Origin of the sequence: Alteromonas sp. PRIM-21, from assembly GCF_027563165.1 — a bacterium.
GTDB classification, from domain to species: domain Bacteria; phylum Pseudomonadota; class Gammaproteobacteria; order Enterobacterales; family Alteromonadaceae; genus Alteromonas; species Alteromonas macleodii_A.
In genome coordinates this window covers 57,672-115,342 of sequence record NZ_JADOEK010000003.1, presented here as the reverse complement: position 1 = coordinate 115,342, position 57,671 = coordinate 57,672, and the positions used below count along the sequence as shown (strand labels likewise).

The 57,671-nt window shown below is 43.2% G+C and carries 54 protein-coding genes and 6 tRNA genes (2 of these 60 cut by a window edge); 14 read left to right on the top strand and 46 right to left on the bottom strand.

Features of this window, described 5'->3' with window-relative positions; translation table 11 throughout:
* The 4 genes from fnr to IW644_RS07165 all read left to right on the top strand — a co-directional run.
* Positions 1–388, top strand: partial view of a fumarate/nitrate reduction transcriptional regulator Fnr gene (gene fnr / locus IW644_RS07180; RefSeq protein WP_179983504.1) — the 3' portion only. 353 nt of this gene lie to the left of the window's left edge; the window shows 388 of its 741 coding nt (coding positions 354–741); the start codon falls outside the window, past its left edge; it ends in the stop codon at positions 386–388.
* A 193-nt stretch (positions 389–581) separates the two neighbouring features.
* On the top strand, positions 582–1,505 hold the full coding sequence (gene uspE / locus IW644_RS07175) for a universal stress protein UspE (protein ID WP_269917039.1): 924 nt from the start codon (positions 582–584) through the stop codon (positions 1,503–1,505).
* A gap of 232 nt (positions 1,506–1,737) precedes the next feature.
* Positions 1,738–2,691, top strand: coding sequence for a tRNA 2-thiocytidine(32) synthetase TtcA (ttcA, locus tag IW644_RS07170; protein ID WP_269917038.1), 954 nt, complete (start codon positions 1,738–1,740; stop codon positions 2,689–2,691).
* Complete coding sequence (locus IW644_RS07165; protein WP_269917037.1) at positions 2,692–3,717, top strand: patatin-like phospholipase family protein; 1,026 nt, start codon at positions 2,692–2,694, stop codon at positions 3,715–3,717. It begins immediately after the preceding gene.
* A 23-nt stretch (positions 3,718–3,740) separates the two neighbouring features.
* Here IW644_RS07165 and IW644_RS07160 read toward each other — a convergent pair whose 3' ends face one another.
* From IW644_RS07160 to IW644_RS07095, 14 genes are all read right to left on the bottom strand, one after another.
* Positions 3,741–4,388: a DUF2987 domain-containing protein gene (locus IW644_RS07160; protein WP_269917036.1), complete on the bottom strand. Its 648-nt coding sequence runs from the start codon at positions 4,386–4,388 to the stop codon at positions 3,741–3,743.
* Positions 4,385–5,176, bottom strand: coding sequence for a glucosaminidase domain-containing protein (locus IW644_RS07155; RefSeq protein ID WP_269917144.1), 792 nt, complete (start codon positions 5,174–5,176; stop codon positions 4,385–4,387). The genes IW644_RS07160 and IW644_RS07155 overlap by 4 nt, the downstream gene beginning before the upstream one ends.
* Positions 5,169–5,900 (bottom strand): stress protein, encoded by a 732-nt coding sequence (locus IW644_RS07150; protein ID WP_269917035.1) that lies wholly within the window; start codon positions 5,898–5,900, stop codon positions 5,169–5,171. The genes IW644_RS07155 and IW644_RS07150 overlap by 8 nt, the downstream gene beginning before the upstream one ends.
* An 83-nt stretch (positions 5,901–5,983) precedes the next feature.
* Positions 5,984–6,610, bottom strand: a complete 627-nt coding sequence (locus IW644_RS07145; protein WP_269917034.1) for a LysE family translocator — start codon at positions 6,608–6,610, stop codon at positions 5,984–5,986.
* 12 nt (positions 6,611–6,622) lie between these two features.
* Positions 6,623–7,348: a Sir2 family NAD+-dependent deacetylase gene (gene cobB, locus IW644_RS07140; protein ID WP_269917033.1), complete on the bottom strand. Its 726-nt coding sequence runs from the start codon at positions 7,346–7,348 to the stop codon at positions 6,623–6,625.
* Between the two features lie 123 nt (positions 7,349–7,471).
* The gene (locus IW644_RS07135; protein WP_269917032.1) at positions 7,472–8,302 is read right to left on the bottom strand and encodes a sulfurtransferase; all 831 of its coding nucleotides are present in this window, start codon (positions 8,300–8,302) and stop codon (positions 7,472–7,474) included.
* 119 nt (positions 8,303–8,421) lie between these two features.
* Positions 8,422–8,919, bottom strand: coding sequence for a thiol peroxidase (gene tpx / locus IW644_RS07130; RefSeq protein ID WP_269917031.1), 498 nt, complete (start codon positions 8,917–8,919; stop codon positions 8,422–8,424).
* 74 nt (positions 8,920–8,993) lie between these two features.
* Positions 8,994–9,686 (bottom strand): tRNA-uridine aminocarboxypropyltransferase, encoded by a 693-nt coding sequence (locus IW644_RS07125; RefSeq protein WP_269917030.1) that lies wholly within the window; start codon positions 9,684–9,686, stop codon positions 8,994–8,996.
* Between the two features lie 297 nt (positions 9,687–9,983).
* Complete coding sequence (locus tag IW644_RS07120; RefSeq protein ID WP_269917029.1) at positions 9,984–10,772, bottom strand: hypothetical protein; 789 nt, start codon at positions 10,770–10,772, stop codon at positions 9,984–9,986.
* 985 nt (positions 10,773–11,757) lie between these two features.
* Complete coding sequence (locus IW644_RS07115; RefSeq protein ID WP_269917028.1) at positions 11,758–14,688, bottom strand: DUF927 domain-containing protein; 2,931 nt, start codon at positions 14,686–14,688, stop codon at positions 11,758–11,760.
* Positions 14,688–15,074 carry a hypothetical protein gene (locus tag IW644_RS07110; RefSeq protein WP_269917027.1) on the bottom strand — a complete coding sequence of 129 codons (387 nt, stop codon included), beginning with the start codon at positions 15,072–15,074 and terminating at the stop codon, positions 14,688–14,690. The genes IW644_RS07115 and IW644_RS07110 overlap by 1 nt, the downstream gene beginning before the upstream one ends.
* Positions 15,071–15,430 (bottom strand): hypothetical protein, encoded by a 360-nt coding sequence (locus tag IW644_RS07105; RefSeq protein WP_269917026.1) that lies wholly within the window; start codon positions 15,428–15,430, stop codon positions 15,071–15,073. The genes IW644_RS07110 and IW644_RS07105 overlap by 4 nt, the downstream gene beginning before the upstream one ends.
* A complete protein-coding gene (locus IW644_RS07100; RefSeq protein WP_269917025.1) occupies positions 15,427–15,717 on the bottom strand; it encodes a hypothetical protein in 291 nt (96 codons plus the stop codon). Before IW644_RS07100 ends, IW644_RS07105 begins: the two co-directional genes overlap by 4 nt.
* Positions 15,717–15,938 carry a helix-turn-helix transcriptional regulator gene (locus IW644_RS07095; protein ID WP_044447590.1) on the bottom strand — a complete coding sequence of 74 codons (222 nt, stop codon included), beginning with the start codon at positions 15,936–15,938 and terminating at the stop codon, positions 15,717–15,719. The genes IW644_RS07100 and IW644_RS07095 overlap by 1 nt, the downstream gene beginning before the upstream one ends.
* Before the next feature lie 814 nt (positions 15,939–16,752).
* Here IW644_RS07095 and IW644_RS07090 point away from each other — a divergent pair.
* Complete coding sequence (locus IW644_RS07090) at positions 16,753–17,628, top strand: hypothetical protein (protein WP_269917024.1); 876 nt, start codon at positions 16,753–16,755, stop codon at positions 17,626–17,628.
* A gap of 241 nt (positions 17,629–17,869) precedes the next feature.
* Positions 17,870–18,277 (top strand): hypothetical protein, encoded by a 408-nt coding sequence (locus IW644_RS07085; RefSeq protein WP_269917023.1) that lies wholly within the window; start codon positions 17,870–17,872, stop codon positions 18,275–18,277.
* Positions 18,278–18,554: 277 nt separating this feature from the next.
* Here the strand turns inward: IW644_RS07085 and IW644_RS07080 are convergent, their stop codons facing one another.
* From IW644_RS07080 to IW644_RS07005, 16 genes are all read right to left on the bottom strand, one after another.
* On the bottom strand, positions 18,555–19,412 hold the full coding sequence (locus IW644_RS07080; RefSeq protein ID WP_269917022.1) for a hypothetical protein: 858 nt from the start codon (positions 19,410–19,412) through the stop codon (positions 18,555–18,557).
* Positions 19,413–19,501: 89 nt separating this feature from the next.
* Positions 19,502–19,966, bottom strand: coding sequence for a hypothetical protein (locus IW644_RS07075; protein WP_269917021.1), 465 nt, complete (start codon positions 19,964–19,966; stop codon positions 19,502–19,504).
* A gap of 42 nt (positions 19,967–20,008) precedes the next feature.
* Positions 20,009–21,247, bottom strand: a complete 1,239-nt coding sequence (locus IW644_RS07070) for a tyrosine-type recombinase/integrase (RefSeq protein WP_269917020.1) — start codon at positions 21,245–21,247, stop codon at positions 20,009–20,011.
* Positions 21,248–21,464: 217 nt separating this feature from the next.
* Positions 21,465–21,551: transfer RNA gene (locus tag IW644_RS07065), tRNA-Leu, on the bottom strand.
* 59 nt (positions 21,552–21,610) lie between these two features.
* Positions 21,611–21,684, bottom strand: a tRNA-Cys gene (locus IW644_RS07060).
* Positions 21,685–21,725: 41 nt separating this feature from the next.
* Positions 21,726–21,801 (bottom strand) — tRNA-Gly (locus IW644_RS07055).
* Positions 21,802–21,970: 169 nt separating this feature from the next.
* A complete protein-coding gene (gene pgsA, locus IW644_RS07050; RefSeq protein ID WP_179983518.1) occupies positions 21,971–22,543 on the bottom strand; it encodes a CDP-diacylglycerol--glycerol-3-phosphate 3-phosphatidyltransferase in 573 nt (190 codons plus the stop codon).
* Between the two features lie 122 nt (positions 22,544–22,665).
* Positions 22,666–24,483: an excinuclease ABC subunit UvrC gene (gene uvrC / locus IW644_RS07045; protein WP_269917019.1), complete on the bottom strand. Its 1,818-nt coding sequence runs from the start codon at positions 24,481–24,483 to the stop codon at positions 22,666–22,668.
* A 31-nt stretch (positions 24,484–24,514) separates the two neighbouring features.
* Entirely contained in the window at positions 24,515–25,159 is a 645-nt protein-coding gene (gene uvrY / locus IW644_RS07040; protein ID WP_269917018.1) for a UvrY/SirA/GacA family response regulator transcription factor, read from the bottom strand.
* A gap of 180 nt (positions 25,160–25,339) precedes the next feature.
* Positions 25,340–26,059 carry a pirin family protein gene (locus IW644_RS07035; protein WP_269917017.1) on the bottom strand — a complete coding sequence of 240 codons (720 nt, stop codon included), beginning with the start codon at positions 26,057–26,059 and terminating at the stop codon, positions 25,340–25,342.
* A 223-nt stretch (positions 26,060–26,282) separates the two neighbouring features.
* Entirely contained in the window at positions 26,283–27,692 is a 1,410-nt protein-coding gene (locus tag IW644_RS07030) for an aminotransferase class I/II-fold pyridoxal phosphate-dependent enzyme (RefSeq protein WP_442864430.1), read from the bottom strand.
* Between the two features lie 327 nt (positions 27,693–28,019).
* A complete protein-coding gene (ovoA, locus tag IW644_RS07025; RefSeq protein ID WP_269917015.1) occupies positions 28,020–30,134 on the bottom strand; it encodes a 5-histidylcysteine sulfoxide synthase in 2,115 nt (704 codons plus the stop codon).
* 254 nt (positions 30,135–30,388) lie between these two features.
* Positions 30,389–30,480 (bottom strand) — tRNA-Ser (locus IW644_RS07020).
* A 319-nt stretch (positions 30,481–30,799) separates the two neighbouring features.
* A tRNA-Ser gene (locus IW644_RS07015) sits at positions 30,800–30,891 on the bottom strand.
* A 169-nt stretch (positions 30,892–31,060) separates the two neighbouring features.
* A complete protein-coding gene (locus IW644_RS07010; RefSeq protein ID WP_269917014.1) occupies positions 31,061–31,957 on the bottom strand; it encodes a DODA-type extradiol aromatic ring-opening family dioxygenase in 897 nt (298 codons plus the stop codon).
* A gap of 96 nt (positions 31,958–32,053) precedes the next feature.
* The gene (locus tag IW644_RS07005; RefSeq protein ID WP_269917013.1) at positions 32,054–32,503 is read right to left on the bottom strand and encodes a DoxX family protein; all 450 of its coding nucleotides are present in this window, start codon (positions 32,501–32,503) and stop codon (positions 32,054–32,056) included.
* A gap of 194 nt (positions 32,504–32,697) precedes the next feature.
* Here IW644_RS07005 and IW644_RS07000 point away from each other — a divergent pair, with 194 nt between their 5' ends.
* On the top strand, positions 32,698–33,603 hold the full coding sequence (locus IW644_RS07000) for a LysR family transcriptional regulator (RefSeq protein WP_269917012.1): 906 nt from the start codon (positions 32,698–32,700) through the stop codon (positions 33,601–33,603).
* Positions 33,604–33,760: 157 nt separating this feature from the next.
* On the opposite strand, the gene IW644_RS06995 is transcribed toward IW644_RS07000, so the two are convergent.
* Together IW644_RS06995 and IW644_RS06990 are read right to left on the bottom strand one after the other, a co-directional pair.
* The gene (locus IW644_RS06995) at positions 33,761–35,227 is read right to left on the bottom strand and encodes a DUF3360 family protein (protein WP_269917011.1); all 1,467 of its coding nucleotides are present in this window, start codon (positions 35,225–35,227) and stop codon (positions 33,761–33,763) included.
* 143 nt (positions 35,228–35,370) lie between these two features.
* Positions 35,371–35,462, bottom strand: a tRNA-Ser gene (locus tag IW644_RS06990).
* Between the two features lie 239 nt (positions 35,463–35,701).
* On the opposite strand from IW644_RS06990, the gene IW644_RS06985 reads away from it, so the two are divergent.
* The 5 genes from IW644_RS06985 to IW644_RS06965 are packed head-to-tail and all read left to right on the top strand — an operon-like array spanning position 35,702 to position 37,835.
* Positions 35,702–36,367: a Bax inhibitor-1/YccA family protein gene (locus tag IW644_RS06985; protein ID WP_014949619.1), complete on the top strand. Its 666-nt coding sequence runs from the start codon at positions 35,702–35,704 to the stop codon at positions 36,365–36,367.
* A 55-nt stretch (positions 36,368–36,422) separates the two neighbouring features.
* On the top strand, positions 36,423–36,812 hold the full coding sequence (gene tusD / locus IW644_RS06980; RefSeq protein ID WP_269917010.1) for a sulfurtransferase complex subunit TusD: 390 nt from the start codon (positions 36,423–36,425) through the stop codon (positions 36,810–36,812).
* A complete protein-coding gene (locus IW644_RS06975) occupies positions 36,812–37,180 on the top strand; it encodes a DsrE family protein (protein WP_269917009.1) in 369 nt (122 codons plus the stop codon). Before tusD ends, IW644_RS06975 begins: the two co-directional genes overlap by 1 nt.
* Positions 37,180–37,488 carry a DsrH/TusB family sulfur metabolism protein gene (locus IW644_RS06970; protein WP_269917008.1) on the top strand — a complete coding sequence of 103 codons (309 nt, stop codon included), beginning with the start codon at positions 37,180–37,182 and terminating at the stop codon, positions 37,486–37,488. The genes IW644_RS06975 and IW644_RS06970 overlap by 1 nt, the downstream gene beginning before the upstream one ends.
* Positions 37,488–37,835, top strand: coding sequence for a TusE/DsrC/DsvC family sulfur relay protein (locus IW644_RS06965; protein WP_269917007.1), 348 nt, complete (start codon positions 37,488–37,490; stop codon positions 37,833–37,835). The genes IW644_RS06970 and IW644_RS06965 overlap by 1 nt, the downstream gene beginning before the upstream one ends.
* A 44-nt stretch (positions 37,836–37,879) precedes the next feature.
* Here IW644_RS06965 and IW644_RS06960 read toward each other — a convergent pair whose 3' ends face one another.
* The gene (locus tag IW644_RS06960; RefSeq protein ID WP_269917006.1) at positions 37,880–38,656 is read right to left on the bottom strand and encodes a hypothetical protein; all 777 of its coding nucleotides are present in this window, start codon (positions 38,654–38,656) and stop codon (positions 37,880–37,882) included.
* 370 nt (positions 38,657–39,026) lie between these two features.
* Between IW644_RS06960 and IW644_RS06955 the strand changes: the two genes are divergently transcribed.
* Entirely contained in the window at positions 39,027–39,464 is a 438-nt protein-coding gene (locus IW644_RS06955; protein WP_269917005.1) for a host attachment protein, read from the top strand.
* Between the two features lie 87 nt (positions 39,465–39,551).
* On the opposite strand, the gene IW644_RS06950 is transcribed toward IW644_RS06955, so the two are convergent.
* From IW644_RS06950 to lrp, 9 genes are all read right to left on the bottom strand, one after another.
* Positions 39,552–40,256, bottom strand: a complete 705-nt coding sequence (locus tag IW644_RS06950) for an SOS response-associated peptidase family protein (RefSeq protein ID WP_269917004.1) — start codon at positions 40,254–40,256, stop codon at positions 39,552–39,554.
* Between the two features lie 134 nt (positions 40,257–40,390).
* The gene (locus tag IW644_RS06945; protein ID WP_269917003.1) at positions 40,391–42,355 is read right to left on the bottom strand and encodes an alpha/beta hydrolase family protein; all 1,965 of its coding nucleotides are present in this window, start codon (positions 42,353–42,355) and stop codon (positions 40,391–40,393) included.
* 64 nt (positions 42,356–42,419) lie between these two features.
* Positions 42,420–45,353 carry a TonB-dependent receptor domain-containing protein gene (locus IW644_RS06940; protein WP_269917143.1) on the bottom strand — a complete coding sequence of 978 codons (2,934 nt, stop codon included), beginning with the start codon at positions 45,351–45,353 and terminating at the stop codon, positions 42,420–42,422.
* 496 nt (positions 45,354–45,849) lie between these two features.
* Positions 45,850–47,151 carry a serine--tRNA ligase gene (gene serS / locus IW644_RS06935; RefSeq protein ID WP_269917002.1) on the bottom strand — a complete coding sequence of 434 codons (1,302 nt, stop codon included), beginning with the start codon at positions 47,149–47,151 and terminating at the stop codon, positions 45,850–45,852.
* Positions 47,152–47,161: 10 nt separating this feature from the next.
* Positions 47,162–47,545: a fluoride efflux transporter CrcB gene (gene crcB / locus IW644_RS06930; RefSeq protein ID WP_136781676.1), complete on the bottom strand. Its 384-nt coding sequence runs from the start codon at positions 47,543–47,545 to the stop codon at positions 47,162–47,164.
* A 75-nt stretch (positions 47,546–47,620) separates the two neighbouring features.
* Positions 47,621–48,928 (bottom strand): replication-associated recombination protein A, encoded by a 1,308-nt coding sequence (locus tag IW644_RS06925; protein ID WP_269917001.1) that lies wholly within the window; start codon positions 48,926–48,928, stop codon positions 47,621–47,623.
* Positions 48,915–49,712, bottom strand: a complete 798-nt coding sequence (gene lolA / locus IW644_RS06920; RefSeq protein ID WP_269917000.1) for an outer membrane lipoprotein chaperone LolA — start codon at positions 49,710–49,712, stop codon at positions 48,915–48,917. Before lolA ends, IW644_RS06925 begins: the two co-directional genes overlap by 14 nt.
* A gap of 16 nt (positions 49,713–49,728) precedes the next feature.
* The gene (locus IW644_RS19985; RefSeq protein WP_333473843.1) at positions 49,729–52,569 is read right to left on the bottom strand and encodes a DNA translocase FtsK; all 2,841 of its coding nucleotides are present in this window, start codon (positions 52,567–52,569) and stop codon (positions 49,729–49,731) included.
* Between the two features lie 289 nt (positions 52,570–52,858).
* Entirely contained in the window at positions 52,859–53,344 is a 486-nt protein-coding gene (lrp, locus tag IW644_RS06905) for a leucine-responsive transcriptional regulator Lrp (protein WP_179983537.1), read from the bottom strand.
* A gap of 185 nt (positions 53,345–53,529) precedes the next feature.
* Here lrp and ald point away from each other — a divergent pair, with 185 nt between their 5' ends.
* Positions 53,530–54,663: an alanine dehydrogenase gene (gene ald, locus IW644_RS06900; RefSeq protein ID WP_179983538.1), complete on the top strand. Its 1,134-nt coding sequence runs from the start codon at positions 53,530–53,532 to the stop codon at positions 54,661–54,663.
* A gap of 254 nt (positions 54,664–54,917) precedes the next feature.
* Here ald and pyrF read toward each other — a convergent pair whose 3' ends face one another.
* From pyrF to IW644_RS06880, 4 genes are all read right to left on the bottom strand, one after another.
* Positions 54,918–55,616, bottom strand: a complete 699-nt coding sequence (gene pyrF, locus IW644_RS06895) for an orotidine-5'-phosphate decarboxylase (RefSeq protein WP_269916999.1) — start codon at positions 55,614–55,616, stop codon at positions 54,918–54,920.
* Between the two features lie 6 nt (positions 55,617–55,622).
* Positions 55,623–56,792 carry a lipopolysaccharide assembly protein LapB gene (gene lapB / locus IW644_RS06890; RefSeq protein WP_179983540.1) on the bottom strand — a complete coding sequence of 390 codons (1,170 nt, stop codon included), beginning with the start codon at positions 56,790–56,792 and terminating at the stop codon, positions 55,623–55,625.
* Complete coding sequence (locus IW644_RS06885) at positions 56,792–57,049, bottom strand: LapA family protein (RefSeq protein WP_333473848.1); 258 nt, start codon at positions 57,047–57,049, stop codon at positions 56,792–56,794. Before IW644_RS06885 ends, lapB begins: the two co-directional genes overlap by 1 nt.
* Positions 57,050–57,129: 80 nt before the next feature.
* Positions 57,130–57,671 carry the 3' portion of a PilZ domain-containing protein gene (locus IW644_RS06880; protein WP_269916997.1) on the bottom strand. It continues 1,801 nt past the right edge of the window, so the window shows 542 of its 2,343 coding nt (coding positions 1,802–2,343); its start codon lies off the right edge, out of view; the stop codon is at positions 57,130–57,132.

The following is a 57,671-nucleotide window of genomic DNA, read 5'->3' as shown; positions in this document are numbered from 1 at the left end:
CACACTTGATGAAATGTCGGTTCAATTTCCCAAACTACGCCATCAGATCATGAGCTTTATGAGCGCTGAGATAAAACAAGATCACGACATGATCATGCTTTTAAACAAGCGTACTGCTGAAGAGCGTTTGCTGTATTTTATATCACACCTTTCCCAGCGTTTTGAAGAGCGTGGCTTTTCGCACAGAGAGTTTCACCTAACTATGACCCGAAACGAAATCGGCAACTATTTAGGCTTAACGATAGAAACCATTAGCCGTCTATTAAGTCGTTTTCAGAAGGAAAACATTATCAAGGTAGACGGAAAATTGATCTCTATTTTGGATTTTGATCGGTTAAATACCAAGCTAGAGGCGTTAAATGGCCCTAGCGTAGTTTGTAACGGTTAATTTATTCTTCTTTTATCTTAAGCGCGCTACATGCGCGCTTTTTAGTTTATCAACGAATTATTTACGCCTTGATCCAAAACAACTCACGTTTTTCTAAATGTCGTTTATAGTTAATGTAAATGGTTTATATAAACTGTTTTGAAACAATATCGATGTCGACAGCGATACGAAGCTTTGTAGTTGAGGAGACGTTATGATTGAGTGTAAACGAATTCTTGCCGTGGTGGACGCGGAACGCGACAACCAGCCTGCCCTAAGCCGTGCCTATGAACTTGCATCAAAAACCGGCGCCACGGTTACCGCTATGATGGTGGTATATGATTTGTCTTACGATATGACAACCATGCTTAGCCCCGACGAACGTGAATCAATGCGCGATGCCGTTACAAAAGAACACGCCAAATGGCTATCTGCCCAGCTAAAAGAACAAGGCTTTTCAGAGACCGATATTGTGGTTGAGTGGAACAACCGTGCTTATGAGTCGATTATTTATTACGCCCTTAATAACCAAATTGACTTAGTAGTAAAAGCTACTAAAAAACATGACGACCTTGCGTCAGTGATCTTTACACCTACGGACTGGCACTTAATGCGCAAATGCCCTCGCCCTGTACTACTCGTGAAAGAACATGATTGGCCAGAAGGCGGTGAAATCATTGCTGCAGTGAACGTAGGGAGCGAAGATGATGAACACGCTGCACTAAACGACAAGCTTACATTAATCGCGAATGACTATGCCTCTTTGCTGAAAGGTAACGTTAATTTAGTCAACAGCTACCCTTCAACACCACTCAACATTGCCATCGAAGTGCCGGAGTTTGACCCAGACACGTATCACGATGCGGTAAAAAACCATCATATTAAAGAAATGCGTAGTCACGCACTCAAATACGGTATTCCAGATAATAAATGTGTGGTTAAAGAAGGCTTACCTGAAAAAGTTATCCCACAAGTAGCAAAAACACTGGATGCAGAGTTAGTTGTAATAGGTACCGTGGGACGGGTGGGTATTTCAGCAGCGCTTATTGGCAATACTGCCGAACACGTTATCGATGAACTGAATTGTGACGTATTAGCAATTAAGCCCGATGGATTTGAATCACCTATAACCGTGTAGTTAACGACTTAATTGCGCTTAAATATCAAGACACTTAATGGCGACAAATGGCGAGTCGGCGATGGGCGCTTTTCATAAAAAAACTCGCATTTAGCGGTTAATTACGCGAATTAATAACACACGCTTTAATCAGTACTTAACGCTTCTCGATAAATTTAACCACTCAGCCATAGTCTCGAAAAGGCGCTTTAATGTATAATGACGCCTTTATCACAAACCAAGCTAGTTAATTATGAGTTTAGGCACAAGCAGTGCTGACGCGCCGACGTTAAACGCCGCGCAAAGTAAGCAAAAGTACAACTTCAACAAACTTCAGAAACGACTTCGTCGCAACGTGGGTAAGGCCATTGGCGATTTCGGTATGATTGAAAACAACGACAAAGTCATGGTGTGTTTATCTGGCGGTAAAGACAGCTATACCATGCTTGATATTCTATTGTTTTTAAAGAAGATTGCGCCTATTCATTTTGATATTGTTGCGGTAAATCTTGACCAAAAGCAACCTGGTTTTCCCGAACATATCTTACCCGAGTACTTAGACAGCATTGGCGTTGACTACAAGATTGTAGAAGAAGACACCTACTCTATTGTTAAAGACAAAATTCCTGAAGGGAAAACGACCTGTTCGCTTTGTTCTCGTTTGCGTCGTGGTATTTTGTACCGTACAGCGAAAGAGTTAGGCGCGACTAAAATTGCATTAGGTCACCATCGTGACGACATGCTAGAAACTTTTTTCTTAAATATGTTTCATGGTGGTAAGCTAAAATCTATGCCACCAAAACTGGTCAGCGATAACGGTGAACATATTGTTATTCGCCCACTAGCTTACTGTAGCGAAAAGGACATTTTGAAATATTCACAAGCCGCTGAGTTCCCAATAATTCCGTGTAACCTTTGTGGTTCACAGGAAAATCTACAGCGTCAGAATATCAAAGCAATGCTTCAAGACTGGAACCGCCGTTTCCCAGGTCGTATTGAATCAATGTTCCGCGCGCTTCAAAACGTGGCCCCTTCACACCTTGTAGACAGTAACCTTTATGACTTTAAGTCTATTGCCACCCAAGACGGCCCCGTTGCAGATGGTGATATCGGATTTGATGAACCTTCTTTTACTACAGAAAATAGTGCAGATCTTAGCGATGAAGATAACGCTATCGAGGTAGTAAATATTATGGAACCAAAGTAAATGAAAATTGGACTTGCGTTAGGTGCCGGTGCCGCAAGGGGCTGGACTCACATTGGTATAATTGAAGCGTTGGAAAAGCTTGGCGTTAAAATTGACGTTGTAGCTGGTTGCTCGATCGGTGCTTATGTTGGCGCTGCCTACGCAAGTGGCAAGCTAGAAGGTTTAAAAGAATGGGCCTGTTCGCTTAGCGACTGGCAGGTGCTCGCGCTTATGGGTGTAGGGCTCAGGCGAGGCGGCATTGCTAGCGGACAAAAAGTTTTTGACAAGCTTGCTAGCGAGTTTTGTGTTTCCTCGTATGAAGAAATGCTTAAGCCCTTTGCAACAGTGGCGACTGACCTATATACAGGACGTGAAGTGGTATTTAATTCAGGTCCTATTGGCGACACCATTCAAGCATCTTGCGCTATTCCGGCACTTTTTACGCCCGTGGCACATGGTGATCGCTGGTTAGTAGATGGCGCAGTTGTTAACCCTGTACCGGTTAACCTGTGTCGACAGCTAGGCGCAGACTTTGTAATTGCAGTTAATCTTAACGCCGATTTTCGCCCGCTTCGATTAGAAAAGTTAAGGCAAGATCACGAAGAAAACCAACGTAAAACCGAAGACTTTTTTACTAAAAGCCAAAACGTATTGCGTCAATGGTTTTCGCCAGACAGTAAAGATGACAAAGCATCAGAGGAAAATGAAGAGCAGCTTCAAGTTAATGCTTCTGACGATGTGAATACTGAAGAAAGTATCGCGACCGATGTTATTGAAAAAGTCGAAGAAGAATTTACCGAAGTTCCGGCAAAGGTGAATAAGCGCAATCCGCCGGGGATTATGAGTGTAATGAGCAGTTCACTTGAGATACTTCAAGCTCGCGTTACCCGTTCACGTTTAGCCGGCGATCCGCCAGATATACTTATCGAACCTCAACTTACTGATGTGGGTATTATGGAGTTTCATAGGGCGGAAGAACTGTGCGCAAAGGGCGAAGAAACCATCGCGCGCGTTGCTGAGCAAATTAGGTATCAGTTGCTAACCTGATACCTAATTGTTCAAAAGGTAGATTAACTAGACGCCATAGCTGTTACACGCAGCGGCGCTTGAGGCAGCGTTAAGCCTTTCGCCTCATTTATCCACTCTTGCTCTAAATGCAGAACACCGTTGTTAATTTGTACACCCTGCGGCGTAACGAAATCTAAATTTTTGTCTTCGAACTGAATCATTAAGCCCTTCACCGACGGCATCATAAAAGACAAAAAGCTCCCCATTTCATTGAAAAAGGCTTCATACTGTTCATACAAGAAAGTGAGTTCTTCTTTTTTGTAATACTGTTTAAGGTATTCTGGCTTGGTTTCAAGCTGCACCGACATATCACAAACGTTCGCACGTTCGTTTAAGTCAATACGTACCAGTGCATTAGCCATTTTCAGTGCTTTTTCAGTGGGTACGGTAAAACGTCCTTCATCTGTAACTTCTAGTGGCATTGTTTTCTTATCGGTAACGATAGATGCACCGTTAACCTCGCATAAACGCCCTTCACCTACTCGGACAAAACCAAACGCAAACTGAAGCGCTTGGGTATCTTCGTTATCTAGCTTTTTAACATGGCTGTAGAAACGGCTGTACTCTACATCTATCGTTTCAGCCGTTACGGATGTACTAGCAAAACCGACAAACAGAGATGAAGCAAGAAATAATGCAGCGCGTATCATTCGGATAAAAACTCCTCGTTAAATAGGATCATTGTTTGGAGCTCTTCAACATAAGCGGCTCCTCGCTCGGAATAATTCATTAGCCCTTCTGCCAATGCAACACCAGTAATGGGTAATTGGTTAGCTCTCAGTCGGCTGCGTATCTCTCGTAAATCAGCATAGGCATCGTGTCTGTTGAGGTTACGCATATAGGTGTACGTAGCGCGAGACAGACTATCAAACTTGGCTACTTCGTGTGATGCGCCGGCATTTCGGCGATTTGGGACGAAACCACACCCTTTTGAAAAACACCATAAACCGAAAAAGTTGTAGCCCTTTCTTGCAAATCGGCTTGTTCCCCAAGCAGATTCATTCGCAGCCTGAACAAGTACCAGCTCTTCAGGTAAAACATCAATTTTCTGCAGTAAGGCCAATAGTTTAGTCTTTAAAGGCTGTGTAGACTTTACCCGATACTCTTCTACAAGCCATTCAAGCCTAGCCATGTCATCTTCTGAAAGCGATTCGTTGACTAACGCCTTCCTATACAAGGTTTGTACATAATGTCTTAAGGTAAGTAAGTAGGCATTTTGCTTCTCTACCTCGGGCCGTAGATAATTAAAAAAAGCCTCTTTTTTTTCTTTTACGTTGCTATAAACAGAGAAATCAGGCACAGGTTTCTTCGCTTCTACCGTTTGCGGTATGTCTAAAATATCCGGTTCGTCCTTAGTAAAAATAATGGCGTTAATGACAATGACCGCCAAAACGCCTAGCGTTATAAGGACAATTTTAAAGGTTTCTCGTTTATGCATCGAAGCTCGACTCATTCACATCATTTACAGATGCTTCCGTGCTCACTCCTTGTTCGCCAATCAGTTCCTGATAGAGCAATCCCATCATACTAAAATAAAAAGGTAACACCCAGATAAGGGAAAACCCGAACGTCAGTGGTACCGACACGAACAATAAGAAGAGCACCCCGAAGATACTGGCAATTTGAGCCCAGTACGCGTTGAATACACGGCAAGAAAGAATAATTGCGCTAATTGGGGTTAGTTTTCTGTCGGCCACTAACATAAGAGAAAAAGACGACGCTAGATAGAAATACACGCCTGGTAAGATAAGCAGCATCATGCCTAACTGCACAAGAATACTGCTAACTAACTGGGTTAACGCAACCAGAAATATGAGGGGGAAAAACTGAAATACCGTAAATACCGATGTTTTTACGCCTCGCGCTATAAAAACGCCCATCATGTATAAGCCCGTAAGTAACGGCGCAACAATGCAGATTGCTACAATCTGGATAATAGACTGGTGCTCGAATACATAGCTACCGTCGTCATTGATGGTAATGTACTGTTGGGCAATCACTCCAAGCACTACAAAGGTCAAGAATAAAACAAGGCTACCTTGAAACAATGATGAAAAATTAGCTTTTGTTAAACCGGCAGCGCGGCGCAAAAGACCTTTAGTATCGAATTGATACTGTTTAGACAACGTATTGTTCAGGCGGTCTGGGTTTACGTCTTTCACACAACTCTCTTATATTTTTGGAAAAATCGGCGCGATTATACCAATTCACAAAAATAAATGCCTGCTTGTGTATTAAACAAAAGTTAACCCAACACCAACTTAGCTGCTAACCCCACTAAAAGCACGCCCATAGCCCTATCCAACCAATAGCCTTTTTTGCCAATAAGTTCGGCGACTTTACTGGTACTTAAAAGGTAGGAAAGGAAACAGAACCATAACCCCGTGGCAAATGCTAAGTAGATACCATAACCAAGCTTTACGCTAAATGGCGTATCGATACTGATGATAGCGGTAAAAAGTGAAAGGAAAAACAACGTCGCTTTAGGATTAAGTCCGTTTGTCAGAAAACCCATCCAAACGGCACGTTTTGCCGAGATTTGTGATGTCTTTTTTTCTGTATCTATATCCTGCTTCTGCTTTACAGGGCCGCTTCTAAGCGCTCCGAAAGCAAGATAAAGTAAATAAGCAGCAGCAACGTAGCTAAAAGTGGTAAAAAGCCAAGGCGTAGTAGCAATTACCACGCTTAGCCCTACTAGCGAATAAGCAACATGTAATAAGATTGCTAGTCCAATACCGACACTAGTGTACATGGCTATACGTCTACCATAGGCAACGCTGTTTCGAACAACCACCGCAAAGTCAGGACCTGGGCTAGCAACAGCCACAAGATGTACCAGTGCAATGGTAAGAAATTCGTTCATATACTGCATGTTTTGCGCCTCCTACAGCGCATATTTTGAAATTATTTCATCAACCCATTGCGGAACTATACGCGAGGCAGGACCGGTGAGTGATTCGTCAAACAAGGCATTGGATACACCTGGTTCTAAATTCGCTTCTATTGTGTGTGCCCCATTTTCTTTAGCAATCTGCACAAAGCCAGCAGCGGGATACACATTACCCGATGTACCAATAGCTATAAATACATCGGCCTGTGAGAGCGCATCGTATATTTCTTCCATATACATAGGCATTTCGCCAAACCACACGATATCCGGTCGCAGGGTGACTCTGTTACAGCAGGGGCATTTTGTGGTGTGATCGAAGCTTTCACGCCAATCAAAAGTTTGCTGGCTAATAGCACAGCGCGCCGACAGTAGTTTACCATGCATATGATAAACCGACTCACTTCCCCCACGCTCATGTAAGTCATCTACATTTTGCGTCACCAACGTTAGCTTATGACCGAAGGCTTTCTCGAGTTTAGCAAGCGCCATGTGTGCTGCGTTGGGCAAAACATCATTCTGTTGAAGCTGTGCTCGCCGCGCGTTATAGAAGCGATAAACCAAGCTGGGGTTTTGTTCGAACGCTTCGGGTGTAGCGACTTCTTCAACGCTGTGATTTTCCCAAAGGCCGTCATTATCGCGAAACGTTTTTAATCCAGATTCAGCGGAGATGCCCGCACCGGTGAGAATAACAATATTGGGTAAGGATTGATTAGCTGACATCGGGTTATTTTTACTCTGTCGCAATAAAGCGAGTTATTCAGTTTATTTTGCAGTTCGCGATAATATCGTGCTTAGGCATACATCGCACATAAATGATTTCAGCACTTCACGGCTTCTATGCTTTTACACGCCTTTAACTACAGGGTACTGAGTATTAGCGCCCCATTCAGACCAGGAACCATCATATACCGAAACTTGCGTAGCGCCGCACATAAGGGCTGCAACACCAATGATACAAGCGGTAACGCCTGAACCGCACGTGCATATAATAGGTTTACGTAAGTCGACTTTTGCTTGTGCAAAAACAGCGTTAAGTTCATCTAAAGGTAAGAAGTGGCCGTCTTTTACTAATGTATCGAAAGGTACATTGAATGCGCCTGGCATATGTCCTGAGCGCACACCCTCGCGGGGCTCCGAAATTTCGCCTTTAAAGCGCGGGGCACTTCTCGCATCAAGCAATTGCGCTTCGGTATTTATAGCTTGAAGCACTGCGCTAGAGTTTGCAAACCACCCAGGTCGAGGTGTTGCTTGGTAGGTTAGTTTCCCATACTGCTGTTGTTCTGAAACGGGAAGCCCAGCCCCCTCCCACGCAGGTTGGCCACCATTTAATATATATACATCTTTATGCCCAAGTGCTTTAAGCATCCACCATACTCTAGGCGCAGAATAAATACCTCGGGTATCGTATACCGCTATGGGCGTATTCGCTGTTATGCCCTGATTACCAAGATAAATAGCAAGGTCTTCAGCGGATGGCATACTGTGTGGTAAACCTGTCGTGTGATCGCTACCTTCGCTATCTAGATCAAAATCCACTGACGCAGGCAATACCATTGCCGTTCTTGTATCCGGCGTTTTTGAAACGGGATCATCCATCAACGCTCTTACAAGCGTAACTGGCTTTTGTTGCATTGCATTGGCTAACTCGCCTATTGATAGCAATACTGTTGCCATTACATCCTCCTGAAAAGCGCCCATATAAGTGGGCGCCCTGTGATACCGAGTTAAAAACTAGACGGTATATGTTGATCCACATTAAACATTCAGTTTTTGCTTACGACTAAGCGGCCTTCTTAGCTTAATGCAGCAATAGCAGACTCGTAATTTGGTTCTTCAGTAGTTTCTGCTACTTGCTCTGTATATACCACCTTACCTTCACTATCGATAACAACAACCGAGCGCGACAGTAAACCTGTTAGCGGTGCTGATTCAAATGTTACACCGTAATCATCACCAAAGGTTGAGCGGAAGGAAGAGCCTGTAAGCACGTTTTCGATGCCTTCTGCGCCACAGAAACGGCCCGCAGCAAACGGCAGGTCTGCTGACACACAGATAACTGTTGTATTATCTAATTTTGCAGCTTCTTCGTTAAATTTACGCACTGACATCGCGCAAGTGCCTGTGTCGATTGAAGGGAAGATATTCAAAACTACGTTTTTCCCTGCCAGTTCTGACAGCGTTACTTCGCCCAAATCCGCCTTTACTAGAGTAAAGTCTGGCGCAGCTGTACCTACTTCTGGTAACTGCCCCTTAGTTGTAACTGTGTTGCCTTGAAAAGTAACTGATGCCATTCGCTTTCTCCGTTTTTCTTTAATATAAAATAGTGGATGTAAAACAATACTTTCGCAAATAAAAGTGACACTTTTTAGATGTTATCTTTAACCTGCGACTCTGCAAACGCGAGTTTATGCTGTAAATGGGGCTTACCTTTTAAGTATTCCCGCCTGAACACACTAAAATAATGCGCTAGCGTTTGAGCCCCTTGCTTTTGTTCAGCAAGTGCTAAAACGCTAATACCTACCTCTGCCGTGCAATGTTGGAAATCATGGGTAGACTCTCTCAGTAAATAGTCTGAAGCCACTTCCATGCTAACACCCAACACAGGAAAATTATGTAGGTATGGGCTTTTTACAAACATCTTCTTTGCTTCACGCCAGGTTCCATCCAAGAAAATAAATAGTAATGTTTTACCAGTATTCAATGGTGGAGCGTCAATACAGCGTTCAGCTGCAGCATATTCGTGTGGAAATACCACAATGGGAAAGTATTTGTCGTCGCTTAGCAGTTTGAGTAACGCTTCATCGGGTTCAGTTCGTTTCCATAAAAACGCGTGGTTGTCTTTAACCACGTCCGCTATCAAACGGCCCGTATTGGTAGGTTTATAGTATTCGCCTTTGTACATTAAAAACAAAACCGCCACGTCTGTGCCAGCTTCAGGCTTAAATTCACAAATACAGTTTTGCGTTGGAAGCAAACATGCATCACAGCGAATTACTTTGCTACCACGAGCGTGAAAAGGACGTTCAGCACGAGATAGCTCGTCTAAACGAAGTGACATAACAGAATTCAAGATAGTACGTCTCTGCCAAGGATTTTTACGGATTTTACCATAGTAAAACGCAGTAAAAGAGCGTGATTAACAAAGTTTTGTATTGAATAGAAATAGAAAAAGGAAAGTGGTGCCCGGGGCCGAAGTTAAAAAATAAACCTAGAATATTGATTTAGTTTATATTTTTTAGGGGCAACCTCCATTTATAGCACCAAATGTAGCACCATAAATTTAACCTAGCCCCCTTCTAAACAGGTAAGCTTTAACTTAATTCCGTTATTCTAAATTAATCTAAAAACTTTCACTTTAGGCAATTGAAATAGAGTAGCCGATTATATTCAGAAGGCCACATTTACCACAGGTGAATGAATTACCGTGCTTGATATCTCGCTGCCAGATAGAAACGGGATTAAGACAGTCTTTGTTTGCGCATGTTGCACTTACTTTATCGGGTCTGTAACTAAGCTGGTGGTTAACAGCATCAAAAGTAATTTTGTATGAAGCTGAACACTTAGAGTTTGAGCAGTGCAGATTAAACTCACTAACTGTATAGTCAGGCTCACACCCAACACGCTCACCACACTTTTTGCAATCGAACGTAAAGAGGCCTGCTTTAGGAACGAGTTTAGCGATAGGGCTATTGATCACTTCATCCAGTAAGGTGCTTAACCGTTCCAACGACTTATTAACGCTGGTGGTATTAAGAGCAATAGGTTCTAAATCATTGTTAAAGCTAGCGTGAAGATAAGAACCTATTTTATGGTAATGCTTACCCAATTCTTTCCGCGATAGAACACGTTCAGTCTCATCCATTAAAATGTCGTTCTCTTCTTCCTTACTGGCCATAGTGAGCCTAACCCCCTTGTCAGCATATGGCGCAATCTCAAGCAAACGTTTAATAAGTCTGCTTGGCTGCCATTCTTTGAGGTCATCGTTAGACAGCACACTTTTGTAGCACCATGCCCTTTCGTATATCAAACATTCAAGGCATTGCCTAAGCTCAAGAGCCGCATATCGTAATGTCTCTTCGCTATTAGACGGTAGCATTGCACTAGCGCGAATTAAGCAGCCCCGTGCTACATCCCTATAGTTCATGGTAAATCCCTTCTAAATTTGCACTATCGTTCCTAAATTTGCACTTTACTTTAGGCGTTAACCAAGAGTGCAAACGGTTTATTTAGCTGATAAATATACAGTTATTTCTATTATTTGCACTATTTGCACTTTTTGCAGTAGAAATATACCTATCTGACCCCGTGCCCCTTAACTTTTCGCTTTCACGCGGAGATAAGCCCGATTCGACACACTATATTTGAGGCTTGCTGTATTGGTATGAACAACCATAACGAGGTAAAACCCAGTTACCCTTTGGGTAATATTCATAAATTAGGTCTGGTATACAATACCTTAGTGCAAAGGTTCAGTTTAATGGTGAGATATGGCCCCTCTTGAACACGAATAAAGCTTATACTTCAAGCTAGGTATGGATTTACATATCATTTAAACCAATGATTTTAATGAAGTTATCTCAATTGAAATATAACCCCCCTCTGAAATTTTCTATAGCTGTTAAAGATACGCGGTTCCGTGTGCCGTACAACCCCCCCTTTCCAAAAGGACCCGTGAAAAAGCATAGGCAAATAGCATTGTGAAGTAAGTTCGTTGGCAAAGGTTATGGTGGTGGGTGTACACCATTGCACCTCACTCGTGTGAAGTCTGTTTAGAAGTCTTTACAACTGAAAGCGCGTCGTGCCCCGTTGCGCAGGGTAGAAGGGGCGCACCCCTGACCTAGTAAAATAGAGTGCAAAAAGTGCAAATAGTGCAAACGGGAGTTGTAACCCTATGTTTATAAATACATATTTAGCATTTGTACTACTGCAAACGGCTATAAACAAAGTGCAAATAGGTACTGCATAGTGCAAATTTAATAAGATAAATGGTGTGTTACAGGTGCTTACAGAGAAAGAAATGAGCCGTTGGAGCAATGCACTTAGGTAGTTAATTGCATGTAACAATACTAAACCTGTATATCTAAACAGGCTTAGTATATTAAGCATCATCCATTGACATATACACATAATCAGGCTGACTTAGCGTGTTCAGCATCGTGTTGATCACTATTGCTTAAAGTCATTCTGTCTACAGCCTCAAAGAGTGAGGAAGCCTTGAACTTAATTACCTGTTGAGACTTACCACCAGCATTGGGTAGAGCTTCAGAGGTGTTAAGCTTCTTACGTTCTAGCTCTGAAGGTCTGAGTATAGAAACGCTCAAATCTCTAAGCAGTCGAGCGGCCCTCTTCCCGTCAAAGCCTTTACACATAACATCCATAAATATGTCTTTGTACACGTAATACATATGGTCTGTAGTAGCGTCTTTGTCAGGGTGCCTAATAGTAATTTGCTCTCTATAGCCCCACATTTCTAATTTAGATGGTACATGCTCATCAATGACCATAGGGTCTTTTGCCCCTCTTCTATCCCACCGTTTAAAGTGCTTTTCACCATAAAGCTTTATTTGCTTCGCCAGGTGGTTAAGAAGCTGTATCTCTTCCACGTTCCCAGTACCACCCCGAATATCTACCCACATTCTGAACAAGGATATAGCCGATTGAATAGAATGGCCCTCGCTCCATCCAGTAATGCCAAAAGTTGAAGCAAGCTCACCTGCTAAGCCCACCAGCGCAAATTTCTGAAAGGCCCTTACTGCTTGTCCACCAGCATCATTACCAAGCACACGTTCTCTATAAGTTGCAATCTCTGCATGATGCACTTTGATTAGTTCGCCTAAGTCGGTACTGGTTAACTGCTTAATAAATTCTAAGAACGGTTCACCGTGGTACTTTTCACACGCCTTGTTTAAGTGGTCAGATAATGCAGCACCGTTAATAAAGTTATGTGTATCGGTGTATATGCCATTACGCTTTTTAAGTGCTTCGTCTTCGTGCTGTGAAGCTGGCAGAGAAAGAAAACGCATATGAACACCACCATTAACTGATTTGCCAATGCTGCCTAAGTAGTCATCAATAGTCTTTTCACCGTTTGACAAGAACGCCAGGTTCCAACGTTGTGTTTTCTTCTTCGCGTAGTCTGGGCCTGAACGGTTCTTTCCTTTACCGTTGCCAACCATGTATATGATCCCCTCAATAGTAAGAGGGTTAGCTTCGTTCAGCTCATCGAGCGCCAATAGCATGTCTGAATGTAAGGCTGCGGTATCTTCCAAAGCGTTATCAGTGGTACGCCATGAGCCTTTAAATTCGCTAGGCTTACCATACACAGAACAAGCAACATTCATTAACGTGGACTTACCTAATGAACTATCACCGTAGAAGTGAAACCCAACATTCTCAGAAAGCCCCATCAAGCTAACTAGGGGGCCAGTAAAGGCCAGAGAAACAGCAAGAGTAAGCAAGGGGTTTCCTTCGCAATATGACGCTATTTCACGTTGCCAATCTGATATAGCGCCAGCGGCCTTTAACTTACAATCACGGGCGTTTTCATTGTCGTAAAGAAGCGGTGAATCTGTTTCACCTATTGTTTGGTCGGGCAAAATGAAAGCGTTTTTATGCCAACCTAGCTTTTTAACTAATTCAACTCTATTAGGGATGTCTTTATAATTAAGGTATTCAATTAGTTTTCCTTTTTCCTGAGATCTTACTTCTATATGTAAACCCTCTGCATTAAGCTTCTTCCTAGCTTCCGAACCTCCATTTTCATTTATCGCAACCTTTGGTATGTTTAAGCGCTTCTCTTGACCGTCATAATCCTTAAAGCGTACAAGCACCCCCCAATCTGAACTAACAGCATCACGGGTTAAGGCTAGCAGCTCTAAAGGGGCGCAAATTCGTTTGAATATCTCATTGCCTTTATCGTCAGACTTGTAAAACGCTTCTACACCGTTATCGGTTAATTTAAAGCCTTGAGGTACATTGGGCTTAATATCGCTAGGGGCGTGTGTAACCGCCTCTTTTATGAATAGTTCACCACATTGCTTTAACGCTTCTAAGTGTGCAGCCCCCCAACCTAGTTCAAGCGCGTCAGCGGCATCTGCTCCATCTGGCCATATACAGTCTTCACCAAATAAAGGGCCACCTTCGCTTTCAGAAAGAGGGGTTTTAGCTAAGCTGTCTAAATTAATAATTCGAATGCTTGCTGCATCTAGTGATGTGAGTAAGTCCTTAAGCTCTTTGGTGCACGTAATGCCGGCATTGTCATTATCGGGCCATATGATTACATTGCGCTTAGCCAAAGGTGTAAAATCGGCCTGACTGATAGACTTAGAGCCATTAGGCCATGTAATACATACACAGCTAGGGAATAACGCCTTTGCTGCGTCTGCGGCCTTCTCACCCTCTGCAAGCACTACAGTTGCCTTAGGGCGCTTGGCTAGTTCATTTAATCCATATAGCGGACGGTTGGCTTTAGGCATACGCCAGCGCCACTTGATCTCACCAGTATCACGGTTTCTATATAAGGCTAACGGAGCAAATACTTTTTCACTTTTGCCGTCTACTGGCGGTTTCTCGAAGCGAAGTACTTTAAGAATAAGCTGATTGTTAGCGTCCCTGTATTCCCATGTGAAAGTAGGTAAGCCGTGCTTTAGGTGTTTTTTAAAGCAACGTTTGACAAATTCGGGGGGCACAGGCGTTACGTGTAACCACTCTTCACCATTACTACGGGTATTTCTGGCGCTTTCGTTAGGCTTTGGCGCAACTCTATTGTCATAGTTGATTAAGTCGCTAAGCTCTTTATAGGCTTCGCCTTGGGGCTTGTTTGTAACATATGCTACCAGAGATATAACGTCTTGCCCTTTCGCCTCGCTATCTGCAAAGTCAGCCCAAACACCTGTATTGATATTGATGCTGAATGAACCAGGTTTATTGTCTGCTCTTCTGGGGTTTAATGGCTTGTACTCATGACCTTCATGCTTACCCCCAGGTAAGTAATAATTTAATACGCTATCGATATTGCTTAACGCATACTCATTCAAGCCTTTAAAATCTAACCTACCCATTAAAGTCTCTGCCTTATTGCGTTTTTCATTTTCGCTGCATTAATCTTATTAACGCTTGTGTCTGATTCAATCTGAAAAGCGTAAACAGCATTGTTTTTTTTACTTTTAACTTTCCGCTTTAGGCTCTTGAGCGTGGTTACGAGACACACGACACAAGCGCCGCCACAAGGAAGGTTTACAACCTCTCTGGGTAGATGCGCTAAGGGGCTTTTTTCTAGTGTTGCTGGTGGATATATGAGGTAAGTTAAACCATTTACTATAAACGGCTCTTTTTCCTGAGCCGTGATTTCTTTAGTAACCATTAATGCTAAATCTTTAGTTTTAGCAATAACGTGTTCTTGATCAGGTTCTAATTTCTCTACGCTTAGTTGCTTCAATAACTTCATTGCTCTTCCCTCTTTTGCTCAGCTCTGCTTATTCTGCTCATTGATTGCGATTTCACATGAGCGGAGAAAAGGGCTGCAGGCTTTTGGGGTTTTCGTTTTTTTGTTTTGAAGGTTAGCCAATGCACCACACACGTAGCGCCACAAGGTAAGTTAATGACTTCCCTTGGTAGTTGATTGATTTGGGTTGCTGGTGAATAGCAGAGGTATATTAAGTTGTTAACTGTGAATTGCTCTATAGGCTGACGGGCCACACGCAAAACTTCAAGAAAACCGAGTACTCTATGCTCACTATCACCAATGATATAAACATGATCGGGTTTGAGGTGTTCTTTACTTGTTAGCTCTCGTAATTTCATAGGTCTAACCCCATTTGCTTAGCTTTGTTGCTTACAGAAAGAAGGTTGAAAGTTTCTGGGATTTCGTACACCAGGCATTTGTCACCGTTAGCCAATGCATGGTGTTTAAACTTGAACTGAAATGCTAAGTGACTAGAGGGGGCATATTCCAAATAATAGCCCTCGCTCTCTGTTTCCATCACTTCGCATGGGCCAGTACCGCGTGCAGCTCGAAAGCCTATAACTTGATTTACAGTAGAACCCAGAAAATAGAAGTAATCAGGCTTATACGGGATAGTCTTTTGCATTACTGCCCCCGTGATATTGCTATACGTTCAGCTTTCCATTGGTTGATTTCAGAAAGAAGCCAGCCGCTTGCTCTACCGCCTAGGTTAATGGGTGAAGGGAATTGAGATTGCTTTATAAGCTTGTAGATAGTTGGCTTTTTAAGACCTACGGACTTTTCAACGTCCCTCATTCTTAAAATAGGGTCGTCTTGTGGATAATCGTTAGCTACATTCTTGTTCATAATTGTCTCTTAAGTACTTTCTCAGTTGATGAAGAAACAATTATGAACACTCTAACAATGATAATAAGTGGGGTTTACTTTGCAGATGGTTAGTAAACCCCCTAGGGGGTTTACACGGAAATAAGGAAGAAATCCCCCTAACTTTTTGTAACTTACTTTTAATTAGCTATTCGGTTAATCATGACCATATGACTTGATGTGTACTCTCTATTCGAACCAGTAAGAAAGTACTTTTACAGAGATAACCTATGAGTAATAACCATCGTCGATGGTCGCTTTGCGAACCCAATCCTCAATGAAGCTGTATTTAGCTAGCCATCTATATTCACATTTAATGCTCACTATGAAGCTACTCTTCTAAAGCATTTAAAAGAGCATACGTCACACGTCACATTAGTAGCGGAAATTGATGTTCTTAATGATTGCTTCCTAGCCCTTTTAGCCTTTGGATTATATTCTCTGTTGGTCAATACGTAACACCATGTCTAGGAAAGTAAGCGTAGAATTATGGGAAGGGAAATTAGATGCTGGTTTCGACTTGTTGAAATACTTGTCGGAAAAATGATTTTTTTGTGGAGCTACTAAAGAATGAGCTAGGTACTCTCGTTCTGGAGACTCAAAACATTACGGTTGTTAGCTGCTATTGCATATCGGCGAGCTGTAAGCCATTCTAGAAAGACTTGTCTATATAGATGAGATTTAAACCTTATAAGAACTAAAACATTGTAAATGAGATTCGAACAGGGACTAAGAAACTCTGTATTGTCATCTCACAATGAATTATATTACGCCGAAATTTTCAGGGAGAAATTCAATGTCTACGGATAACAAATACGTCTTCAAGCTTTCTTACGATTCTAATTCAACTGCAGATAATACGATTGATGCATCCATATTGGGCACCAGCCTGATTAATATGTCTCAGTTAATAAAAGAGTCTACAAAGGTCTTACATGGTGAGGAAGCAGACGCAAGGGTCGAAGTTCAAGCACACGAACCAGGCTCTTTCATTGTAGAGTTTGTTGCGTGGCTAGATAATGGTGGTATTGAAGTGCTTCGTGCGCTTGGTATTGCAACCACGACCGCATCTGTTTCAATTGGTACTGTTTTTGGGGCGCTAAAAGCCCTGCGCAATCGGAAGCAAGTTGAAAAGCAAATTATTGATGATGTTGCAGAGATTACATTTGATGACGGTGAAAAAGTAAAGATTCCTGTAACTGTAGACAAGTTAGTGTCTAATTTTTCAATCAGAAAGCATATTTCCGAAGTGGTTAAAAAGGCGTCTGATTTCGAGGATGGCGCTACGGTTAAGTTGCTGGACGACAACAATCAGATTGTCGAAGAAGTATCACCTGAAGAGGTTGAATACTTTAAAGCACCTTCGAGAAAGCTCATGGCCGAGGAAGTAACTACAGAGAAGGTCACAAATATAATATTTACAGTCGTTGCATTAGAAAGTAAAACGGGTTGGAAGATTAGACTACCCACCGGAGGTGAGGTATCAGCGAGAATGAACGATGAAGCTTTCATGGAACGTATATCGAAGCGAGAGCGTCAGTTTATTAAAGGTGACATGTTTGAAGTAAAACTAAAAACAGTCGAACGCATTGTCGACGGGAAGACCACAACAACAAGGTCTATTGAACAAGTAATTCGGCATCGCGTGGAAGAATCTAAAAAGGTACTCTAATGAGCCAGCATGAAGTAAGTTTATTACTTGAAGCATTATGTTGGATAGCGCTTATTCTATCAGCACCAGTTTTTTATAAATTGGCGTATAGGATAACGTTGCCAATTTGGTATCGTATATTCAGGAAACCAAACTTAAAGCTTACATTCAGACAGGGAAACCGGACGTATTCCGTTGTAGTTGATCCAAACACAGACTATGCACTAGACCTCGAAGAGCGTTTAAAACAATTGGGGTTTAAATGACATCTCCTACGAAGAATATAAAAGAGCAATACTCATCTGCGACTATAAGTGCGCTAATAATCGGAGTAGTTGCAGCATCAGAAATCGCAGGCAAGTATGAAGAAATCATTTTAACTGGAACTCCCATCATAGTTGCTGGCTTCTTCATTGCTTGGGATTGGTTTAGGCTTGGTAAGGGGTGGAGTTCTTATTCTGAATTAAAGGAAGATAAAGATTTGGAAAGACACCTAGACAGTGTTAGAAGACAGATTAATGATTGTGAAAAAGCTCTAAACAACCCCCATTTAAAAAAGCACCATGCGGAGTATGAAGCCAAAATGCATGCATTGACAAAGTCACTTTTTAGAGATGTCAAAGCAACTGCAACTGAAGAACCTCCCCAAATCCAAGCTAAACCCCACTAATTCCTATAGCCCGACATACTTGTTCGGGCTGTAAAAAACGCTCTTTTGAACATCCACTTATAGCACTTTATTCGCGCCATGTAGCACTGCCACCGTTTTTTTTGCTTCGTTAGAAACCAGTCGTAAACAACGCTACTCTAGACTAGCGCTATCTGGCGTGGTGACGTTGGATAAATTCACACTACTTAGTAAGCGGTGATAAATCATGAATTGTAGCATTAAACGCTAGAAAGGTTTCAAAACGGTAATTATCACATTTCCCCTATTACACAGAGGCCTACCTTTTGTGTGCTGCAGTTAAATCCGCTGTAAGGCCCCGTATTGACTTAGTATCGACCTCACTATAGAAAGTGTCAGATAGTCGCTTTACGCGGTCTATTTGGGCTTTGTTTGTTAGGTTGAGCAAACAGTAAGTGACATACCGGATAAAGTAAGCCCGTGGTGCATTAGCATCATTAGGTTTCTTTAGAGTAATTTCAGGCCAGAACGGCTCATAGGTATATTGCAAATCATGCCATGACTTAAAACGTTCAGAAGCAGCGTTAACCTGAGTAAGTCTCTCTAAGTCCCACATAAAGCCAAGTGACGACTCAAAAACTCTATCCTCTAATGCACTTTTTAATGCCTTCGCTTCTTCTCTGTTTGTTACATGAAAATCAATAAGCCACGCAAGGTCTTTGTATAGGTTAAATACTCTTTCGTCAGATACTGATTGCAATTCGCTTCCAGATAAAAGGGCTGCGAGTTTCTGTGACGTTTGAGCCACATCAGCTTTCCACTTTTGCCTATCCTTTGCTGTTAGCTTGCCTTGGGGGTTATCAGGCCCTAAATACCCCATTACGATTACAGCAAGTAAGTCTGAAGCTGCGTAGTCACTACAGGATATAGCATCTTTCCAGATATAAGCGTTATCAGGGTTATCATAAAAGAGCCTAGGTATGTCGCTAATAGCTTGTGAAGCGCGCCCAGCCCTATCAATAAGTAAACTAATATATTCACGGCTACCTTCGCTTTGTGTCGTGGCTAATTCCTTATTAAGGCTTTGTATGCTTCTGACCTTGTGTTGTAGATCGGGAAGAATTTCATTTTCCCACGATGATAATGCTTCATCTAATGAACCGAGCATTTTTGTCATACCGTACCCCTACGGAATCCCATAAAGAGGAACTGGCACAGGTGATTGGGGTCACTTTTCGGGAGCTACCCTAGCGCCAGTTTATAAGGCTAAGCTGCGGTGATAGTCAGCACGTTATAGTCAGGGTCGATATACTTATGAAGAATCGCATGATATTCGTGTGAAGCGTCACATATCTGAGAACTGACGCTATAACAGGCACTTCTAAATGATTGATACTCTGTAGATGAGTCTTTTTGTTGGAATACGCCGTTTTCTAGAATTCCTAGCATTTCATCTGCTAGGGCACTTGAAGCTTCTCTTGTCCTAATGATTAACGCTAGGTCTTTAGAACTATCACCCTTACCAATGCTTTCAAGCTGGGTTAACGTACTTTTAAATGCGGGTAACATTAAGCTGAGCGTTTCTGATAACGTCTGAGATTGTGAGTCTGTATAGCTGCGACCACCATCTATAACAAGCTGCATGGTGTTATACAAACTGGTGAACGCTAGTAGCTGACTCTCATGCTCACCTGCGTCTAAGTAATTCTTCAATCTATTATTGATTTCCATATTAATTCCCTACCGAAGTTAATTGACCCTGCACGACACTCATCAGGCTTGTTTTTTAAAAATGGGCGTAACGTTACCGTTATTCTTAAGACTATCTAAGTAATCACTCCACCATTGCATCATTTCTTTACGTTCTTCTAAGTAACGAGCATGGTGCGTGTAAGCAGCTCTAACACCATTCCTTTCCATATGTGAAAGCTGACGTTCTATTGCGTCAGGGTTAAAGCCTGTTTCATTCAGAATCGAGGAAGCCGTAGCACGGAACCCATGTGGGTTAGCCTTGCTTTTGCCTTTAGTCTCACCATCGTACCCCATGCGAAAAATAGCCATTCGCATAGTATTGTCAGACATTTGTTTGAACCTATCTCTTTCAGAAGGAAAAACGAACTCGAAACGAGCGCTGAACGGCTTAGTATTTTCTAATACTGCAAGTGCTTGCCTAGAAAGTGGCACGATGTGATCGGACTTCATTTTCATTCTATGCGCTGGTATCCGCCATAGCTTTTCTTCTAAGTCGAATTCATCCCAACGAGCACCGGCTAACTCACCAGGTCTAACAAAAGTGTGTACTAATAGTTCAATAGCTAGCTTGGTGAGCAAGCGGCCTTGCTGGTGGTAATCATCTAAATCACTTAGAAACTGTGGCAATTCTTCCCTTGGTAAAGAGGCCCTGTGCGATGTTTTACGCTTTTCCAGTATTCCGGATAGCTCAGAAGCAGGGTTATGGAGTAGAACGCCAGTCTGTACAGCGAAACGACACACACGCCTTATGTCTTGAAGTACTCTTTGTGCAACATCGAGCGCGCCACGCGTTTCTATTTTTTGAACGGTTCTAATTATATCTTGAGGTGTGATTTCACCAATGGGCCGCTTGCCTAGCGTCTTCAACGCATTATCATTTAAACGAGTCCAAATTCGGGCGGCATGGCCCTCGCTCCACTGGCCCTTTTGTTTGTTCCACCAAAGCCGTGCTTGAGTGTTAAACAGTTCTATTTCGCTTACAGAAGAAAGGTGCTTCTTTTCCTGCTTTATAGCGCTAGGGTCAATATCATCCCTTAATAGCCTTCTAGCTTCTGATACTGCTTCTCGTGCATCCTTCAAAGACACTTCTGGATAGACGCCAATTGCCAATGTCTTTTGTTTACCCTGAAAACGATACTTAAGACGCCAGTACTTAGAGCCATTCTTTTTCACGAGCAAGCGCAGGCCCTTCTCATCAGTGAGCCAAATATCCTTTGTGCTTGCTTGAGCTTGCTTTATTTGAATGTCTGTTAAGGGCATGTGGTGCTACCTATCGTCTGATTAATCGACTGGTGCTACCAACATGCTTACTTGCTGGTGCTATTTAGTCGTAATTGAATCTGTGTAGCACCGAATGTAGCACCATGTACCACGAGATGACAATAGACGACAATATACAGGTAGACACTGTAAATGCTGAAAAATAGGGAATTTGGAGTGTGAAATTGACTGTAAGAAACTATTAAAAACTATGAAATGGTGCCCGGGGCCGGACTTGAACCGGCACGCTGTTACCAGCGAGGGATTTTAAATCCCTTGTGTCTACCAATTTCACCACCCGGGCATCGGGTTGCTTTTCAGCAAAGGTGTCAGGCGTAGAACCTGATGCTGCGTTGCAGCGTTTGGAGGCGGAACCCGGAGTCGAACCGAGATAGACGGATTTGCAATCCGCTGCATAGCCATTCTGCCATTCCGCCAGATGCGTCTGGCGCGTGATTAAAACTTATCTCTAAGAGATTGGAGCGGGAAACGAGATTCGAACTCGCGACCCCGACCTTGGCAAGGTCGTGCTCTACCAACTGAGCTATTCCCGCATGTCTTAATCGACCATTTCGTTTGGTTGATGTCCTCTCGAAATGTGGGGTGCATTCTACCTACCCATTCAAAACTGTCAACACAAAAAAGCGTTTAAATTGAGATAAATGCGGTTTTTTATGATCGTTTGCTATTTTTTTATTCACTTTGATTAAACCGCGATCAATTCTACTTTGCTGCGCCACTTCGAAGGTGTGGCCACGCCGCTTTTGTATAAACAAACATTGACCAAATTGACAGCACTGCAGAGAAATATAAAAGGATATAACCTAAAGAAACCCAATAAATTGTTACGCCCATAAAAGTTTCTAACCCTGAAAGTAATCCAATTAAGGCTAACATTTGCGCAGTTGTTTTAGCTTTACCTATAAAAGACACTTTAACTGCATCCCTTACACCATTCGAACCCATCCATTCACGTAACGCCGATACATAAATTTCACGTACTAAAAGCGCAATGGATGGCAAAGTTATCCAAAGGTTTGCATAACTATGTGTGATCATAAGAAGCGCGGCACCAACGATAAGTTTATCTGCTACTGGGTCTAAGAAGGCGCCAAAGGGTGTAGATTGCTGAAGTTTTCTAGCTAAATACCCATCAAACCAGTCGGTAATGGCTGCCAGCCAAAAGATAAAGGCCCCTGCCTCGTGCGCCCAGCGCCAATCAAGAAAATAAACAACCACAAAAACAGGTATAAGGATTACTCGAAATAAAGTAATACAGTTTGGAACAGTCCACATAAAAATTACATCTCGGTGTTATGCCTCTATGGGCGTTTTAGCGCAGTAGCTCTTAACTCAGCTTCTTGCATTTTCACAACACATTACCTTAATTTGCAATGTATTGCTTGTTACTCAGTCATTTATTGATGAAGGTGGTCGTAAATAGTATCCGCCAGTTCTGGGCTGATGCCTGGTACACTTGCTATTTCATCTTTACTGGCCTTTTTAAGACCTTGTAAGCCGCCCATAAACTTCAACAACGTTTGTCTACGCTTAGCGCCTATACCAGGAATACTTTCAAGGCTTGAGGTCGTTTTCACTTTCTGACGGCGGTTGCGGTGCCCAGTGATAGCAAATCGGTGTGATTCATCGCGAATATGCTGAATAAGGTGAAGCCCAGGCGAATGGCTATCCATTGGAAGCACTTGATGACTGCCTGCCAAAATCAGGGTTTCTAAGCCGGGCTTACGGGTAGTGCCCTTTGCTACACCTAAAAGCATGGGCTTTTTATCATGAGGCCAGTCTTCAAAAAACGCCTCAGCTTGGGCAAGCTGACCTTTACCACCATCTATTAATAGAAGGTCCGGAATTTTCTGCACTTCTTTAACGGACTTATAGCGACGCTTTAATGCTTGCGCCATAGCCGCATAGTCATCTCCAGGTGTTATGCCTTCAATGTTGTAGCGACGGTAATCACTTTTATGTGGCCCTTCTCGATTGAATACCACGCAGGACGCCACTGTTTGTTGACCAGAGGTGTGAGAAATATCAAAACATTCCATGCGCTGAATGGGGGTATCCACTTCAAGGGCCGCTTCTAAGTCTAAATAACGGGCAAACACAGACTTTTGTTGGCTATATTGAGCATCTAAGGCGGTTTGTGCATTTGATTGGGCAAGCTGCAGATACTTACGCTTCTCTTCCCTCGCCCCTTTGAAGAAATGCACCTTGTGCCCTGCTTCACTGGCAAGTACATCTGCAATAGCATCTTCGTCACTAAGTGTGTTGCTTAACACGATTTGTTTAGGAATGACTTTGTTGCCAGCTAAATAAAATTGTAGGAAGAAAGATTCGAAAACTTCTTGCTCGTCTGCCGTATTGGGTACTTTAGGGAAATACGCTTTACTGCCTAATAACTGCCCTTCGCGAATAAACATAACCTGGATACAGGCCATGTTGCCTTTGAACGCGAAGCCAAACACATCCATTTCGTCTTGGGTACCGGCAACCCATTGTCGCTCTTGTACTTTCCTTAATGCGTTTATCTGATCGCGATAACGCGCGGCGGCCTCGAAGTTTAATGCTTCGCTGGCTTTTTCCATTTTGTCCACCAGCCCACCAATGACTTGCTGGTTTTTACCTTTTAAGAATAAGCGAGCAAAATTGACCTGTTCTTGATATTCCTCATCGCTAACATAGCCTTCAACACAAGGCGCGCTGCATCGCTGCATCTGATACTGAAGGCAAGGTCTGCTACGCGCACGGTAATAGCTGTCTTCGCATTGACGTACAGGAAAAATACGCTGCATAGAACGTAAGCTTTCTCGAACTGACCCTGCACTCGGGTATGGCCCGAAATATTCGCCCTTCTTCTTTTGAGGGCCGCGATGGAAAGAAAGCCGAGGATGTTCGTGATCTGATAAAAAAATAAAAGGGTAAGATTTGTCGTCACGCATTACCACGTTGTAACGCGGTTTATACTTCTTAATGAAGTTGTTCTCTAGTAGAAACGCTTCGGTCTCACTATTTACAACGGTGACGTCCATGTTAGCAATCTGGCTAACTAACGAACGCGTTTTAGCGTTATCAAGGTTAGTACGAAAGTAACTTGATACTCGCTTTTTAAGGTTTTTGGCTTTTCCTACGTAAATAACCTCTTCCTGGCTGTTATACATACGGTACACACCAGGTTGAGAGGTTAAATTCTTAAGAAATGCTGCTGAATCAAATGCAGACATAATCACTTTGACGTTATGCGTCTCGTGACGCTTAAAAGGTATTAGGACTGATTAGCTTATGACGGTAGGCTAAGTGTGTTAACTCTACGTCAGACGTCACGCCTAATTTTTGGAACATACGATAACGGTAGGTATTAACCGTTTTTGAATTGATGCTAAGTTCTCGAGCAATATCTGGCACTTTATGACCTTCGGTTAATCTCATGGCTATTGTAAGTTCTCTACTCGATAGCTCATCAAATGGATTATCCGAACTTGGCAATAACTTACTTATCGCAATGCTATTGGCCATTTCATTGTCGAGATACATTTGCCCCGCCGCTACTTTATGAATGGCAAGAATGACCTCATCTGGCTTTGCGTCTTTGGTAAGAAATCCAAACGCACCCGCTTCCATTACCTGCATAGGTATTGGGCTTTCTTTGTGCATTGAAACACATATTACCCGCGTATTTTCTGACATGCGAACAATTCTCTTTGTCGCCTCCAGTCCGCCAATACCGGGCATGTTCACGTCCATGAGTACCACATCTGGCGCATTTTTTCGGCACATTTGTACCGCATCTTCACCGTTACTCGCTTCATCGATAACGGTAAAATCTTCTACGTCTTCCAGAATTCGGCGTATCCCTCTTCTGACCAAATCGTGGTCATCTGCTAGGATTATTTTTATCACTCTAGTATCTCACTGACTTCAGTTTTCTAAACAACTAGGTTAAAGACTGTCAATATTCGTTAATGATAATTATTAACAGCCTAAAACCTTATCATAGCCATCATACCACGAGATAAAGATTCTTGAAGTAGAGATACACAAATTGAAACTAAATTATTGATCTAGATTACCTTTAGTCAATTAAATTGGTAAATCAAACCAAAGGGCAATTAAATCTTGAGAGGCAGTGAGCGTAATATTATCGTCCTCATAGATCCCAACAGCATCGCCAGATTCCAGTTCAACTACTTCACGTGTACTTTTCGCCGAAGCTTTTGCCCCACCTGAAATGATATGAAGATACCCTTTTTGCCCTTCAGCATTTCGTTGCCAAACTTCTTGAGCCTTCAAGGTCAAGCGACTTATTGACGCATTCTGCTTAATTTTCAACGAACCATTTTTGCCGTCGCTGCTTACAAGCAACTCCAGCTTTTCATTACTACCCGCATTACTACCGAAGGTTTTCTGGGTATAACCTGGGGTCCCACCTTTTTCATTTGGCACAATCCAGATTTGAAGAAAGTTCACAGGTTCTTCACTAGAGGGGTTAAACTCTGAATGCATAATGCCGCGACCCGCACTCATCACTTGTATATCACCCGCAGGTACCACGTACTCATTGCCCGTGTTGTCTTTATGCTTTAAGGCACCGCTCACTACATATGAAATGATTTCCATATCTCTATGGCCATGAGTCTCAAAGCCTCTACCTGCCTGAACAATATCATCATTAATCACCCTTAACGCTGAAAAGCCCATGTGCTTCGCATCATAATAGTGCCCAAATGAAAAACTGTGTCGGCTTTCTAGCCAGCCAAAATTAACTTTTCCTCTTTCGTTCGCTTTTCGCAAGTACATCATGTTGATTCCTTAAACCTTTCTGCTCTTACAACACCTTTTAACTTTCCACATGCCACGTAGGAGCTTCTATATTGGTTGATTTGATTCGCAATACAGTTAGTTTAATTCTTTTTAGTAGGAATAAAATGCGGGATTATAGAGTTAGTTGTTCTATTATTTAGAATTTAAAAAGTTCGATTAGAAACTTATTGGCGTGTAATTCAAGTTAAGCAGTAGCTAAGAGCTACAACGTAAAGCACAAACGCTGCAGTGCGGTTTCGATAACCGCAGGATGACAGGCCAAATTAAGCCTTATATAATTTGGCGCGCCAAAAGGGGCGCCATCGTTACCTACTACGCCCCGCTCTATACACTGTTCCACACTTGCAACAGGTGAATAACGAAGAATCTGATCAGACTCCTTTCCCATTGAATCTTTTGCCGTTTCCACAGAAACCATTGGTTGTGAGATCTTCAGTGGAAATGAGGCGAGATTTAGCCAGAGGAAGTAGCCAGCGCTTCCCATGGTATAGCTTACATTGATGCCGTAGTGCTTGAAAAAGCGCACAACTAGCTTTCTATTAAAGGCTAACGCACTTTTAACCGTATCCAACCAGGTGCTGCCATTCTCGTAGGCCGCAATAAGAGCAACTTTGCCCAAATTGCTTGCGTTAAGGTGCCGGGCACTGATGGCTTGTGAAAATTTATCACGGGTTCTTTGATCTTTAATAACTGCGTACGAAGCACCGGGAATACTGGCTAGGTTGAAGGCCTTAGAGGCACTATTAAGGTGGATAATTCGCGGTGTGTGACCGATATTTTTATCTATTGGTTTATCTTGCTCGCTTTTTTCAGCTTCGCTTAAACATGCGCTATCAAGTTCACAGCCAAAGATAGGGATAAGGGTCGGCTCGTTATGTGAGTTAAATGCAAATTCACTGTGTACTTCATCAGTGATCAACAAAATATTGTGATAAGCGCAAAAATCCACGATTTTACGTTGTGCTGAAGCGCTTAATACTGTGCCAGTAGGGTTGTTGGGGTGACAGATAACAAATGCAACTGAAGATTTGTCTAAAGCGTTAAGGTCTATCTCGTTAAACGAATCATCGATACTTTGCTCATTACTAGTGTGTGACCAAGCTACATCAGTATATTTCTCTTCAACGGTATAGTCTGGCTGCCCTACTGGTATGTATATTGGTTCTAAATCATTGTTTTTCACCGTTTCGACTATGGGCGAATAGGTCGGCGTTAACACCATCACCTTCTGCCTGGCTTTACAAAATGTTCGAAGCGCTACGTCTATTGCGCCAATAACACTGGCCACATCAACTACATCACTGCTCTTTACCTCAAAACGGCTGTATTTCGGTGAACTGCGTTCAAAACGTTTAGCCACAGCCTCACCAATATCAAGAGACTGATATCCATATGTTGAGCGAAGGTTTTTTGTAACTGCACTTAGAATATAATCGCATGGCGGTACATCCATATCGGCTATCCACATAGCAATAGGCTCTTGCTGAGAATCTATGACTGATGTTTGCTGAGCCACAGTGCTATAAAAGCGCGGCAATATTGCTGAATACTTTAGCCGAGTTTGGTCAAGTTTCAGGTGAGCGGGAGCCTGCCACACATCTTTGTGAGGCATAAACTCGTGCTCAAATGTGCTGAACACGGGGAGTTGATTTTGCCCTTCGTTCACCCTCGACTTACTCTCTACTTAAGATTCTGGCAGTATTTTGCCCTTTTGCTTGCTATGCTGCTTTTGTGCTGTTGAGTTGCCCTGTTAACTCGAGCTTAGGGCTTCTTGGCACTGTAACAAGCACAACGCGTTCTCAGTTATTATTTATATAGGTGTTTATTTAAACAACATGCCACCTCAGATATCAAGCCACGCTTTGTTTAGTGTTATAACCCAAAGCGCGGCTCCAAAACTAGGCACCAAAGCATGACACAAGCGTCTTTTATCTAGCCTTTAATCGCTTACCTTTTCAAATACATTGAACTCGGAAAGCGTGTGCTGATATTTACGTTTGGTTTCTCGAATGACAAACGGCAGCTCTGTAGGCTCGCCAACGCGCTTAAAGCCGCTACCTAGCGCGTCTTCTAGTGCTTGCGTAGAACTCAGTGTTTCACCATTTTCATCTTTATAGCCCCCTAACCACTCGCTTCTCTCTGTGTATTCTTCAAGCCATGTGAAGGGGCTGGCAACAACAAGCAAACCGCCTTTGTTTAAACGTTTTGCCATATCAGCCAATACTTTCCTAGGGCTATAGACTCTATCAATTAAATTCCCCATAAAGATAAGGTCGTAGCCCGTATACTGAGGTTTTAAGTTACACGCATCGCCCTGAGCAAAAGTGACCTTTTCTGCACTTTCTTCTAAACCTAAAGCGGATAGTTTCCTTGCCTTAAATGACGTTAGTTCACCTTCTTCTATTAGGTTATAGCGGATCTCACCACGCTCTTGCATATCAAATGCGGTTTTAATGAAGCGAGCAGAAAAATCAATGCCATCAACGTGGTCGAAATGTTTGGCAAGTTCGAACGTTGAACGACCCACAGCGCAGCCTAAGTCCAATGCTTTGCTATGTTCACGTCCTTGCATATTGTCGATACAAAACTGAGCACTGGCTTTGGCGAAATTGGGCACACCATAATATTCGTCACCATAGTGAAACTCGCTATATTGCGACACTTGTGTATCGCTTTCATAATCAAAATCGTTCACTGCTATAACTCGCTTTCCTTGAACATATCTAAATCCGGCATGCTGAAAGAAATGTCGCCTAAATGCGTAACGGCTGTCTTTCATTGCCTCGTTACCAGTAGATACCCAGCTACCACCTTTAATGAGGTTATGCTTGTTATCATACGTTGGCGTAGTAAAGTCGTCGTACAGAGGGTGCACTTTAAAACCTTCAAACGGATAGATAGGTGTTTCAGTCCACTGCCATACGTTCCCTACTACATCAAAGAACTCGCCTGACTGATTAACATTAACAGGCTCACTTGATGCATATTTTTGCAGAGCGATGTTGAATCCATCGGCGTAAATCGGTTGTGATACACCAGCGTACTGACGCAGCGCTTGCCACTCATTTTCAGTGGGCAAACGAATAAGCGACCCAGTCTTCTCGCTTAAGTAATTACAAAAGGCTTTTGCTTCATGATAATTAACGTCTACTGGCCAATCTAGAGGGAGTGGGTGTTCTTCAAGCATGCTGCGATACACATAGTCATCGCCTTTTTTAACCCAAAACACAGGAAATTGGGCTTGGGTGTATTCACGCCACTTATTGCCTTCGGCTTCCCAATACTTCGCATTATGATAACCGCCGTCTTTAACGAAAGCTAAATACTCGCCATTGCTTACCAGATACTTAGATGCACTAAACTCGCTTACAGATTCTTGCTGAGTTCCATATTCATTGTCCCAGCCGTAATAGGCACTATCCCAAGTCTTATCATTAATTACCGTTTGCGCTGGAACCGTAATTAATGCGTTGTGTTCAAGCTCTTCAGGCTTAGTGAGCATTGTAGGGCAAACAGGCCATTCTGTGCTGGCTCTTACAGACGAAATAGGTAATTGCCTAATAAGTACAGACGAGGTTTCTAAATGAATGCGTTCGTGCTCTATTCCCATCACTAAAGGCCACATTGGGCTGTCCCAGTCGATAGGCATGCTAAACGGCATGGTATCTATAAGGTCGCATACCAAGGTGCGTACTTGATTTCGATATTGACGCACCTCTTCAACCTGCGGCCAATCGTAGTTTTCATCATTGAGGTCATCCCAACTCATTTCATCAACGCCAATAGCGAAGAGCGATTCAAACTTAGGGTTAATACGCTCGTTTATGGCCTTTGAAAGCACGAGCTTATTGATAAAAAACGTGGCGGTGTGGCCAAAATAAAAAATTAACGGATGACGCAGCTTTTCAGGTCGCTCGTAATAGACCTCGTCATTCGCTAGGCAAGAGAAAAGTGATTCATATGTGTTGAATGAGTCGAGGAAATACGCCTTTATTTCCTGTCTTTTTTGTTCAACCGTACCTTCCCGAAGATTAAGTGTGGGCATTGCCTGCATAATGTCCTCTTGAATTCTTGTTATTACTACCAACTGCGTAGGACCAACGATACACGTGTGAGTACACCGCTTTAATATGCCGTAATGATTTCAGTTGATTGTAAACCTTTTTATATATATCAAGCTTTTGTGAATAAAGCGCGACATAACTTGGTTTTTATGAAATGTTTTGTAATTACAAGATACAGACAGGATGAGATCAGAAAATATTTCACCCATAAAAAACCCGCAACAATGTGCGGGTTTTCGTAATGTGGCGGAGAGTGAGGGATTCGAACCCCCGGTGGGTTTGACCCCACGCCTGATTTCAAGTCAGGTGCATTAAACCGGGCTCTGCCAACTCTCCTGAAGTGACGCTTATCTTAATGATTTACGGCACGCTGTAAAGCACTAATTTCAATTAAATCAATCAACTGGTGAAATATTCATCTTTTTGCAAGAAGCTTAATCACCTTTGGTTAAAACGGAACCAATTTTCATTGCTAACGCGCTTATTGTTTCTAGCTAATGATTCCGTAATGTACAACTAAAGGGATATAAATGCCCTTTCCACAGCGCCAGTCTTTCGCGTTTATTAGTCGAGCGACGGCGCTCCTACTCTCACTCAACAAAACATTTGTTTTAGCCATAAAAAAACCCGCAACTGTGTGCGGGTTTTTCGAATATGGCGGAGAGTGAGGGATTCGAACCCCCGGTGGGTTTGACCCCACGTCTGATTTCAAGTCAGGTGCATTAAACCGGGCTCTGCCAACTCTCCTTGAGTGCTGCGTATCTTAATGATTTCTGAGGGCCTGTAAAGCACTAATTTCAAGATTTCGACCTAAGCGAACAATTGATAAACAAAGTGCTCAAAATTTAATTGCTCTGGTTTAAATTACACATTATTTGATCATACTTTATATTGACGCAGCACTGTTAAGCACTGGTCAATCACTCCACACAAACATGCTTGCAGGTTTGGTTAAAAGCGTTAAAGACATCGCTTTATCAACTGCTCTGTTATTAACACCATAGCAAACATGGAGTGGAAGAAGGTGCTCTTCTCTAGGATGTGCATATCGCGCATCCGGTGCGCTGTACCATTCAACAAGCCGAGTTTTGCGTTCATTCTCACTATAGGCGCTGGTTTGCATGGTTGTCTGAAGCCAGTTATTAAAGCGCGTAGCTTTACGCATTGCATCATCAGAGCTATCAAAAAAGCCCTGCATATTGTGAAATGAAGACCCCGAGCCCAATACTAAAATATTCACTTGGTCCGTTGCATCACTATTTACAGGCCTTATCCCGCGTTCTACAGCTTTCCTAATTGCTTCTCCCAATAGCACATGCCTTTCCGTATTCAAACAAGACGTAATGGATACTTGAATACAGGGTACATCAACGTTGGGATACATGATACTTAGTGGGATAAACATTCCGTGATCGAAGCCACGTGCCCTATCCTCCCGCACAGCAATGCCTTGTTCGGTTAAACGCTTTAATAACAAAGTTGCAAGTGAAACTTCTCCTTTCGCCGGGTATTTAAGAGAGTACGCCTCTTGAGGAAAGCCATAATAGTCATAAACCAAGGGAGGCTGTGGACTAGTAGTAACACTGACTTCTGCTTCTTCCCAATGAGCGCTAATTACTATGATTACATCAGGCCTGGGTAAATCTGCTGATAACGTTTTGAGCGCTTCAATCATTTCCTTGTGATACTGGGGGGAATTCGCTTCACCATTTGTCTGTATTTCAAGCAGTGGTAGCGGACCTCCGCCATGAGATATATACGCTGTACTAATTTGTACTGGCAATGGCGTTGTAATTTCGATTGGCTTTTTCATAGCGCTACTCTAAATCGTATCCGTGCGGGGGGGGGTGGCTTACCATAGAAACCGACTGTTTAAAGCCGGCTTCAGAAAAAATGGGCGTAGATCGCCTTACTTATAAAGTTTGTCACTGATCAGAGAGTCGATAGAAAATTTACCCCCTCCCTGAATAACGAGAGCCGTTGTTGCTGCAAGCAATGCTAACGCAAACTCATAACCATTGTTGGACATAAACAAACCGTTGGTTGCGTGCACGCTAAAAATTGCAACCACCATAGTGAATGCACTTACCAAAGCGGCCGGGCGTGTTAGAAAACCTACAATAAGTGCTAGTCCACCAAAAAACTCAGCGCTACCGGCCAGCAATGCCATTAAAAAGCCTGGCGCTAAACCAATGCTTTCCATCCACTGACCTGTGCCTTCTAATCCATAACCACCAAACCACGCAAAGAGCTTTTGTGCGCCGTGTGCGGTAAGAATAATGCCTACAGGCACACGTAAAACCAAACTAGAAATACTGTTGTTAGAAGTAAAAATGTTTTTCAAAAATTGCTTGTTCATTTGTCTATTCCTCAAAGTCTTTGTGATTAAAAGTGTCATATCTGAAAAATGATGAACGCAGTGCTTGTCTTAATAGCGTTGGCACTGCGCTAACCTGATGCGTACAGAATAGTTACCAACATCTATTGAATAAAGCGCTCTAATATTGAATGATTACCAACACTATGTTGTTTATTAGATTGGTAGGCTGAACGATGGATAAATTATCGCTACTGAAAACCTTCTGTGTTGTTGCGAATGAAGGCAGTTTTACAAAAGCTGCAGAAAAGCTAGACACGTCAAACCAACTCGTAAGCAAATATGTTGCTGAATTGGAGAAACAACTTGATACGCGTTTATTCAATCGTACTACAAGAAAAATCCACCTAACCGAGGCGGGACAACAATGCTTGCAGCATGCTAACCATATTCTTGAAAGCGTAACCGATATGGAAAGTCAGCTTGGATTGCTCAATACAGAAGCAAAGGGAGTTTTATACGTAAGTGCTCCAGTCACCTTTTCAACACTGCACTTAGCTGGCGCACTCAGCGCGTTTCAACAAGCACACCCTAACGTGTCGATAAATTTGCAGCTAAATGACAGAAAAATTGATGTGATAGATGAAGGATTTGATGTAGCAATACGTGCAGGCCACCTTGCCAACTCAACGCTGGTGGCTAAGAAGATCACAACCGTCAAACTCGCTTTATGCGCTTCTCCTGCATATTTGAAAAAATACGGTACACCACTACACCCCAACGATTTGAGGCCTGAGCACTACCTTGAATATTCTTATGTGAATTATGATAACGATAAGTCAGCACTTTTTTCAGCGCTAAAAACGAATGCACAGAAGGTAGCCCCAAAGCTAATATCTAACAACGGCGAAGTACTTGCCAATGTTGCCAAACAGGGGGAAGGTTACGTACTTCAACCTACATTCATCGTAGGTGAAGCGATCAAAAACGGTGAATTGGTAGCTATACTCAATGACTTCATACCGCAAGCAATTTCGTTATACGCTGTTTACCCGCACAGAAAGCTTATTTCCAATAAACTAAGGGTTTTCATCGACTTCCTGTCAGGCTACTTTGGCGACACCCCACATTGGGACGAATAGAGCTGAAACTAAAAAACTGGTACGCGTAACCCTACAAGCATCCTTCGGATTAGGTTACCTCGCACACAAGGGACAAAGACAAGAGAAAAGGCAAGAGGGAGTTACAAAGGACTTCAAACGGCGTGGAAGAAAGCTCCCACGCCGTATATTTACAACACTACATTCTAAAACTTTCCATTATTGCTGGTACACCAGGGAACATACCGATTAACGCCATAACCGTACACAGCACCAAGAAAGTAATACCAGGAATAACCCAGCGCCCTGCTTTACCTAAGTCGCCTGCCCTGTCTTTACACCCAACTAAACCCAAATTATCCAATAGCATAGTAAAAGACCAACCAAATACCGGGTTAACTAATACAGATGAGATAACAACTAGTGCAGCTGACTGAGTAGTTTTACCTTCCCGTGTCATTTGCATACCCGCTTCCATTAACGGAAGAAACACGCCAACAATCAGTGCAACGCATAGTACTGGAGGCCAAATAGCTAGGTCCATAGGATAACCCCAAAGTGCGGCAACAACACATAGAAAGCCGGTTACTAAGGCACCTCCAGGTATAGGCCTACGCGCAATAGACGCAGGGATAATATACGTGCCCCACGAAGATGAGATATTACCACCACCCAATAAGCTTCCTACCGCCTGACGGCTTGAGGCTGCAATCATGGTGTCGTCAATGTTCATATGCGCCCTTTCACTTTTTTTCGGGTAGCTAAGCTTTTGAAAAACCTGATGCCCCAAGAAGTCTGGCGACCACATTGACACAGCGAGCACAGCAAAAGGCAACACAGCAATGAAATGCGACCAGTCTGGTAAACCTAGCTTCCAGCCTGTGTCTTCACCCCACCAATACGCAGGGTTTAAATTAGGCATACCCGGCGATGTTGTGAACTCAAACGGCGCACCGAAGGCAAAAGCTATTGCTGCTGCCATCATCGCACCAAGCGGAATGGCCAACCAGCGCTTTTTAATATGCTCTAGCCACGCGTACATAAGAATAGTGGCAATAATCACTACAAAGGCTAAATAAGCCATATCAAAGCTCTCTGCCCACGCAAAAAGCTTTTTAACCTGACCTGTAATGCCTATAAAGCCTAAATATAAAAGTAGCCCACCGCATACACCGTTACTGGTGAGCTTTGCCAGTATGCTACCGCCTTTTGTTATCCCTAGTATGAAACCAAATAAACCGATGAGCAGGCCGAGCGCCATTGGGTGACCACCAGAAGCAACGATAAGAGGCACCAGTGGCAAAAGCGGCCCGTGGGTTCCCGCTAAATTGGCAGAGGGGTTAAGAAAACCTGAAATCAAAACAACGAACAACACGGCGGCGATAAGCAACTCGAAGCGTACGTTTTCAATAACAAATTCAGGGGATAACCCAAGTGGCGCTGCAAATGCGCCAACAACCGCAGCAACCATAACGATTTTACCTATGGTTGCAGCCATACCGGGCACAAAGTCTTCCCACTCAACGCGGTAATCTTTACCAGGCAGGTTTAACCGCCAACGTTTGGGAGAAAGTATTTGTAATTCGTGGTTTAAATAATCGTCTCGTGATTCAAAACTAGTACTTGGTTTGTGAAGATTTTGGTAAGAGGAGCTTTCCTGTGACACATAACACCTTTAGATTGCGCGAAGAAAACGCAAGCCTAAACATGTGAATGGAATGTAACAATGCGACTGTGGTCTTATACGAAAGTTTAACGTGATAGACGGGCATAAAAAAACCCGCAACATTGTACGGGTTTTTCATAATATGGCGGAGAGTGAGGGATTCGAACCCCCGGTGGGTTTGACCCCACGTCTGATTTCAAGTCAGGTGCATTAAACCGGGCTCTGCCAACTCTCCTGAAGTGCTGCGTATCTTAATGATATTTTTATGACTGTAAAGCGAAAAATTAAAAAAGTTGTCTAAGTGCCGAGATTTCAATCAAATAAGCGGTTTAGCACGTATAAGAGATGTTTTTATATTCATCTGACACCATTTTCATCTGAAACTACTTGAAAATGGGAACTAAAACCCATACAACATACACTAAATAATTGTGTACCATTTTGGTCATATCATAAGTCCTGTTGGAGGAAACAATGGATCAACGTTCGATGTATTCAAGTGCATCTCAACCATCGGTATTGCAGACGAACAAGGTTCTACGCAACACCTATATGCTGCTTGCGATGACACTGGCGTTTAGTGCGGTTTGTGCTGGTATAGCAATGGCGGTAGGCATTTCTCCTATGATGTCTCTTGTTATGACTATCGGCGCGTTTATTACTCTTTTTGTAGTTCAGAAGAAAGCAGACTCTGCTTCTGGTATCTACTGGGTGTTTGCATTCACAGGTTTAATGGGTGCATCACTTGGTTACACGCTTAATTTCTATTTAGGTGTAGCAGGCCCCGGCCTAATCATGGAAGCATTGGGTGCAACAGCACTAGTGTTCTTCGCGCTTTCTGGCTACGCACTTACCACTAAGAAAGACTTCTCGTTTATGGGCGGATTCTTGGTAGTAGGTCTAGTTGTAGTGCTTGTAGCTGCTATTGCGAACATCTTCTTCGCGGTACCTGCAGTAAGCCTAGCAATTAGTGCGGCGATTGTGTTTATTATGTCTGGTTTCATCTTGTTTGATACAAGCCGTATCATCCACGGTGGTGAAACAAACTACATTCGCGCTACAGTTTCGCTATACTTGAACATATACAACTTGTTCACGTCTATCCTTCACCTTCTTGGTGCGTTTGGTGGCGACGATTAAAACAGCGTTAAAGGTTTAAAGAGAAACACCCCTTAACCGGGGTGTTTTTATTTGTATGGCAGAATATTCAGTACTTATCACATCATCGCCGTTTCAAGGCGATACAGCGTTACGCGCCCTCTCCTTTGCACAAGGTGTAATCGATAATGGTGATGTAATAAACAACGTTTTCTTTTATAGCGAAGGTGTACACCACACTAATAACTTAATGCTAAATTCGGGCGACGAGCTGTTCGTGCTTGATAGCTGGAAGACTCTAGCGTCTGAACACAACGTGAAATTACTTGTATGCATTACCGCCGCCGTTAAGCGAGGTATTGTTAGCGAGGTAGAGGCGAAAGAAAATGGGCTGTCTCAGGCTAATTTAACCGCGCCTTTCGAGCAAGCAGGCTTGGGCGAATTCTTCACCGCGCTTCACGATTGCAACAGGTTGGTACAATTCTAATGGCGCATTTACTTATTAGATTTACCCAAAGTCCTTTTTCCAACGCGAAAAGCCAAGACGGTTTAGATTTTACGCTTGCTGCAACAAATTATGGGCACGAGGTTAAGGTGCTGTTCGAAAATGAAGGCGTGCTGCAACTGGTTAAAGCGGCGTCTACCAAAGGGCTTAAAAATCACACTAAGCGTTTGGCTAGCATGCCGTTCTTCGACATAGAAGAATGTTATGTGTGTAAAGCGAGCGCAGAAACTTATGATGTTGAACACGTACTCGCCAACACTGATTTAGTTGAAGAGCTTGAATGCAACTGGGTAACTTCATCTGAAAAAGTTACGTTAATTCAAAGCGCTGACCATGTGGTGACCTTTTGATGCTTATTTCTATTTCAACGCCAACCATTTCCGTTGCTGACAAACAGTTTCTTATAGCAGCCTTAGAGCAATTAAGCGTAGATGTCTGTGTGGTTTGTATAGGCGACGGTGTTTACGCCCCTACAATCGAAAGTTTGTTTTTTGAAGAATTAACGAATCACTTGAAAGAAGAATCACCACTTAATTTGGCATTTGTCGATAGCGATGCATCGGCAAGAGGTGCTAAATTGCCAGAGCAAGCTATGTCTATCACTTCCAGAGAGTTTGCTGCTTTGTCAGCAAAAAATACGCATTGGGTAACACTTTAATGACACAAGAAACCTTTAGCTTTACCTATAATGGTCAAGAGATCCTTACTGATAAAGCCGGCTATTTACTCGACTACACGCTTTGGGAAGAAGGTATGGTTGAGTTGCTGGCGCAAGAAGAGAACATTGAATTAACCGAAGCCCACTGGGAAGTCGTTCGATTCGTACGCGCATTCTATGAAGAATACGAAACCAGCCCAGCGATTCGTGCTTTGGTGAAAGCCATGGCCAATAAATTTGGACCGGAAAAAGGTAATAGCCGCTACCTTCAGCGACTTTTTAAAAAAGGCCCGGCTAAGCAAGCCACCAAACTGGCTGGATTACCAAAACCAGCGAAATGCTTGTAAAGGCGTTGCTGAAAAGGCCAGGCATAATTTAGTTCTGTTTTCTGTCAATCGCACCGCTCCGGAAAAGAGTACACTGTCTCTGTACAAGGACTCTGGCCCTTACTCGCATAGCAAGTACGCATACTCACTGTTCTTTTGCATATTCCTGGAGAGAGGGGCTCTAAAATATTTGAAGAATCTAAACCTGGGCCAATATAAGCCCCCCAATATTGGTTTTTTGCATGGTTTTTAGCAAGTTCTCTTCGGCACTGCTCGTCGTCAGCAATGGTATTAGTTGTTTCATTTATTTCGCCATCCATAAATGCTAGCGCATGGGTCATCCCATCAATTTTAGACACCCCTCTCTCTAAGCTTAGTGTTACCGAATTTAACTTATATTCATGATTTGTAGAGCGTTCCAACAAAAGGCCAAGTTTAAAAACCAAGCTATTTTCAACGTCACCAACAATAGCAATGCTAGACTTATCATTTAAGTCACGATAAACATTAAGGTCTACTGAATGGCCATCGATTTCAATCTCTAGACCAGTCAATTCCTCACCTTTACCTAAGTCATTGAGATTTAGGTTCTTTCCCTTCACATATTCTATAATACTGCTTTCTATTTGGTTCCTGACTTCTTTTTGCCTCCTTGTTCCATTGTAATATTCAGAGACAACATAACATGTGGCTGAGGTTTCAGATTGTGCCTCTGCAGGTGAAGTATTTGAGGTTTTTTCAAGGCTATTAACGGAGTTCGGCTGCCCAGATTCAATCATAGTCGTAGCATTCACTATTGCGGGCAAGAGTACCAACGCCGCTAACATTGTTATTTTATTCATTGAAAAGTCCTTATTTCTTATATCCTATTTCTTATAATGGTTAATGTAGACTGCAACTTCCCACTAATCAATATTATTGTTTAATAACATACATTACGATTCAATAATTTATATTAACCTTATAGATTAAGCATAACCTGGTTCTTCCTGGTTATTGTTCCAACCAAGCTCTTTGCACGGATTGAAGCCCTATTTAAGGTAACTATCAGAAGAGCCGCCCTACCATTATTTGTTGTAGCCTTGGTGTTGATATTGCAACACCTCTTTTACATTAGCGTTTTATCTAGGGTTTCAGGCACATTTTTCATACTTGCCTTTTACCGAACACCATAAACGTGAATGTTTTACATAAATGGACATAGGAGGCTGTATGACAGTTCAAAAACACTACGTAATTGTGGCTAACCACGACGACGCCACAGCTTACACCTATACCAACCACGGAAGTGCACTCGTTGAAGTAAAGAAATGGCACAATGAGTTTAGCGGCGCGAGTGACCAAGATATTTACACGGATAAACCCGGTAGACAATCGGCTCCCGCTTCACAAGTGCCGGGCGTTGATAGCATGAACCGAAAAGATGCCGCTGAACTTGAAGATGAACGATTTGCCAGTGACATTGCTGATTGGCTAGATGGAGAGCGTAAACGAGGTGCGCTAGGCTCAATAGATATTATTAGCGGGCCGGGTTTTCTTGGTAAATTGCGAAACGGAATGTCATCTCAATGTTCAGACGTTGTCGATAAAGAAGTGAAAAAGAATGTTTTAGGCGCGGACGAGGAAACCTTACTTTCCTACCTTAAATAAAACGTTTTCCTGTAAATCTAAGATTAGAGGCGGCTGTGATTAAGGCCGCCTTCATTTTATCCGTATGTGCGGTTTTATTTAAAAGTTTTAGTCAGCCTTTAACATATTAACTTCACCAATTGCCTCGGCACTTTTAAACGTTTTTACTCGCGTGACTTCAAGGTCGGTATAAATACGAGGATGATTCAGAATATACTCTACCTCATTATTCAATGAGCCTTGTTTGTCAGCGGTTAGCCATGCATTAATCGCGTGACTATCGTGAGGAAGAAAGCAGGGAATGGATTTTTCATGATACTGACTAAATCCATCTATTGGCGGTCGCGTCACTACTGCACAGGAAAATAAACCGTTACTAAACCGCCGATATACCGCGCCAATAAGCAATGCTCCGCTGGTGGGTTTCATTAAATAATGTGCTTTCCCTTTTCCAGACGGATTTGACTCACCTACTGCCGTCGCTACGACTATAGCCCGCCGTTCTCGAATAAACTTTCCCCAATAAGGGCTCTCTAAATTACGGGCATTGAATGTGGTTCTGTTGCCTACCTCTAACGTGTTTTCAACGGGCTTAGCATCAAACCACCATGTAGCATCTATGGTGCTATCATCAGACACAATTACGTTGGTTATTTGCCGTTCGGCTGCTTTTCCAAATGCGGGATAAAAGTTAATGACATTGCTTTTGGAAGATTCGTTGACAAAGATCGGTATGGTTTGTGTAAGCCCGACTTCTTCAAGTAGCGCTATAACGTCTGGTGAGTCAGTAATACGTTGTATGAAACCGCACATGGTGCCTCTTTGCTAAGATGGCTTTGAAAGTTAGATTATTGATAGAACATATCGCAAAGATAACTTAGCTAACAAAAAAAGGAAATGGCATTCACCATCTCCTTTTTAAATAAAGAACAAACTTTAAATACTATTTATTGAGCAGTGTATTTATCAAAAAACTCAATCATCTCAGTCCAACGCTCAACGTTGTTTTCTTCTTTATAAAAACCGTGAGCTTCGCCAGACTTCATCATCCACTCGTACGGTTTATTTTGCTTTTCTAACTCATCGCGTAGGGCAAAAGCATGCTCTTTTGGTACACGAACATCTTCCTCGCCTTGAATAATGAATACAGGTACCTTAATTTTATCAACGTTTTTAACTGGAGACTGGCTATCATCATCGGGCAGTACGCGATTTAAGTAGTTTATACCAGATTGAGACTCTGGGACGTCGCCTGCAGATTTCATCAGTGCTAGGTCATATACTCCTACAAAACCTACAGTACACTTATATAAGTCAGGCTCTCTAATAACACTCTGCAGCGCTGCATAACCACCATAAGAAGCACCATAAACACACATTCTATTTTGATCAACAATGCCTTGCTCAATTAGATAATTAACGCCGTCGGTCATATCGTCAATCATTAGTGTTCCCCAAGATTTGAAACCTGCTTTCAGAAATTCTAAGCCATAGCCTCCTGAACCTCTGAAATTAGGTTGGAATACAGCATAACCGTGAGCCGCCAACACTTTAGCATCGCTTCTCATTTCAGTAAGTGTATCTTTTAAACCGTGAGGACCACCGTGTGGATGCATTATTAAAGGTAGGTTTTTTGATTTACCGACAGGTAATGTAAGAATACCTGATATTTCCTGACCATCTCTTGCTTTATAGGTAACAATTTTGGATATAGGCATATCGAAATCGTTTAACCACGGTCGCGAATCAGTTAGTTTTGCTAACTGTTTCTTATTTTTATTAAACAAATAGTAAGCTTTGGGTTGATTAATTCCGCCAACGGCAACAACCATCTTCGAGCCGTCATACGTCGAAGATGTAATAGACACTACACTACCTTTAAAGGCTTGGCGCAAACTAGCTAAAATTCGTTGTTCATCAGCGTTTCTAACGTCGCTAAAATAAGTAGCGTTTAAATCTTTGTATTCAAACTCTGCACCTATGACTTCTTGCACTTGCCCTCTGACTTCATGCAAGATAGGTAATACATCAACTTTATCATGGGCCGCTAAAACCGTATGGGTTTTAGTATCGATGTTATAGGTTGCAACAGCAGTTGTATCAGTTTCAATTGTACTGAGCCCCACTAGCGTTTTATCATCGGCCAAAAATACTAATGGACGGAAAAATGAACCAAAGGATTCCGCCTCAAATGCCACTCGCCAGTCATCATCCTCTGAACTTCGTACCATTAGCGTTACTTGATTATCTTCGTTAGGATCTGAGCTCGTCATTGCCAAAGCTTCTCCGTTGCTGTTGGTTATGATTTGTAAGCTATCTCCTGTGGATTTATACATACGCATTGGCATTCTGCCCAACGACGCTTTTCTTCCATTGCTAACCTTCATTTTATAAAGGTCTAAAAAGGGTTCTTTTGTTGACCCTTGGACACTGAAAACCACAATAGCGTCTGGATCGTCAGGCAAAAAGTCAACAACCTGAGAATATCGGGTATCACCACTTTTAGAACGGTAGCCAGTAAGTATTACGTTATCACTACCATCTGCATTCATTGCTATCAACTCACCTGTAGGAACAGGTTCCTCTAGAGAGCCCAATTCGCGCTTCATGCTTAACAATAATCGCTCATCATTCAGCCAGTTAAAGGTACCTACTGATTCTTTACCCCGACCTCGCGTAACCGATTCAATTTTTTGTTTCTCGATATCAAGTACGGTAAGGAAAATAGTGCCATCATCATCTCTCGAAGTAGAAGCAAGGTATTTTCCATCAGGGGAAATCTTTATATCCAAATATTGAGAATGCTTTGCAAAGCTCTCTAAAACTGGCGTTTTTACATCAGCATTCGCAGAAAAAGCAAAAGCAAGGCTTCCCAGCATGACCGTTTTCAGTAGTTTCAAACGCGCTTTCATTTATTTATTATCTCCATGTAAAAAAGCCCCCGTTATACGAGGGCTTCAAAATCAAAGCATTCGATTAAAAGTTGTATTTTACGTTAGCAAATACTCTTCGACCGATAAAGTCGTACTGAGAGAATAAAGCAGAGTTACCTAACTCAAAACCACTTCTAGATAAACGAGGTGGTTCTTTGTCAAACATGTTTGCTACACCCACAGTAAAATCGAAGTCTTCGTAAACAAATGAACCCGACAATGCGTGATATGTCGTCCATTTCGTTTCATCGATAAACGTCACTGTTTCGCCATTTAGCGTAGTGGTATTTGTTTCGCTACTGTAGTACTCGTAATCGTTAGTAGAGTCGAAGTAGCTAGCAGTCCACGTAACGCTCCAGTCATCTTTGCCATAGGTTAGTCGAGCTACACCCACATGCTTAGGAACACCGTTTTCGCCAACTTCGTTGTTATACGGAGAATCTTCAAACAATAGGCCGAACTTTTCAATCTGCATAGTGTGTTCTACGCGGAAACGAACATTACCCCAATCGAATTCCTCATCATAAGTGAAGTTGTAGTCAACACCACGTACACGTTGGTATGAAATGTTTACGTAACCACCGTTAACTTGGTCGATACCAAAATCGTTTGCGTCTGAACCGTCTCTACGTGTGAACAAATCACATAGCGGCTCGTTAGCAAAATCGATAGAGTTATAACAACGGTTTACGATGTCTGCACCACCTAAGTTGTCAATCTCGTTTGAAATTTCAATATTGAAATAGTCAATTGAGAAAGCGTACGTATCTTCAGGGCTGGTAAGCACAAGGCCAATACCTTCAGCAACCGAAGTTTCTGCTTCAAGACGACCTACACCGCCGCTTGTAACAAGCAACGCTGAACTTCCGCCTTGCTCGTAATCAGCAGGGATACCTTCAGCTTGACAGTTTGCTAATACGGTGTCTGAAATTGCACCCGCGTTAAACTGATTAACGTAGTCAAGACAAGGGTCGATAGCTAGCTGACCAGCGAAACCAGTCTGCTCTGCAAGGTATAGCTCGTATAGTGCCGGAGCACGGAAAGACGTACCACGGCTTGCACGAACGCTCACACCATCGATGATTGACCAGTTCAAGCCTAATTTAAACGTTGTGTCTGAACCGTAAGTATCAACATCGTTCCAACGACCAGAGGCAGTTAGATCAAGTCTTTCGAAGCCTGTTACATCTTCTAGAAGTGGAACTTTAACTTCCGCGTAGATTGCTTTAGTCAACTGGTCACCTGCAGTGATACCTGCGCCAGATAAACCCCAAGAGTTGCCGTTAAGAGTATTTTCTCCAGGCGTATCTTCGATTTCATCTTTTTGGATTTGGAAACCAAATGCAGCACCTACTTCACCGGCTGGTAAAGTGAACAAATCACCAGTTACGTAACCTTCAAGGGTTTGCTGGTCGTAAGTTGTTTGCCCGTAATCACGACCAAATAAAAACGACTCTTGTGCTGGAGTTCTGTTACCGTACAGGAATTCTGGGTTAGTCCAAGGGATGTCTACACAAGTATTGCCACTAAACTCTGTCACTTCACCAGAACAGCTTTCGCCGTTAGCCGCATTGACCTGCGCCATCAACATAGCATCGTAGTAGATGATATCTTGCTCGTATTTACCGTCATTGTAGCTGTACTGGTAAGATAAATCCCAAGTCCAGAAGCCGATATCGCCAGTTGCACCAACTACACCACGGGTATAGTCAACTTGAATTTCTGAGCTGAAGTGATCCGTTAGGGCAACAGGGAAAACTGAACCTGCCCCATCAAAACCGTCCAATACATCAGTAGATAGAGTGCCCACATCAGCAGTCCAAAACTGACGATAGTCATCAGTTTTTGTTGTACGACGGCTGTGAATGAACTCACCGTAAATCATAACATCGTCAGTAAGATTATATTCACCGGTCGCATAAATAGACGCATTTTGTGTTTCTGGCACAACAGTTTGTGAGTTTAAGAATGGGTGGTTCTGATCCCACCAACCTTCACTGGCATAGTCGTCGTTATACGATACGGGATACCAGCCTTCTGGCGTAGTAAAGCCAACGTTTGCGTCGTTAATGCTTTCAAAACCATTGTTTGCAAAAAAGTTATCGTAGTCATACGCGGCTTGTAAGCTACCACCGTATGCTGATGATACATCACCGTACAACCACAAACCGTAACCAGTTTCGGCACAGTGGTATTCCCCTGTTCGAGGGTCGATAGGATCGGTACGTGAACCGTCCTCAGCAAACTGTAGACGTTCAGTACAGTTGAAATAGTCGCGGTCACCACGACGTAGCATAGATACCTTACGGTAGTCAGCAGTTACACGGAATGAACCTTCTGCGTACTCTTCACCAAAAGAGATATTAATACGGCGGTCTTCACCGCCCGATTCCATTGGTTGGCTGATATCAACGTTTACCGTCTTCTCGTCGCCTTTTTTGGTGATAATGTTAATTACACCGGCTACTGCGTCTGAACCATAAAGCGCAGATGCACCGTCTTTAAGGATTTCAACACGCTCGATAGCTGAAAGTGGCAGACTGTTCAAATCGAACGAAGAAACTGCACCACGTGTACCCGCAGGTCCTGCACGACGGCCATTTAATAGAATAAGTGTACGGTTTGCACCTAGGCCACGAAGACCGACAGTTTCTGCACCGGTACCGCCATCAGTTACGTAACCAACCGTAAGGGCTGCAGTAATCTGGCTTGAACCAGCTGCCGCAGTACTTGTACGAAGTAGTTCACCCAAGGTCTTAAGACCTTCACCTTCTGCATCTGCAACAGAAATGATGTCGATAGGAGTATCATTAGCAAAAGAGTCTGTGCGGATACGAGAGCCCACTACTGAAATCTGTTCTACAGATTCAGCACTCTTATCAGCCTCTTCTTGAGCAGCTACGAATGAAGCTCCCCCAAGACCAAGCGCGACGATTATCCCTTGAGATAATCGGTTTAGTGTGTTTCGGTTTTCCATTTTTGTTCCCTGGAATTCGGCTTTCTGAACAAACAGAGCTACCGAAAGGTAAGTCCATTTATCCATGAAGCTTTCTTTTTTTAATTTAATGTAAATACGACCTATTTTCATTATTGTGATTAAGGTGCATCTACATTTCAGTTTTGTTACGTCAAGCGCAACATTAGCCAAAAGTATAAGATATAACTGCAAGTGTCAATTATGACTTTAGCGTTTGAAATATAGGTAATTTTCCACTAAAAATCTCATCCATTAACATTTTGAAACAACTTTTATCGATGAATTTTAAGATGAATAAGCTGCTGTTTATATTAGAAATTTTACGCACTAAATATTAGTGCAAATAATATACAAGCATGCTTAATAATAGATTAGATGTTCGGTATTAATAAGAGAGAGAAAAAATCCGATACCTACTTGCGGTACCGGATTTTTGATATTTAACAGTAATAGAGTTGGCTTAAATTGCCGTGGGTGCTCTATTCACAGGTACTGTCTATGCAGATGTCGCCTTAATCACTTCCTGGCCTGCCATGTAAGGCACGAGCGCCTTTGGAATGGTTACGCTACCGTCTGCTTGCTGGTTATTCTCCAGAATAGCTACAAGCGTACGCCCTACCGCCAAACCAGAGCCGTTCAATGTATGAAGCAGTTCAGTTTTATTCGTTTCAGGGTTACGGAATCGAGCCTGCATACGTCGTGCTTGGAAGTCCAGCATGTTAGAACATGATGAAATTTCACGGTAAGTATTTTGTGCAGGTAGCCATACTTCAAGGTCGTAGGTCTTACATGCACCAAAGCCCATGTCACCCGTACATAGCAACACTTTGCGGTATGGTAGCTCTAGCTTTTGCAGAATAACTTCCGCATGGCCAGTAAGTGCTTCTAGCGCGTCGAAGCTATCTTCTGGCTTAACTAGCTGTACCAGTTCTACCTTGTCGAACTGATGCTGACGAATTAAGCCACGGGTATCACGACCGTAAGACCCGGCTTCTGAACGGAAGCACGGTGTATGTGCTGTCATTTTCACAGGCAGTGTTTTCGCGTCTAAGATCTCATCGCGCGCAATATTAGTTAGCGGTACTTCTGCCGTTGGGATAAGGCTCAGCCCCTGACCCTCTTCGGTTGCTGGCTTAGTATGGAATAAATCCTCACCAAACTTAGGCAACTGACCGGTGCCGTATAAGCTATCAGCGTTAACTAAGTAAGGCACGTACATTTCTTGATAGCCATGTTCTTGAGTATGAGTATCAAGCATAAACTGAGCAATAGCACGATTTAAGCGAGCTATATCTCCACGCATCACTACAAAGCGACTTCCCGTAAGCTTACTTGCCGTTGCGAAATCAAGACCGTTGTTTAAGCCTTCGGCAACATCTACGTGATCTTTTACTTCAAAATCAAATTCGCGTGGCTCACCCCAACGAGAAATTTCCACGTTGTCGTCTTCATCCTTACCTTCTGGTACAGACTCATGCGGCAAGTTAGGAATACCTTGCGTAAGGGTGTTTATTTCTTCCAGCAGTTCGCTAAGTTCTGCTTTAGCGGCGTCAAGCTCATCACCCAATTTACCAACTTCAGCTAAAAGCGGTGCAATATCTTCGCCCTGCGCCTTAGCTTTACCGATGGATTTACTTCGTACGTTACGCTCGTTTTGCAGATCCTGTGTTCTGGACTGAAGTGTTTTTCTTTTTTCTTCAAGCGAACTGAAAGCTGCTACATCGAGGTTAAAACCACGGGCAGCTAATCGCTTAGCTGTTTGTTCTATATCGCTTCGCAAACACTTTGGATCTAACATGTGTTTCTAATTATCCTTTCATCAATTGAATGGCTAGCCAACCTGCTACTAAGCAAGCGCCAACGTTAAGAAATACATTCGCTGCGGCTTTAAGCCACAACCCGTTTTCTAATAAAGTTAAGGTTTCAACAGAAAATGTTGAGAATGTAGTAAAGGCACCTAATAGGCCTACACCGATGAGAGCACGGTAAGGAGAGTCGCTTAAATCGTGACGTTCAATAATACCGTACAGTAATGCGAGTGCAAACGACCCAACCACATTCACCGTTAGTGTACCAAACGGCATGTGTTTTCCAAATAAGGAATCAACGCTTGTGGTAACAAAATAGCGTAAACAGGCGCCAGTCGCCCCGCCTGCGGCAATAAAACAATACAAAGCTAACCCTTGAGGCACGTAAAACTCCCTAGCCCGTTCTTATTATGAACTAATCCATAGTCTTTGAATTAGTGGAGGTGCATGTGTACAACTTTACCCTTTATTATTGCTTCTCGCATTAAGAGAGTCGAGAAATTCCCGTTTGGCTTTAAGCGCTTTTTCTAAACCGCGCTCGTTAGGATTGTACAAGCGAGTTCCGGCAAGGCTATCTGGTAAGTATGTTTCGCCAGCTGCGAAGGCATTCGGTTCGTTGTGTGCATAGCGATAACCGTCTCCGTGACCCAGTTCTTTCATAAGCGACGTAGGCGCATTGCGTAAATGCATAGGTACCGGTGCATCAGAGGTCTTTCGCGCTAACGATTTTGCTTCATTAAACGCCATGTAAACCGCATTACTTTTTGCAGCTAAGGCACAGTAAACGGCGGCTTGCGCAATGGCACGCTCGCCCTCTGCAGGTCCTACTCGATGAAATGTATCCCATGCGTTTATGCATAGCTGCATAGCCCTGGGGTCGGCGTTACCAATATCTTCAGACGCGATAGCCAGTAATCGCCTCCCCACGTAAAGTGCATCACCGCCGCCATCCAAAATTCTTGCATACCAGTAAAGAGCTGCGTCAGGATCTGACCCCCTCACTGATTTATGAAAGGCTGAAATCAAATCGTAGAAGGTATCGCCCTTGTTGTCGTAGCTGGCGACTTTCTCGCCTACCGCATGCTCAACATCGCTAACGGTTATATCGTTAGCACTTGTGAAGTCTGCAGCCAGCTCTAAATAGGTAAGAAGGCGCCGGGCGTCGCCACCGCTTAAATCGATAAGCGCGTTTCTTGCTATGTCTTCAATACCAAGGGCTCTGTCGCCCAGACCTTTTTCACTGTCACTCAGTGCTCTATCAACTAATTCAGACAGCGCGTGTTGTTCAAGTGTTTTTAGTACGTAAACGCGAACTCGAGATAACAGTGCTTTGTTTAATTCAAACGACGGGTTTTCTGTCGTTGCGCCAATAAAGGTAACCACACCAGATTCAACAAATGGCAAAAACGCATCTTGCTGGCTTTTGTTGAACCTGTGAACTTCATCTACAAAAAGCAGCGTTCGCTGATTATAGCGGGCGTTCTCTTCAGCTGTGTCCATAGCGGCTCTGATATCTTTAACCCCAGAAGTAACGGCTGAGATCCGCAAAACAGACGCATTAGTGTACTGTGCGATAAGTTCAGCGAGGGTGGTTTTGCCCGTTCCGGGCGGCCCCCACAAGATCATAGAGTGGCAGTGGCCCGCCTCTAACATTTTACGAAGCGGTTTGCCCTCGCCAAGTAAATGTTCCTGTCCGCTGTACTCGTCTATGGTAACTGGGCGCATGCGCGCCGCTAGGGGCGCAAATTCTTGATTAACGCTGGTCATCAACTATGAAGCTATCTGGAATATCAACTGAGAAGGTGTCGGCGGGTACTGGAAAGCGTGTTTCAATATTATTGAACACTAGCGTGCTTGTTTGCTGTTGCGCATCAAGCATGTTAAGCGAAGCAAGTTCATCATCTTGATTGAACGTTAACGTAAGCGTGACAATTTGACCGCCTTCATCCTTCGGTGTGATTTGATAACTTTGCAAGGCACGGACATTGTTGATGTCACTCGCCGTGTTGTTAGCAGATACTCCACTGCTCATTTGGCTAATAGAAAATTTCGACCACGTTGCTTCATCCGTAGAAGTAAGCAAAACAATAGGGTTGTCTTTTATTGCATTCGACTGGGATATTACCGTTACTTGTTCTACGAAGGTATCTACATTCCACACCGCTTCACCATCGGCTACCAGCAAAGTTTCATCAGGAAACGTGGTTTCCCAACGTAACTTATTTGGGCGGGTCATAGTTAAGGTACCCTGGGCCTCGTGCACAATATTTTGCTGCGCGTCCACCACTGTTTGGTCGAAGCCTGCACGAAACTGTTTCATGTCACTTAATAAAGCTTGAAGCGATGAACTGACAGCATCACTTTCGCTAACTGAAGTAGCAGTAGCAACTGTGTCAGCGCTATCGTTGTACGCACTCTGAATGTTAGTGGCGTTAAGCTCTACTGAAGCATTTGCAGAGGCCTCTGCTACACCCGCTACGGATAGCGCGCTTATAGAGAATGCGCTTATAGAAAACGCACTAATAAAATAAACCGAAACTGCTTTATTCATTTATTCAATCCATTCGTTATTCTTTGTGGGGCGGCGGTGCAAGCACCTCACGGTTTCCGTTATGCCCCTGTGCACTTACGACACCACTCATTTCCATTTGTTCAACTAAGCGCGCTGCACGGTTGTAACCAATTCTAAATTTACGCTGCACGCTTGAGACACTGGCACGACGAGTTTCGGTAACAAACGCAACGGCCTCATCGTAGAATGCATCGAATTCTTGGTCTTCGCCCTCGGGCTGCTCACCTGGCAATAATACTTCTGCGGTTGCTTCGCCGTTAAGGATCTCATCAATGTACTCTGGCTCGCCGCGCTTCTGCCAGTCGGCCACTACCGCGTGTACTTCATGATCGTCTACAAACGCTCCGTGAACACGGGTAGGTACTGGGCTTCCCGGTGGAAGATAAAGCATATCCCCCATACCTAGTAAGGTTTCTGCGCCTTGTTGGTCGAGTATAGTTCTTGAGTCTATTTTGCTTGATACCTGGAATGCACAACGGGTTGGGATGTTCGCTTTAATCAAACCGGTGATAACGTCTACCGATGGACGCTGTGTAGCAAGAATAAGGTGAATGCCTGCCGCACGGGCTTTTTGGGCAATACGCGCAATAAGCTCTTCAACTTTTTTGCCTACAATCATCATCATGTCGGCAAATTCGTCCACTACCACAACAATAGCTGGAAGTTTTGCTAAGTCTGGTGCTTCTGCATCCATACTTTCTTCATTCTTCCAAAGCGGATCTTTAATTGGTGTGCCGTTAGCAATGGCTTCTTCTACCTTAGCGTTATAACCTTTGAGGTTACGCACACCAAGGGCGCTCATTAAGCGATAACGGCGTTCCATTTCACCTACACACCAACGAAGTGCATTGGCGGCCTCTTTCATGTCGGTCACAACCTCAGAAAGCAAGTGCGGTATACCTTCATACACCGAAAGCTCAAGCATTTTAGGGTCTATCATGATCATGCGAACGTCTTCAGGCGTGCTTTTATAAAGCAAACTCAAGATCATTACGTTTACACCCACAGATTTACCTGAACCTGTAGTACCAGCAACTAAAAGGTGAGGCATTTTAGCTAAATCAACCACTACTGGCTGACCAGAGATATCTGCACCCAGTACCATGGTTAAAGGTGATTTATTAGACTGGAAGGTATCGCAACTGATAACTTCGCTTAAACGCACCATTTCGCGTTTTTTATTGGGGAGTTCTAACCCAATAACCGACTTACCTGGAATAACCTCTACTACACGAACTGAAATAGCTGACATTGCACGGGCTAAATCTTTTGATAACCCTGTAATTTTACTCACTTTAACGCCAGGCGCTAGGTCTAGCTCAAAGCGCGTAATTACAGGCCCTGGGTACACACCCACTACAGTGGCTTCAATATTAAAATCAGCAAGCTTTTCTTCCACCAAGCGAGAAATGCCTTCAATCTCTTCTGGTGTTAACGGGTTCTCATGTTTGTCTGCACGTTCTAGCAAATCAAACGACGGCATAGGTGGCAAATCAGGGTCAACCTCATTCGATTTCGCTTTAACAGGCTTAGCACCAAGTGCTGCAGGCGCGAATGCTTGATTGCTTTCTTGGCTCGCTGTTTGTCCCTGTTCTGTTTGTGAATGCGGCGTTTGTGAATGCGCCGTTTGTGATTGAGGCGTTTGTGCCTGTGCTGCTGGCGCAGGTGTTTCGCTAACATTTACGGAAGACGCAGGCTTACTTCCCGTTTCATAAGGCAAGTCTTCGTCAAACTCTTCTAGCTCGTCAAAGTTAATATGTGGGCTTTGCTGAACCTGAGGCTCACTTCGAGTATTTTCACTTTCTGACGACACTAGCTCATCTTGGTTAGATTTACCTAAGCCGGATTTATCCTTAAAGCTACCCGTTACCGCATTACGCATACCTGATAGCGAAAATGCTGACTTCTTCGTCTCAGGTTCACTTTCGCCAGCGCTTGAAAGCGCTTCATCGCTTCGTAAGTTTTCGCTATCTTGTGTCGACTTACCTTCAGCTTGCGCGTTATCGCCGCCATCATGAGTATAAAACGGTGGCTCATTATTAAGCTCATCAATACCGAAAGAGGGTTCATTGCGAGTCGGAGTAGCTCTCTGCGTAGGCGTTTGCGGTTGCTGTGGCTGTTCCTGAGCTTGTGCCGAAGAAGCTAAGGGTTCTGCTCGCATACTGGTAATATCCAGCTCGGAAGTATCGGTGCTTTCTTGATTTGACGATTTATTGGCCAACGCCAGACGTGGCATTTCAAGTGCCAATAAACTTTGTGGTGCAGACAGGGTTTTACGCCCCAACCACAGCGTTCCTTCTCCCAACCTGTCGATAATAGTAAGCCAGCTAATACCTGTTAATAGCGTAAAGCCCGTACAGAAAAAGCAAAGCAGCAATAGGATAGTACCAGCAGTATTAAAGTACGGTATTAGCGCTGAACTAATCACATCACCAACAAAGCCGCCTGCTGAAAAGTTGTATATATCATCAAAATTGATACTGGCGATGCCCGTTGCGCCAAGGGCCATTAATAACCCACCGATAATTCTCAACCCAATGGTGAGATAGTCGAATTCGTCCAATTCTTTAATGTGCTGAAAAAGGAACCACCCTAAAAATGCAGAGCCAAATGGGAGCAAATAAGCGAGAAAACCAAACGAAAATAGCAATAAGTCTGCAACCCATGCCCCAGTTGCGCCAACCCAATTGTGAATGTCTAATTGTAAACCAGCCTGACTCCAACCTGGATCACCTGGATGAAAAGATACTAGTGCCAGCAATAAGAAAAAGGCGAAAACACAGGCGATAATCATACCTGCTTCCCACACTCGCTGAACCCCTGTTAATCGCGCCATAACCCTAAAGAACCTTCAATTTCTATCGCATGTAGTTTTATAACGACTAATAGTCTTAGTCTATACGTACTATCTTTGCGCTAAACGCTACAAAGAGCTTAGCGAACTCTTTGCAATCCCTACATAATTATTATTTGAGTAATTTGGTAAGTAGCTGAACCTAATGATAAAACTATCGGTATGCTCCCCTACCCTATTGTATGTGAACCGCAACAATCCTTTCGTTGCACACAAACACTGTATTTTTGCACAGCCTACCATAAAAACCCACTATTGAGCCATGGTTTCATTACTTCAAATTAATGCGCAGTGATGATGTGCTTTTTACTTCTTCCATCACAACATATGTCCGCGACTCACTTACCCCCGGTAAACGCAACAATGTATCACCCAACAGTTTTCTATAACTGCCCATATCCGCAACACGCGCTTTTAATAAGAAGTCGAAATCACCAGAGACCAAGTGACACTCTTGAATATCGTCATGTAGTTTTACCGCAGCAGAAAATTCTGCAAAGATATCCACCGATGTTTTGGTTAATGTAATCTCAACGAACACGAGCATAGCAGCGCCAAGCTTTTCTGGGTCAACTAAGGCGTGGTAGCCTTTTATATAGCCCTGAGCCTCTAATCTCTTGACTCTCTCTAAGCAAGGGCTTGGGCTTAAGCCGACTTCTTTAGCAAGTTCGACATTAGATATACGCCCGTTTTTCTGCAGTTGCACCAGTATATTCCTGTCTATTCGGTCAAGGTGTTTAGGCGTCTTCACCAACATATAAAATACCTCACAAGCTATCTTTTAAAGAATTATATGCCACACAAGCCCATTATTCAGCAGATAGTTCGTTTTTTTATGGCGTATACTCGCTAAATAGGTTTACGGGCTTTCAAGACCGATTGCTACGAAACAAAGTTCAACCAGAGCCACATAGAAGCTCGTTATAAAATTGAGGACGATACATGTTAGTTGGTGTACCAAAAGAAATTAAGAACCACGAATATCGTGTTGGCTTGACGCCAGCAGCAGTAAAAGAATTTGTTACTCACGGTCATAGTGTTCTTGTTGAAACTAATGCCGGTGATGCTATCGGTTTCACTGACGAAATGTATGTAGATGCTGGTGCTGCGATTGCACCTACTGCTGAGCAAGTGTTTGCTGAAGCGGAAATGATTGTAAAAGTGAAAGAGCCTCAACCAAACGAATGTAAAATGCTTCGTAAGGGACAAACGCTTTATACTTACCTTCACTTAGCCCCAGATCCTACTCAAACTAAGTTATTAGTTGAGTCAGGCGCTACCTGTATTGCTTATGAAACAGTAACTGACGACCGTGGTGGTCTTCCATTGCTTGCACCAATGAGTGAAGTAGCGGGCCGTATGTCCGTACAAGCGGGCGCGCATTATCTAGAAAAAGCGCACGGCGGCAGCGGCACCCTTCTTGGTGGTGTACCTGGCGTAGCACCAGGCAAAGTTCTGGTAATTGGTGGTGGTGTTGTAGGAACTAACGCAGCGAAAATGGCACTAGGCCTTGGCGCTGATGTTACCATTCTAGACCGTTCACTTCCGCGTCTTCGCCAGCTTGATGATATCTTTAATGGCCAAGTTAAAACAGTTTACTCTACCGTTGATGCAATCGAGCAATACTCTTCTGAAGCAGACCTTGTTGTTGGTGCAGTACTTATTCCTGGCGCAGCAGCACCTAAACTACTTACTCGTGAACAAATTAAAGCGATGAAGCCTGGCTCTGTGCTGGTAGATGTTGCTATTGACCAAGGTGGCTGTTTTGAAACGTCTAAAGCCACTACGCACCAAGACCCAGTTTACGTTGTTGATGACGTAGTTCACTACTGTGTAGCTAACATGCCAGGCGGTGTTGCACGTACTTCTACTATGGCGCTTAACAATGCGACCTTACCATTTGGTTTGGCTCTGGCAAACAAAGGCCCAGCCAAAGCTATGTTAGAAGACAAGCACTTGCTAAACGGCTTGAACGTTCACGAAGGTAAAGTAACCTATAAAGCGGTTGTTGATGCACTAGGTGAAGAACTAGGTCTAACCTATACACCAGCTGAAGTAGCGCTTAAAGGCGAATAAAATTTTTCGTTTATTCTCAAAGCGTTCGAGCGCTTGGATGAATAAAGAGCCTTAGATAATGGCTAAAAGTAAAAAGCTCGGTATGTGAATACCACATCCGAGCTTTTTTGTATCTGATCACTTAGTGACGAGATAAACTTAACTTTTATTGCTTTAACACTTTGATTCCTAGATATCCTGGTAGCGCTTTCAATGCGTAACTCACCCTGTATCAAGCCAAATAACTAAGCATACAAAAGGTTTCGTAAGTCGCGCTAACCGTTTATAGAAGTGTTTACAGCTTTTAATACAGCAATCGGGTCATCTGCTTTGGTAATAGGCCGTCCCATTACCAAATAACTCACGCCCGCTTTCATTGCATCAGGTGGGGTCATTACACGTTTTTGATCGCCGGCGTCTGCGCCTACTGGACGAATACCGGGTGTAACTAATAGAAAGTCATCGCTGTGTTTTTCGCGCAACGCACTGGCTTCTTGCGCTGAACAGACGATGCCGTCCAACCCTGCTTTTTCTGTTAGCGCTGCTAAACGCAATACTTGTTGTTCAGGCGTTACACCGCTTACCACATCTGCAAGCTGCGCCTCGTCCATGCTGGTAAGTACGGTAACCGCAATAAGCTTAGTTTGAGGGTTACTGCTTGTTGCAATGGCATCCTTCGCCGCTTGCATCATAGGTAGGCCGCCCGAAGCATGTACGTTTACCATCCATACCCCCAGTTCCGCCGCTGCTTTGCACGCTTTAGCAACCGTATTTGGGATATCGTGGAATTTTAAATCTAGGAAAACATCAAAACCTTTAGCAATAAGCGCTTTTACAAATTCCGGCCCGAATAAGGTGAACATCTCCTTGCCCACTTTTAGCTTGCACAAGCTTGAATCTAATTTGTCAACAAACGCCAATGCAGTGTCTTTATTGTCATAGTCTAATGCAACAATAACGCGTGGGTCATGCATGTTCTTTTATTCTCCGTCTAGCCCTTTGATAGGTTTTACTACGCCCCACTTTTTACAGCTAGGGCATAACCAATATAATTTTCGTCCAGAAAAGCCACAGCTGCCACAGCGATATTTAGGGCGCTGCAACATTTGCTTTTCTACTAACTCTTTAAGTAAACGTAAGCTATCAGCCGTGGTTTTATCTGAAAGCTGGTCAATATAAAGCCCCATAAGGGTTTTAAAGCCGCGCATGGTTGGACGTTTTCGAAGCTGTTCTAATAGGTATTCTGCGGCTTGCGCTGTTTCACCGCGTTTCATCAAAACATCAACCATGGCCAGGTAAGATGTAGCGCACTCTTGCCAGTGTGCTTCTAAGTTTTTCTGGAAACTATCCCAGTCGTCGGTTTCTTCGGCAATTTTTTCAAGGCTTGGTACGGCTTCGCTGAACCAATTAATATCGCGCTCTGCGACTTGCGTAAAATAGGCATTCGCGTCAGTGAAGCGTTTTTGATTAAGCGCTATATCACCTAACATTAGCCACGGTCTAACCGCATGCTCATCTGCATTAACTGCTTTCTGTAACAGGGTTAACGCTGCTCCCTGACTCTCGTTCTTTAACTCAACGGCTGCTTGCTCACAATAAAAGTGGGCAAGGCGTTCGCACAGTTCATCATTATCGCCATGACACTGCACCATGCGCTCAGCTAATTCTATCGCTCTTTCCCATTCTTTCGTGGTTTGATAGATGCTAAACAGCTGCTGCTGAGCAACTAGGTAATGTTTTTCACTGTTTAAAAGTTGAAGAAATGCGTTTTCTGCGCGCTCTAAAAAGCCCGCTTGCGTATAGTCGTGACCGAGTTCTCGAAGCGCATTTTCTCTTTGCGCTGGTTGTAGTTCGTCGCGACTAACCAAGTTCTGGTGAACTTTAATAGCCCGGTCTATTTCCCCGCGATGACGGAAAAAGCTGCCCATTGCAATATGGGTTTCAACCGTGTCGCTATTCACGTTAATCATTTTGATTAACGTATCAACGGCCTTATCCGGCTGGTCTGAAAGAAGGAAGTTCAGGCCTTTATAATAATGCTTAGATAGGATGCTTGACTGTTTTCGCTGCGCTTGACGGACACTATTGCGCCCCATTATCCAACCATACCCTGCCGCAACAGGTAAAAGTAGAAACAGCAGTTCGAGCATTAGTGGTCTTGTTCCAAACTCTGTATTTTCGATTTAGCAGACATCAACTGAACCCGTAATTTAAGCCAGCTCATAAGCATTATTAATATTCCTATGCCCACGCCTATAGACAGCGTTATCGCTATTAACGTTGATAAACGCAGATTCGCCTGAGCAATTAAATAATTAACTGTTACTAGCGCTTCATTTTGAGAGCCAATAACAAACGCGATGGCAAGAAGCACCAAAATGATGAGAAACGTTAGGATCCCTTTCAACACTCAACCCTTTTTTATTGATTTATTTACAAGAATAGCAAAATGCGAAAAGAGATAACACAAAAAGCGTATTGGAAATTTTAAGCCGCGCCTTCACCGTCGAGTTCATGGCGCTGGGGTTTTGCTATCAGGTTTTCTACCACTAAGTCATGATGAAGTGCCGACATATTTGTTATAAAAATGCAGTGTGTGTAGCCCGCCTGCATGGTTTCAAGCTTGTCATACATGGCTTTGTCTAGCTTAGAAAGCTGTGCTAGTCGCTTTTTGGTTAACGGCGTAATAGCTCCGTGACAGCGTACTGCGGTAACGTCAGTAGCACTTAGCTGAATTTTTTCCTCATCCAACTGAGTTTTGATTTGTGTGCGAAGTTTAGAGAACAAGAAGTCTCGTTCTTTGATGTACACTAAACGGCTGTCGCTCTTTCTCACACAATGGACCACTAATGCTTGTTCAGAGGTTTCTTTAAACATGGCTTCTAATATTTGGGATTTAGGCTTTGCCTGGCCCTTGTCTGCAAAGAAACCATGAAGCGGTATAATATTTTGTGTACGAGAAAAAGGATATAGATCGTCAGATGCGTCGCTCTGATAAACGGTTTTTAGCCTATCGAGTGTAAACCTAT

Bases quoted from the DNA above. Each gene is read 5' to 3' on its own strand.
- IW644_RS07110 (WP_269917027.1), bottom strand. From the start codon at position 15,074: ATGAAGTTATTGAAGCAACTAAGCGTAGAGAAATTAGAACCTGATCAA.
- IW644_RS07165 (WP_269917037.1), top strand. From the start codon at position 2,692: ATGAAAATTGGACTTGCGTTAGGTGCCGGTGCCGCAAGGGGCTGGACT.
- IW644_RS07005 (WP_269917013.1), bottom strand. From the start codon at position 32,503: ATGAACAAGCAATTTTTGAAAAACATTTTTACTTCTAACAACAGTATT.
- IW644_RS06925 (WP_269917001.1), bottom strand. From the start codon at position 48,928: ATGACCAGCGTTAATCAAGAATTTGCGCCCCTAGCGGCGCGCATGCGC.
- lapB (WP_179983540.1), bottom strand. From the start codon at position 56,792: ATGCTCGAACTGCTGTTTCTACTTTTACCTGTTGCGGCAGGGTATGGT.
- pyrF (WP_269916999.1), bottom strand. From the start codon at position 55,616: ATGCATGACCCACGCGTTATTGTTGCATTAGACTATGACAATAAAGAC.
- IW644_RS07135 (WP_269917032.1), bottom strand. From the start codon at position 8,302: ATGGCAACAGTATTGCTATCAATAGGCGAGTTAGCCAATGCAATGCAA.
- IW644_RS07100 (WP_269917025.1), bottom strand. From the start codon at position 15,717: ATGCAAAAGACTATCCCGTATAAGCCTGATTACTTCTATTTTCTGGGT.
- IW644_RS07090 (WP_269917024.1), top strand. From the start codon at position 16,753: ATGTCTACGGATAACAAATACGTCTTCAAGCTTTCTTACGATTCTAAT.
- IW644_RS07010 (WP_269917014.1), bottom strand. From the start codon at position 31,957: ATGAAAAAGCCAATCGAAATTACAACGCCATTGCCAGTACAAATTAGT.
- lrp (WP_179983537.1), bottom strand. From the start codon at position 53,344: ATGTTGGTGAAGACGCCTAAACACCTTGACCGAATAGACAGGAATATA.
- IW644_RS07105 (WP_269917026.1), bottom strand. From the start codon at position 15,430: ATGAAATTACGAGAGCTAACAAGTAAAGAACACCTCAAACCCGATCAT.
- IW644_RS07160 (WP_269917036.1), bottom strand. From the start codon at position 4,388: ATGATACGCGCTGCATTATTTCTTGCTTCATCTCTGTTTGTCGGTTTT.
- IW644_RS06970 (WP_269917008.1), top strand. From the start codon at position 37,180: ATGCTTATTTCTATTTCAACGCCAACCATTTCCGTTGCTGACAAACAG.
- uspE (WP_269917039.1), top strand. From the start codon at position 582: ATGATTGAGTGTAAACGAATTCTTGCCGTGGTGGACGCGGAACGCGAC.
- IW644_RS07075 (WP_269917021.1), bottom strand. From the start codon at position 19,966: ATGGAAATCAATAATAGATTGAAGAATTACTTAGACGCAGGTGAGCAT.
- lolA (WP_269917000.1), bottom strand. From the start codon at position 49,712: ATGAATAAAGCAGTTTCGGTTTATTTTATTAGTGCGTTTTCTATAAGC.
- IW644_RS07125 (WP_269917030.1), bottom strand. From the start codon at position 9,686: ATGTCACTTCGTTTAGACGAGCTATCTCGTGCTGAACGTCCTTTTCAC.
- IW644_RS06985 (WP_014949619.1), top strand. From the start codon at position 35,702: ATGGATCAACGTTCGATGTATTCAAGTGCATCTCAACCATCGGTATTG.
- IW644_RS07095 (WP_044447590.1), bottom strand. From the start codon at position 15,938: ATGAACAAGAATGTAGCTAACGATTATCCACAAGACGACCCTATTTTA.
- IW644_RS07085 (WP_269917023.1), top strand. From the start codon at position 17,870: ATGACATCTCCTACGAAGAATATAAAAGAGCAATACTCATCTGCGACT.
- IW644_RS19985 (WP_333473843.1), bottom strand. From the start codon at position 52,569: ATGGCGCGATTAACAGGGGTTCAGCGAGTGTGGGAAGCAGGTATGATT.
- IW644_RS06950 (WP_269917004.1), bottom strand. From the start codon at position 40,256: ATGTGCGGTTTCATACAACGTATTACTGACTCACCAGACGTTATAGCG.
- ald (WP_179983538.1), top strand. From the start codon at position 53,530: ATGTTAGTTGGTGTACCAAAAGAAATTAAGAACCACGAATATCGTGTT.
- IW644_RS07030 (WP_442864430.1), bottom strand. From the start codon at position 27,692: ATGCCTCACAAAGATGTGTGGCAGGCTCCCGCTCACCTGAAACTTGAC.
- tpx (WP_269917031.1), bottom strand. From the start codon at position 8,919: ATGGCATCAGTTACTTTTCAAGGCAACACAGTTACAACTAAGGGGCAG.
- uvrC (WP_269917019.1), bottom strand. From the start codon at position 24,483: ATGTCTGCATTTGATTCAGCAGCATTTCTTAAGAATTTAACCTCTCAA.
- cobB (WP_269917033.1), bottom strand. From the start codon at position 7,348: ATGTCAGCTAATCAATCCTTACCCAATATTGTTATTCTCACCGGTGCG.
- IW644_RS06965 (WP_269917007.1), top strand. From the start codon at position 37,488: ATGACACAAGAAACCTTTAGCTTTACCTATAATGGTCAAGAGATCCTT.
- IW644_RS07145 (WP_269917034.1), bottom strand. From the start codon at position 6,610: ATGCAGTATATGAACGAATTTCTTACCATTGCACTGGTACATCTTGTG.
- tusD (WP_269917010.1), top strand. From the start codon at position 36,423: ATGGCAGAATATTCAGTACTTATCACATCATCGCCGTTTCAAGGCGAT.
- IW644_RS07115 (WP_269917028.1), bottom strand. From the start codon at position 14,688: ATGGGTAGGTTAGATTTTAAAGGCTTGAATGAGTATGCGTTAAGCAAT.
- IW644_RS06955 (WP_269917005.1), top strand. From the start codon at position 39,027: ATGACAGTTCAAAAACACTACGTAATTGTGGCTAACCACGACGACGCC.
- IW644_RS06940 (WP_269917143.1), bottom strand. From the start codon at position 45,353: ATGGAAAACCGAAACACACTAAACCGATTATCTCAAGGGATAATCGTC.
- IW644_RS06960 (WP_269917006.1), bottom strand. From the start codon at position 38,656: ATGAATAAAATAACAATGTTAGCGGCGTTGGTACTCTTGCCCGCAATA.
- IW644_RS07155 (WP_269917144.1), bottom strand. From the start codon at position 5,176: ATGCATAAACGAGAAACCTTTAAAATTGTCCTTATAACGCTAGGCGTT.
- serS (WP_269917002.1), bottom strand. From the start codon at position 47,151: ATGTTAGATCCAAAGTGTTTGCGAAGCGATATAGAACAAACAGCTAAG.
- IW644_RS07070 (WP_269917020.1), bottom strand. From the start codon at position 21,247: ATGCCCTTAACAGACATTCAAATAAAGCAAGCTCAAGCAAGCACAAAG.
- IW644_RS07000 (WP_269917012.1), top strand. From the start codon at position 32,698: ATGGATAAATTATCGCTACTGAAAACCTTCTGTGTTGTTGCGAATGAA.
- ttcA (WP_269917038.1), top strand. From the start codon at position 1,738: ATGAGTTTAGGCACAAGCAGTGCTGACGCGCCGACGTTAAACGCCGCG.
- IW644_RS06945 (WP_269917003.1), bottom strand. From the start codon at position 42,355: ATGAAAGCGCGTTTGAAACTACTGAAAACGGTCATGCTGGGAAGCCTT.
- IW644_RS07120 (WP_269917029.1), bottom strand. From the start codon at position 10,772: ATGAACTATAGGGATGTAGCACGGGGCTGCTTAATTCGCGCTAGTGCA.
- ovoA (WP_269917015.1), bottom strand. From the start codon at position 30,134: ATGCAGGCAATGCCCACACTTAATCTTCGGGAAGGTACGGTTGAACAA.
- IW644_RS06975 (WP_269917009.1), top strand. From the start codon at position 36,812: ATGGCGCATTTACTTATTAGATTTACCCAAAGTCCTTTTTCCAACGCG.
- pgsA (WP_179983518.1), bottom strand. From the start codon at position 22,543: ATGTGGACTGTTCCAAACTGTATTACTTTATTTCGAGTAATCCTTATA.
- IW644_RS07080 (WP_269917022.1), bottom strand. From the start codon at position 19,412: ATGACAAAAATGCTCGGTTCATTAGATGAAGCATTATCATCGTGGGAA.
- IW644_RS07035 (WP_269917017.1), bottom strand. From the start codon at position 26,059: ATGATGTACTTGCGAAAAGCGAACGAAAGAGGAAAAGTTAATTTTGGC.